This is a genomic window from Tropicibacter alexandrii, assembly GCF_003667315.2.
GTDB lineage: Bacteria > Pseudomonadota > Alphaproteobacteria > Rhodobacterales > Rhodobacteraceae > Tropicibacter > Tropicibacter alexandrii.
In genome coordinates, this window is record NZ_RCTZ02000016.1 from 1 (window position 1) to 57,671 (window position 57,671).

A 57,671-nucleotide genomic window follows, 5' to 3' on the forward strand; every position below is an offset into this window, starting at 1 on the left:
CCGATCTGCGCGCCGCGCGCACTGGCCGCCTCGGGCAGCAGGAACATCGGGTTGACCGAGCCCAGCTCGCCGAAGAAAGGGATCGGCTCAGGCCGTTGTGCACACAGATCATACAACGCGCGTCCGCCCTTGAGCGAACCGGTGAAGCCCACGGCCTTGATCAGCGGATGTTGCACCAGAGAGGTGCCGACATCGCGCTTGCCACCTTGGATCAGGCTGAAGGTGCCGGGGTGTATACCACATGTATTCATCGCGGCGAGGATCGCCTCTGCGACGATCTCGCCGGTGCCGGGATGGGCCGAATGGCCCTTGACCACGACGGGGCAGCCCGCCGCCAACGCCGAAGCCGTGTCGCCGCCGGCGGTGGAAAAGGCCAGCGGGAAGTTCGACGCGCCAAAGACGGCGACCGGGCCGATGGGCCGCTGGATCATCTTGAGATCGGGGCGCGGCAGCGGGGCTCGGTCGGGCAGCGCATCGTCATGACGCCGGTCGCGGCAGTCGCCCTTGAGGATATGCTCGGCGAACAGGCGCAACTGACCGGTGGTGCGGCCGCGCTCGCCCTGCAGGCGGGCTTCGGGCAGGCCGGTTTCCTGAGTGCCGATCTCGGTGATGGCCTCGGCGCGGGCCTCGATCTCGTCGGCGATGGCGTTGAGAAAGGCGGCACGTTGTGCACTAGTTGTATACCCGTACTCCCAGAAGGCCTCCTCGGCCTTGATGACGGCCTGATCGACCAGTTCCGGGGTGCCGATGCTGAACTGGTGCACGGGCCCATGCGCCGGTTCCGAGGCAAAAATCTGGTCGGACGCGACCCACTCACCTGCGATCAGGTGGCGGCCGTGGGGGGTGAAGGTCATGGCAAGTCTCCTTATTTGCCCCAACGCAGAGCGATGAGGTCGAGTTCACGAGAGAGCAACAGCAGGCGATCTTTGGTGCGTGCGGATAGCGGCGTCAACGGGTGGCGAACGAAATCGGAGCCGATCACGCCGCCCTCCATCATCACCGTCTTGGCCGCGCGCAGGCCGCATTGGCGGTTCTCGTGGTTGATCAGCGGCAGGCAGCGTTTCCACTGCTCCAGTGCCGCGTCGTGGTTCCCCGCGAGGTATTCCGTCACAATCGGACGGATCATCTCCGGTTGCAAGGCGCTGGTCATGGTGCCAGTGCAGCCGGCATCCAGATCGGCCAACAGGGTCACGGCCTCTTCGCCGTCGAAGGGCCCGACGATGTGCTCCCCGCCCGCGGCAATCAGCGCGGCCAGCTTGTCTGCGGCAAAGGGGGTTTCGATCTTGAAATAGCTGACGTTTTCAATCTCTTGCGCCATCTTGACGAGTAAGGGCACCGGCAGGGACACGCCCGACAGGGGCGCGTCCTGCACCATGATCGGGATGGAGATCGCATCCGAGACGGCCTTGAAATGCTCGAAGATGCCGTCCGGAGAGGGCACCAGCCCGACACCGTGATAGGGCGGCATCATCATCAGCATGGAGGCGCCCATGGCCTGCGCCGCCTTGGCCCGCGCCACGACCACATCGGTCGAGAAATGCGAGACGGTGACGATCACCGGAACGCGGCCCGCGACCTGTTCGAGACAGCTGCGCATCACGGTGGTGCGTTCCTCGTCCGAGAGCAGGAACTGCTCGGAATAGTTGGCGAGTATACATATTGCATCCACGCCTTGGTCGACCATGCAATCCATGACGCGGGCGCAACCCGGAACATCAAGCGTGCCATCGGCGTGAAACGGGGTGGGCGCAACAGGCAGAATGCCGGTCAGACGGTCCATCGAAATCTCTCCTTACCAGTCGAAGGGGGCGGCCTCGCGGCGTTCCCCAAGCATGAAGGCATCGGCCACGTGGCGCAGCGGGGCGAGGTCCATATCGATCCCACCCGCCGCGACGAGCTGTGCCATGTTTTTGTATAGACGGGGGTATTCGCCGTGCAGGCCGTCCGCCCTGCCCTGCGTCTCGCCGTTGATGACCATCCGCGCGCCGCCCTCGTGCAGGGTCAGGGTGCCAGAGTCGGTCTCGACCTCGATATCCCAGTGCTCGGTGCCTTGATGGGCCCAGTTGAACCACGCGCTGACCCCGTCGGAAAACCGCAGGTCGGCGGTGATCGGGGTGTGGCGGTTGGCGGGGAAGTCAAGCACCGCCGAGCTCAGGTGCACGGGGCGCGGCAGGATGCGCGTCATGATCGACAGGGCGTTGATGCCGGGGTCAAAGACCCCCATCCCGCCGGGCTCGAAACACCAGTCCTGACCCGGATGCCATTTGCGGACATCTTCGCGCCAGTCGATATGCAACTTGTGCACAACCTTGTCCGCCAGCCAGTCCTGCGCTGCGGGAACCATGTCGGCCTCGCGCGAATGCCATGTGGCGAACAGCGATACGCCCGCCGCGCGGGCCATATCTTCGAGCCGGTGGCATTCGCTCAGGGTTGCGCCGGGGGGTTTTTCCAGCATGACGTGACGGCCCGCAGCGATGGCCCGTGCGGCGTAGTCAAAACGCGGCGCCGGGGGCAGGCATAGCGAGATCACGCGGATTTCGGGGCGGTCGGCAAGCAGGGTGTCGAAATCGGTATAGGCATCGACCCCGTCGACCGCGCCATGCCGCGAGCAGGTCGCCGCGAGGTTCCAGTCGGCGCTGGCAGTCAGCGCGGGCACGTGTTGGTCGAGCGCGATCTTGCCGATGCCGATGAGTGCAATATCCATCAATGCGCGTCCTTTCCGACTGGCGCGCCGCGACAGCCTTTCAGAAATTCCAGATCCGCCCCGGTATCGGCGCCTTGCACATGCTGCTGATGCAGCCAGGCATAGCCGCTATCGGGCACGTCGTGGGAGGGTTTCCACGCAGACAGGCGCTCGGCCAGTTCGGCGTCGGAAATGTCCAGATGCAGACGGCGCGCGGCCACGTCGACCTCGATCATGTCGCCGTTTCGCACGACGGCCAGCGGGCCACCGGCGGCGGCTTCGGGCGAGGTGTGCAGGATCACGGTGCCGTAAGCGGTGCCGGACATGCGCGCGTCGGAAATGCGGATCATGTCCTTGATCCCCTTCTTCAGCACCTTGGGCGGCAGACCCATATTGCCGACTTCGGCCATGCCCGGATAGCCCTTGGGCCCGCAATTCTTGAGCACCATGATGCAGGTTTCGTCGATGTCCAAAGCGTCGTCGTTGATCTTGGCCTTGTAGTCGTCGATATCCTCGAAGACGACCGCCCGGCCCCGGTGCTGCATCAGATGCTTTGAGGCGGCAGAGGGTTTCAGAACCGCGCCCTTGGGGGCAAGGTTGCCCTTCAAGACGGCAATTCCGCCCTGCGCGGTCAAGGGCTTGTCGGCGGGCAGGATGACGTCCTCGTTCCAGTTCTTGGCATCCTTGACCTCGTCCCAGATGGTTTCGCCCGACACGGTCAGCGCGTCGCGATGCAGCTTGTCCGCCTCGCCCAGACGTTTCAGCACCACGGGCAAGCCACCGGCGTAAAAGAACTCTTCCATCAGGTACTTGCCCGAGGGTTGCAGGTTGAGGATCGTGGCCACGTCGCGCCCGCAGCGGTCCCAGTCGTCCAGTGTAACCTCGACCCCGGTGCGCCCGGCGATGGCCAGCAGGTGGACGACGGTGTTGGTCGAACCGCCCACCGCGCCGTTGCAGCGGATGGCGTTCTCAAACGCCTGTTTGGTCAGGATGTCCGACGGTTTCAGGTCGTCCTTGACCATCTGTACGATGCGGCGGCCGGACAGTTGCGCCATGACGCGGCGGCGGCTGTCGACCGCCGGGATCGCCGCATTGCCGGACAGCGCCATGCCAAGCGCCTCGGACATGGAGGCCATCGAGGACGCGGTGCCCATCGTGTTGCAGGTGCCGCTGGAGCGCGTGACGGCGGCCTCGGCATCGAGGAATTCGTCCTGCGTCATCTCGCCCGCCTTCACCGCCTCGGAGAAGCGCCACAGATGCGTGCCCGCGCCGACGCGCTCGCCTTGGAACCAGCCGTTCAGCATCGGCCCGCCGGTGACGACAATCGAGGGCAAGTCACAAGACGCGGCGGCCATCAGCAGGCTTGGCGTGGTCTTGTCACAGCCGACCATCAGCACGCAACCATCGATGGGTTGGCCCCGGATCTGTTCCTCGATGCTCATCGCGGCGAGGTTGCGGAACATCATCGCCGTGGGGCGGAAGGTGTTTTCCGACGCGGAGAAAACCGGCACCTCGACCGGGAAACCCCCGGCCTCCCAGATCCCGGCCTTCACCTTTTCCGCCAATTCGCGCAGGTGGCCGTTGCAGGGCGTCAGGTCGGACCATGTGTTCAGCACGCCGATCACCGGGCGGCCATCGAACAGATCGTCCGGGTAGCCTTGGTTCTTCAGCCAGCCGCGATGATAGATCACGTCCTTCGTACTGCCGCCATACCATTCCTGAGACCGCAGCTTGCGCGGCCATTCCGCCGGTTCGAAGGCCATGACTTACCCCTGTTTCGACTTGTTGTAGACGTCAAAGATCACGGCGGCGAGCAGCACCAAGCCCTTGATCATCTGCTGGTAATCAATGCCGATGCCCATGATCGACATGCCGTTGTTCAGAACCCCCATCAGGAAGGCGCCAACCACCGCGCCGACGATCTTGCCGACGCCGCCCGACATGCTGGCCCCGCCGATGAACACCGCCGCGATCACGTCGAGTTCCAGCGCAAAACCTGCCTTGGGCGTCGCGGTGTTGAGACGCGCGGCAAAGACGAGGCCCGCAGCCGCCGCGAGGATGCCCATATTGGTGAAGGCAAGGAAGGTCAGCCGCTCGGTCTTGATCCCCGACAGCTTCGCCGCCTTCTGGTTGCCGCCAAGCGCATAGACGCGGCGGCCGATCACCGTCTTTTCCGTCAGGAAGGCGTAGATGATCGTCAGCACCCCCATGGTGATCAGCACATTGGGCAGACCCCGGAAGGTGGAGAGCTTGAACATGATGAAGACAAGGGCGACGGAAATCACCGTGATCCGGGCGATGAAGAAGGGCTTGGGCTCGCCCTCGACCCCATAGGCCGCGTCGCGCGCCCGCTGGCGCAGCCCGCCCCAGATCACCAGCCCCGCCGCGACGACGCCGGTCAGCAGCGCCAGCACGTTGACCTTGCGCGCGTCAAAGATAGGCGCGAGGCTTTCGCCGATGCCCGCCGGGAAGAGGTCCGGCACGAAGCCGTTGGCGATGGTCTGGAACTCACGCGGGAACGGGCCGACGGACTGCCCTTCGAGCAGCCACAGCGACAGGCCCCGGAACACCAGCATCCCCGCCAGCGTGACGATGAAGGACGGGATCTTCCAGTAGGCGACCCAATAGCCCTGCGCCGCACCGATCACCCCGCCCACGACCAGACAGACGAAGATGGTCAGCAGCCAGTTGAGTTCGTAATTCACGATCATCACGGCGGCGAGCGCCCCGATGAAGCCCATCACCGACCCCACCGACAGGTCGATATTGCCCGAGACGATGACGATCAGCATCCCCAGCGCCATGATGATGATATAGCTGTTTTGCAGCAGCAGGTTGGTGATGTTGACCGGGCGCAGCAGCACGCCTTCGGTGGTGATCTGGAAAAAGACCATGATCAGCACCAAGGCGGCCAACAGCCCGTATTCGCGCAGGTTGGCCAGAAGATAGGCCCCGATGCTGGCCCGAGTCTCGCCCGAATTCTCTGCAAGTGCCATGCGCCTTGCCTCCCCTTATTCCGTCACGATGAGCGACATGATGCGCTCTTGGCTGGCCTCGGCGGCGGTGAGTTCGCCCACCAACTCGCCCTCGTTCATCACGTAGATGCGGTCACACATGCCCAACAGTTCGGGCATTTCCGAAGAGATCATCAGCACGCCTTTGCCCTGCGCGCTGAGGTCGTTGATGATGCCGTAGATCTCGAATTTCGCGCCCACGTCGATGCCGCGCGTGGGCTCATCGAGGATCAGCACCTCGGGCCCGGCGAACAGCCATTTCGACAGGACGACCTTTTGCTGGTTGCCGCCCGACAGGTTCATCACCTTCTGGAAAACAGACGGCGTGCGGATGTTCATCGCGCGGCGGTATTTCTCGGAAACCTCGGTTTCCTCGTTCTCGTTCAGCACGCCGCCCGACGACACACCCGGCAGGTTGGCGAGCGTGACGTTCCTGACAATCGGTTCTTCGAGGATCAGGCCAAGGCTCTTGCGGTCCTCGGTCACATAGGCCAGCCCGGCCTTGATCGCGCGGTCGACGGTCGAGACATCCGCCTGCGTGCCGTCGATCCAGACCTGCCCCGAGATGTTCTGCCCGTAGCTGCGGCCAAACAGGCTCATCGCCAGTTCTGTGCGACCCGAGCCCATCAGCCCGGCAATGCCCACGACCTCGCCCGCGCGGACGGTCAGGTTGGCATTGGTGATCACCTGCCGGTCGGCATGTTCGGGGTGCCAGACGTTCCAGTCGCGCACTTCCATCAGGGTTTCGCCCGCGCGGCGTTCGCGATCGGGATAGCGGTGGGCCATGTCGCGTCCGACCATGTCGCGGACGATGGCATCCTCGGTGATGGCCTGCGTGCGCGCGTCCATCGTCGAAACGGTCGTGCCGTCGCGGATCACCGTCACCGTGTCGGCGACGCGGCGCACCTCGTTCAGCTTGTGGCTGATGATGATGCTGGTCACGCCCTGCGCCTTCAGTTCCAGCATCAGGTCCAGAAGCGCCTGACTGTCGGATTCGGACAGTGCGGCGGTCGGCTCGTCGAGGATCAGCAGGCGCACGTCCTTGGACAGCGCCTTGGCGATCTCGACCAATTGCTGCTTGCCCACGCCCAGCTTGTCGACCAGCGTAGTGGGGCTTTCGCGCAACCCGACCTTGCGCAGCAGGTCGACCGTCTTGCGGTTCGTCTCGTTCCAGTCGATCACGCCGTTGGAGGCGCGCTCGTTGCCCAGAAAGACATTCTCGGCAATCGACAAAAGCGGCACCAGCGCCAGTTCCTGATGGATGATGATGATGCCCTTGGCCTCGCTGTCCGCGATGTCGCGGAACTCGGCCAACTGCCCGTCATAGTGAATCTCGCCCTCGTAGCTGCCCGCCGGGTAGACACCCGACAGCACCTTCATCAGGGTGGATTTGCCTGCGCCGTTCTCGCCGACCAGCGCGTGGATTTCGCCTGTGCGTACGCTCAGCGTGACCTTGTCCAGCGCCTTGACGCCCGGAAAGGTCTTGGTGATCGCGCGCATCTCAAGAAGGGCTGTCATCCGCCTGTCTTCCCTGCCGTCGAAAGAAGTCCAAAGAAAAAGCCTGCCCGGACGCCATGCCCGGACAGGCCAGGGAGTGATCTTACTTGATCTGGTCCATGGTGTAGTAGCCGGTGTCGATCAGGCGCTCTTCCCAGTTTTCCTTGGTCACCGGAAGCGGCTCCAGCAGGTAGGAGGGCACGACCTTGACGCCGTTGTCATAGGTCGAGGTGTCGTTGATCTCGGGCTCGCTGCCTTTCAGCAGGGCGTCCACCATGCCCACGGTCACACCGGCCAGCGCGCGGGTGTCCTTGAAGATCGTGGAATACTGCTCGTCCGCGAGGATCGACTTGACCGACGGCACCTCGGCGTCCTGACCGGTAACGATCGGCATCTTCATGTCGCCGGAACCGTAGCCCACGCCCTTGAGCGAGGACAGGATGCCGATGGACAGGCCGTCATAGGGCGACAGCACGCCATGCACCTGCTGGTCGGTGTAGTTGGCGGACAGGAGGTTATCCATGCGCGCCTGTGCAACTGCGCCGTCCCAGCGCAGGGTGCCGACCGTGTCCATGCCCATCTGGCCCGACACTATGTTGATCGAGCCGTCGTCGATCATCGGCTGAAGCACCGACATCGCGCCATCATAGAAGAAGTACGCGTTGTTGTCGTCGGGCGAGCCGCCGAACAGCTCGACATTCCACGGGCTGACATCGGGGAAGCGTTCCTTCAGCCCGTCGACCAGCGTGGTGGCCTGCTGCACGCCGACCTTGAAGTTGTCGAAGGTGGCGTAATAGTCGACGTCACCACTGTCGCGGATCAGGCGGTCATAGGCGATGACCTTGATGCCCGACGCGGCAGCGTTTTCCAGCGCGTTCGACAGGGTGGTGCCGTCGATGGCGGCGATGACCAGCACGTCGACGCCCTTGGTGATCATGTTCTCGATCTGGGCCAGCTGGTTGGGAATGTCATCCTCGGCGTATTGCAGGTCGGTCTCGTAGCCGGCCTCTTCGAACTGCTCGACCATCGATTCGCCGTCCGAGATCCAGCGCGCGGACGATTTCGTCGGCATGGCGATGCCGACCAGACCATCGGCGAAAGCACCGGTGGCGAACAGCGCAATGGCGCTGGCCGAAGCCAGGATTTTCTTGAAGCTCATGATTTCCTCCACTGGAAGCGCCGCATGTTTTTTGAATCGGCGCCGGGTCTCCCTAGCGGGTCCGGAAGAACCCACGGCGCAACGGTAACAATAGGTTTGCATAATGCACAAATAAGATTATCGACGATCTGCATACCATTCCCGATATACAGGCCGCCTCATGGAATTCGCCCGTCGCCTCAAGCCCGCCCATCTCGATCTTTTGCTGCGGATCGCTGAAACCGGGCAGTTGCAGCGCGCGGCGCAGATGGTCGGCATGTCGCAGCCCGCCGCCTCGCGCATCCTGACCGAAATCGAAACCCGCGCGGGTGGTGCACTGTTCGACCGCCACCCCAAGGGCATGGCGATGACCACGCTCGGGACGCTATGCGTGCGGCACGGCAAGGTGATCTTGGAGGAATATCAGGCCCTTGACCGCGAGGCGACACGGGTTGCCGCGGGCGAGATCGGGCATGTCCGGGTCGGGGCCGTGACCGGACCGGCGGTCGGTGTGCTGGTCCCGGCATTGCGCCAAATCCGCGTCGCCTCGCCCGATCTCGACCTGACGATCGAGGTTGGCCCGTCCACGGAACTGGTGCGGGGGGTCGTCGAGGGGCGGTTCGACTTCGTCATCTCGCGGCTGCCGGCCGAACATGACAGCCGCGATTTCCGGCTTTACCCGGCCCGCAGCGAAGAAGTCTCGTTGCTGGTGAACCCCGATCACCCACTGGCCGGAGTGCCGAACCTGTCGTTGGGCCAGTTGTCGGGGTTCGAGTGGGTCGTGCAGGATCTGGGCTCGCCGATCCGCTCGGCGGTCGAGACCGCCTTTCACCTGCGTGGCGAGGCACCGCCCAAGCGGATCACCAATAGCTCGTCGCTGCTGGTGGTGCTGTCCCTGCTCGAAGACCCCCGCCTGATCGCGCCGCAGGCGCGCGAGGTCGGCGTGATGCTGACCGAAGGGCCGTTGCAGGCGCGGATCACCCGGCTGGACCTGCGCGAGCCCATCTCCGTCACGCCCTGTTTCGTGATCCGCGACAGATATCGCCCGCTGTCGACAGCGGCCGAGAACGTGCTCGGCCGCGTGTTGAGGCTGCTCTAAGGGTCAGACCCGTTCCAGCGCGATGGCGATGCCCTGACCGACGCCGATGCACATGGTCGACAGGGTCTTTTCGCCCGGCTTCGACTGAAGCGCCGCCGTGCCGGTGATCCGCGCACCGGACATGCCCAGCGGATGACCCAGCGCAATGGCGCCGCCATTGGGGTTCACGCGCGGATCGTCATCGGCAATGCCCAACTGGCGCAGGGTCGCCAGACCTTGGGCGGCGAAGGCCTCGTTCAGTTCGATCACCGACAGGTCGTCGGTCTTCAGCCCCAGCCGGTCCAACAGCTTTTGCGAGGCGGGCGCGGGGCCGATGCCCATGATGCGTGGCGGCACACCGGCGGTGGCACCCCCCAGCACGCGGGCGATGGGGGTCAGGCCATGGGTCTTGATCGCGGCCTCGGACGCGATGATCAGCGCGGCGGAGCCATCGTTCACGCCCGACGCGTTGCCCGCCGTCACGCTGCCCCCCTGACGGAAGGGCGTCGGCAGCGCCGCCAGCTTTTCCAGCGTCGTGGCGCGGGGATGTTCATCGGTATCGACCACCACCGGGTCGCCCTTGCGCTGCGGGATCGTGACCGGGGTGATTTCCTGCGCCAGCCGACCCGAGGCAATCGCGGCGGCGGCCTTGTCCTGCGACCGCAGGGCAAAGGCGTCCTGATCGGCGCGCGAGATGTTGTAATCCTCGGCCACGTTCTCGGCGGTTTCGGGCATCGAATCCGTGCCGTATTGTGCCTTCATCAGCTTGTTGACGAACCGCCAGCCGATGGTCGTGTCGAACACTTCGTTCGAGCGGCTGAACGCGGTGGTCGCCTTGGGCATGACGAAGGGCGCGCGCGACATGCACTCGACCCCGCCCGCAATCATCAGGTCGGCCTCGCCCGCCTTGATCGCGCGCGCGGCGGCCAGCACCGCGTCCATGCCCGACCCGCACAGGCGGTTGATCGTCGTGCCCGGCGCGTCCACCGGCAACCCCGCCAGCAGGGCCGCCATGCGCGCCACGTTGCGGTTGTCCTCGCCTGCCTGATTGGCGCAGCCGTAGTAGATGTCGTCGACGGCGGTCCAGTCGATGTCATGCGCCGCCATCAGCGCCTTGAGCGGGACGGCGGCAAGATCGTCGGCGCGCACGCTGGACAATGCGCCGCCGTAGCGGCCGATCGGGGTGCGGATATAGGCACAGATATAGGCTTCGGTCATGTCGGTCTCCTCCGGTGCGGATCTGGGGGCCGGGGCGCCCTTTCCAAATTCGGTCGAGGGGAGTTGTGGTCAAGCAGGCCCCTCTGCGCAAGCAGCTATTTGCGGGCTGCGCCATGGACAAAGCGAAAAAGCTGCTTGCCCCGAGGTCGCCTTTCCAGAATGGTATACCACGTTTGCAAGGCCGAAAACGGCCGCGACCCCGGAGGAGAGACCATGACTTTCACGCTCAAGACCAGCGCGTTGGCGCTGATGACCGCCGCCGTTCTGGGCGGCCCCGTGCTGGCGCAGGACAAGGTGACGTTGCGCATGTCGACGCCCGCGTCGGAAACCGATCAACGCTCCGTCGCACTGGCCGAGGTGTTCGCCCCCGCCGTGTCCGACTTCGCCACCTACGAACCCCATTACAACGCCTCGCTGATCGCGCAGGGGTCGGAACTGGAGGCGATTGCCTCGGGCGATCTGGAAATGTCGATTGCCTCGGCGCAGGAACTGGCGACGTTCTTCCCGGAATTCTCGATCTTTGCCACTGGCTACGTGCATCAGGACGCCGCGCATCAGGTCGCCGTCTTCAATGACGCGCTGATGGACCCGTTCAAGAAGACGGTCGAGGACGAGCTGGGCGTAAAGCTGCTGTCGGTCATGTATCTGGGTCGCCGCCACGTGAACCTGCGCCAGTGCCCCGACGAGGTGAACGTGCAGACCCCCGCCGATCTGGCCGGTGTGAACCTGCGGATGCCCGGCACCGATGCGTGGCAGTTCCTTGGCAAGGCGCTGGGGGCGAACCCGACGCCGATGGCCTTCACCGAGGTCTATACCGCGCTTCAGACCGGCTCGGTCGACGGGCAGGACAACCCGCTGCCCACCGTGGTGGATGCCAAATTCTTTGAGGTCACCTGCCAGGTCGCGCTGACCTCGCATCTGGTCGACCTGAACTACATCGCCTTCTCCAAGGAGGTCTGGGACGGGCTGACGCCGGAGCAGCAAGAGGCCGTGCAGGCCGCCGCCGATGCCGCCGCCGAATCCGGGCGTCAGGCACAGCTGAAGAAGGAAGAGGATCTGGTGTCGTTCCTGACCGAGCAGGGGCTGAAGATCTACGAGCCCGACCTCAAGGCCTTCCGCGAGCATGTGCAGGCGCAGTATGTCGGGTCGGAATTCGCACAAAGCTGGCCCGAGGGCGTGCTGGAAAAGATCAACGCGCTCGGCAACTGAGCCGTTTGACCTGATCCGAAAGGCGGCTTTCGGGCCGCCTTTCTGTTTCACGGGGGGCACATGACACAAGCGGTTCACCTGCTGCGCCGGGTCGCGGAATATATCGTCGGCGTGATGATGGCGCTGATGTTCCTGACATTCGTGCTGCAAATCGCCATCCGCTACAGCGCGAAGCTGTCGTGGATCGCCGAGGCCGTGCCGCTGCTGGACCCGTCCCGCTATGGCTGGACGCTGGAATTCTGCCTTGTGCTCTGGGTCTGGATCATCTTCCTTGGCTGCGCTTTTGTGGTGCGCGATCAGGATCATGTGACATTCGACGTCCTCTATAACCACGTCTCACCGGGCAAGCGCCGCGCCTTTGTCATCATTGGCGGGCTGATGATCGCCGGGGGTCTTGCCGCCAGCATCGAGCCGACATGGTCGAAATTCTACATCCTGCGCCTGAAGAAGACCGCGACGCTCAAGGCGCTGTTCGGCGACTGGATTCGCATGCGCGACGTCTATTCCGTCTACATGCTGTTCCTGATCGCGGTGACGCTGCGCTATGCGTGGGCGGTGACGAAAGCGGTGCGGTTTGGCGCGCCAGAAGTCCATCACGGACCGGGGCGGACCGACGAATGAGCATCGCTTTCCTGCTGTGCCTCGGCACGATTTTCTTCATCGCGGGCATCGGCATGCCCATCGCCTATGCGATCCTGATCGCCTCGCTGGTCTACATGTTCGCCGCTGGGGGCGATATCGGGCTGGCGGGCAAGGTGCTGATGGACGGGCTGTATAACAGCTTCATCCTGCTGGCCGTGCCCTTGTTCATCGTCGCCGCCAATATCATGAATGCCGGGACGATTTCGGACCGGCTGCTGAATTTCTGCGTCGCTTTGGTGGGGCGGTTTCGCGGCGGGCTGGGCCATGTGAACGTCGTGGCCAGCCTGATCTTTTCCGGCATGTCTGGCTCCGCCGTGGCCGATGCCGCCGGGATTGGCAAGATCATCATCCAGATGATGACCCGCTCCGGCCAATATACCCGAGGCTACGCCGCCGCGATCACCGCCGCCAGCGCCACCATTGGCCCGATCATCCCGCCCTCGATCCCGATGGTTCTGTATGCGCTCGTCTCGAACAGTTCGATCGGGTACCTGTTTCTGGGGGGCATCGTGCCGGGGCTGGTCATGGGCGTCGTGCTGATGATGATGAACACGGTGATTTCCACGCGCCGCGGTTTCGCGTTGGAGGAGCCGGTGCCGCTATCCGAGCTGCCGCGCCGTACACTGACCGCCTTCCCTGCCCTGCTGATGCCTGCCATCCTGCTTTATGGCATCTATGGCGGCGTCACGACCCCGACCGAAGCCGCCGCCGTCGCGGCGTTCTACGCGCTGATGCTGGCGGCGTTCTTTTACCGGGCGCTGTCCTTGCGCGCGCTGATGGACATTCTGATCGACAGCGCGCGGTCCTCTGCCGCCGTGGGGCTGGTGATCGGCGGGGCGCTGATCCTGAACTACGTGGTCGCGTCCGAAAACATCCCCAACATGCTCGCCGCGCAGTTGGTGGGCCTCGACGTGCATCCGCTGGTCTTCCTGCTGTGTGTCAACCTGCTGCTTTTGCTGCTGGGCTGTATTCTGGATGCGACGACGATCATCCTAGTCATCATCCCGCTCTTCATCCCGACCTGCCGCGAATTGGGCATCGACCTCGTGCATTTCGGGGTCGTGGCTGTGGTGAACTGCATGATCGGGCTGATTACGCCCCCCTACGGCATCCTTCTGTTCGTCATCAACGCCGTGACGCGCATCCCGCTGGCCGAGATCATCCGGGAAATCTGGGCCTTCCTCTTCGTACTGATCGCGGCGCTGTTGGCGATGATCCTGTTTCCCGGCATCGTGCTATGGCTGCCACGGGTGTTCGGCTATCCCGGTTAACTCTTCTCCACCGGCTTGGAGCGCATCCGCCGCGCGGTTTCCCGTTCGGCGCGTTTGCAGCGCATCGGCGGCAGGTCGCGGTCCATCAGGGCCATGTCCTCCAGCACCATGTCGCCCATCTGGGTAAAGGCCACGTCCAGCGCGCCCGCCCGATGCGCCGACAGCAGGAACCCGTCGAGGCTGCGCACCGGGTGGTCCAAGGGCAAGGGTTCCTGCGGATAGACGTCACTGGCCGCTTTGATATGCCCGCTGCGCACGGCGTCCATCAACGCGTCGAAATCCACCACCTCGGCCCGGCTGAGCAGGATGAACGCCGCGCCGGGGCGCATCGTGGCAAAGGCCTCGGCCCCCAGAAACCCGGCATTCTCGGACGTGACCGCCGCGACGACAAACAGGAAATCACTGCCCGTCAGCACCTCGTCCAGCGGCGCAGGCGTGACGCCGTGATCGCGCAGGATCGACGGCGGCAACCACGGATCGAAGACCTTGACCTTGCAGCGGAACCCGCTCAGCAGACGGTTCAAGGCCCGCCCCAGATCGCCAAAGCCCACGATCCCCACATCGGACCCGGCCAGCAATCGCGCCCGCGCGTTGCCCTCCAGCCCCCACGCCTCGCGCCCCTCGCGAAAGGCCCGGTCCGCCGGTGAAATCCCCCGCGCCAGATTCAGCGCAAAGCCAAGGCCGATCTCGGCCACCGGCTGCGCAAAGACCGCGCCCGTGGTCAGCACATGGATGCCCCGGCGAAAGACCTCTTCATAGGGCATATTGTCGATCAGGTTGGATTCGACGTTAAGCACGGCGCGCAGGCTGGTCATCTGCGCCAAGGTCGCCTCGGACAGGGGCGGCTGACCAAGGATATAGCGCGCCTGTCCAAGCACGTCGGCAGGCAGGCCCGCCACCTGATCGTCGGTCGTCTCGACCATTTCATAGCGCGCGCGCAGCGCGGCCAGCCGCTCGGGCGTAAAAATTAGGTCCAAGGACCGGGGCGCAGGCGCGCAAATCACCAAGGGTTTCGTCATCTTTGTCCTCCCTGCCCTATCGTTAGCGCGGCCCGCGCGCAGTTGCCACTGCCGCGCGGGGTGTTACTCTCACGGCAAAGAGCAGGAGCACAGATATGAGCACCCCAATCGACCCCAAACTGATCGACCGACTCGCCGAGGTCGCCGTCCGCACCGGGCTGAACCTGCAACCGGGGCAGGAACTGATCCTGACCGCCCCGGTCAGCGCCCTGCCTTTGGTGCGCGCCGTGACCGCCGCCGCCTATCGCGCGGGCGCGTCCATTGTGACGCCGCTCTTGTCGGACCCCGAAGTGGCTCTGGCGCGGTATGAAAACGCGAGCAATGACAGCTTCGACCACGCGGCGGGCTGGCTGTATAACGGCATGGCCGAGGCCTTTGGCAACGGCGCCGCGCGCATGGCCATCGTCGGCGAAGACCCGATGCTGCTGTCCGAGATGGACGCGGGCAAGGTGGGCCGCGCCAACCGCGCGAACTCTGCCGCCTACAAACCCGCCCTGTCCAAGATCGCCAATTTCGAGATCAACTGGACGATCTGCGCATGGCCGGGCGAGGCATGGGCGCAACGCATGTTCCCTGACCTGCCCGCCGAGGAGGCACAGCACAAGCTGGCCGAGGCGATCTTTGCCGCGAGCCGCGTGCTGGATGAGGACCCGGTGTCGAACTGGGCGGTGCACAATGCGAAGCTGCGCGAGCGCACCGATTGGATGAACGCCCAGCGGTTCGATGCCCTGCATTTCAAGTCCGAGCATACCGACCTGACCGTTGGTCTGGCGGATGATCACGAATGGATGGGCGGGGCGTCGACCGCACAGAACGGCGTGACCTGCAACCCGAACATCCCGACCGAAGAGGTGTTCACCACGCCCCACGCCGCGCGCGTTTCGGGTCGCGTGCGGTCGTCCAAGCCTTTGTCGCACAACGGCACCTTGATCGAGAATATCGAGGTGGTGTTCGAGGATGGCCGCATCACCGAGGCGTCTGCGACCAAGGGCGAAGCAGTGTTCAAGGAACTCATCGCCACCGATGAGGGCGCGGCCCGTCTGGGTGAGGTCGCGCTGGTGCCGCACAGTTCACCCATCTCGCATTCGGGGCTGTTGTTCTACAACACGCTGTTCGACGAAAACGCCGCCTGCCATATCGCGCAGGGCCAGTGTTATTCCAAGTGTTTCCTCGATGGCGACACGCTGACGCCCGAGCAGGTCACTGCAAAAGGCGGAAATTCCAGCCTGATCCATGTGGACTGGATGATCGGCGGGCCGGACACGGATATCGACGGGATCAAACCCGACGGCACCCGCGTCCCTGTGTTCCGTCAGGGCGAGTGGGCGTAAGGAGCCCGTCCCGGGCTTGACCCGAGGTGGAGGCCCCGGGTCAAGCCCGGGGCGGGTGTCACCTTATCCTTGATACTCGGTCCAAGCCATGTCCTCGCCGCCAAGGCCGCCTTTGACCACGCGGGTCGGCAGACCGATGCCGTCGAGCAGGGTGAAGAACGGCTTGGGGTCCAGCTCCTCGACGTTCTTCATCGTCCCGGCATCCCATTCGCCCGACGCCACCAGCATCGCGGCGGCAACGGGGGGCACGCCCGCAGTGTAGGAAATGCCCTGCGAGCCGACCTCGTTATACGCCTCTTTGTGGTCCGCGACGTTGTAGACGAACAACTCGATCTCCTTGCCGTCCTTCGTGCCTTTGACCAGATCGCCGATGCAGGTCTTGCCGGTGTAATCGGGCGCAAGGCTCGCCGGATCGGGCAGGCACGCCTTGACCACCTTCAGCGGCACGACCTCGCCACCATCGGCCAGCTTCACCGGCTGTTCGGACAGCAGGCCGATATTCTTCAGCACGGTGAAGACGTTGATGTAGTGGTCGCCGAAGCCCATCCAGAACCGCACATCCGCCTGCGGATAGTTCGTCGCCAGCGAATGCACCTCGTCATGGCCCGACTGATAGGCCTGCGAGGGGCCCACCACCGGCAGATCCCACAGATGGCCCGAGGCGAACATCGTCGTCTCTTTCCACTGTTGATCCTCCCAGTAATAGACCACACCGGTGAATTCGCGGAAGTTGATCTCGGGGTCGAAGTTCGTGGCGAAATACTTGCCGTGGCTCCCTGCGTTGATGTCGACGATGTCGATCGACTTGACCTCGTCCATCTGGTCGATGGCAAAGCGCGCAAAGGCGTTGACCACACCCGGATCGAACCCTGCGCCGAGGATCGCGGTGATCCCCTTTTCGGCGCACAGATCGCGCTTTTTCCATTCGTAGTTGGCGTACCACGGCGGGGTCTCGCAGATCTTGTCGGGCTCTTCGTGGATGGCTGTGTCGATATAGGCCGCGCCCGCCTCGATGCAGCCGTCCAGCACATGCATGTTCACAAACGCCGTGCCCACGTTGATGACGATCTGGCAGCCGGTTTCCCGGATCAGGGCCGCGACAGCTGCGCTGTCGGTGGCGTCCAGCTCATGCGATTTCAGAACGCCCTCGACCTTCATCGCGCCTTTTTCGCGGACCGACTCAAGGATGGCGTCGCATTTCGACACCGTCCGGCTGGCGATGTGAATCTCGCCCAGCACATCGTTGTTCTGCGCGCATTTATGCGCCACGACCTGAGCGACGCCGCCTGCGCCGATGATGAGAACGTTCTTTTTCAACCGTCTGAACCTCCGTTTTCAGTAATGTTCGCGCCCGAAGGCAAAGGTTTCACGACAACGCCGCCGAGAAATCGTCATAGGTGAAATCGCGCACCTTGCGCACGGTTCCATCCAATTCGCGAATGGCAATCGAGGGCATCTGCACCCCGTTGAACCAGTTCTTCTTGACCATAGTGTAACCGGCGGCGTCTTGTAGAGACAACCGCTCGCCCGGTTGCAACGCGTGATCGAACCGGAATTCCCCGAAAATATCGCCCGCAAGGCAGGATTTGCCGCAGACCATCCATTCCTGATCGCCCGCTTCCTCCATCTTCGCGCTTTCACGGTAGATCAGCAGGTCGAGCATATGCGCCTCGATGCTGCTGTCGACGATGGCGAGGTTCTTGCCGTTGAACAGCGTGTCCAGAACGGTGACTTCGAGCGTGGTGGATTTGGTGATCGCCGCCTCGCCCGGTTCTAGGTAAACCTGCACCTCGTTCTGTCCGGCAAAGCGTTTCAACCGCTCCGCCAGCTTGTCCAGCGGATAGCTCTCGCCGGTGAAGTGGATGCCGCCGCCGAGGCTGATCCAGTCCATGCGGCGGATCAAATGCCCAAAGCGCTGCTCGATCATGCCCAGCATCGCGTCGAAGCGTTCGAAATCCGCGTTCTCGCAATTGTTGTGGAACATGAAGCCGCTAATGAGGTCGGCGACCGGTTCGATGGTTTCGGGCGCGTGCTCGCCCAAGCGCGAGAAGGGCCGCGCCGGGTCGGCCAGATCGAAGCCCGAGGTCGACACGCCCGGATTGACGCGCAGCCCCCGCGTATGACCGCGCGAAACCTCCTCGAACCGCTGCAATTGCTGCGCGGTGTTGAAGATCACCTTGTCCGAAGAGGCCAGCACCTCGTCGATCTCTTCGGGGGCCCAAGCGACGGAATAGGCGTGGGTTTCGCCGGGGAATTTCTCGCGCCCCAGCTTGACCTCGAACAGCGACGACGAGGTGGTGCCGTCCATATACTCCGACATGAAGTCAAAGACCGAATGCGTGGCGAAACATTTCAGCGCCAGCAAAGCCTTCGCCCCGGAGTTTTCACGCAGCCACGCGATCTTCTCCATGTTCGGCAGCAGGCGGGCCTTGTCGATCAGGTAATAGGGGGTTTGCATGGCTCCGCTCCTTTGTTTGGCCAGCCACCTAATGCGAAGCCCGTATCAAGGCAATGGTTTACAGCCCTGCCCGGGGATCAGCGCGGTGTCCTTGGGGCAGGTGCAGCGCCCCGGTGCGGCCTGCGTCATGGTCGGAAAACGGCACGGGCAGCCCTTTTGCAACCAAGTGGTGCGGAAATCGCAGCGCAGCGGCGCGGGCTGGCAGGTGCCGTTCACCTGTTCCTGCCACGGCGGGCAGGCGGCGGCGGGGGTGATGCAATCGCCCTTGGCATCGCGCGTCTGGCCCGGCGCGCAACTGGTGCCGGGGGTGCGGCACGCGCCGGTCTCGTCGCGCTGTTCCCATGGCAGGCAGGGCGCGGGCGCGGCCGGCAGGCGCGCCGTGGCGCAGGACTGTGGCCCAAGAGGCAAGGACAGCGCCGCGATGGCGTCGTCCAGCCCATTGGCCTTGGGCAAGTCCAGTTCCTCATGCAGCGCCTCGATGGCCTTGCGGGTCTTGGAGCCGGGCAGGCCGTCCACCGGCCCGGCATCGATCCCGCGCGCATTCAGCAACGCCTGCACCACCTGTGCGCGCTGCACGGCAAAGCCGCGCACCCCCGCACGCACGCAGACCGTTTGTGTCACCCCGTATGGCTCATGGGGCAGGTGCAGCACCGCGCGGGTGGCGCCAGAGGTCTCGGGGATGATGCAGGGCAGCCCCAGCGCGTCGCCGCGCAGGCAATCCATGCCCTCGCCCGTGACCTCCCCCGCCACCGGTTGTGCAAACCCGACATCCAAGGCAACCGGGCCATCGGACTGGGACAGCTCTATCTCGAACCGGCAGGTGGTGTCGCAGCCAAGGCGCCTGACCTCGACGGGCATCGGCCCCTCTGCCTCCGGACGCAAGGCCGGTTCGACCACGGCGATATCGGCGCAGCTGCTTTGCCAGTCCATGCCATCCGGGTCCGCCCCCGGTTGCAGGCTTGGGTCGTAGAGTTCGACGCAGTTCATCAGGTAGCCCGTGCGGCCCTCGGGCGGAACATAGCGCACCGCGAACCACCGGGTTTCGCCCGCCGCCAGCCGAAGCTCGGCGGTACAGCCCGAGCCGGTCAGATCAGCCGGATCGCAGATCGCGGGCGCGATGCCGTCGAACCGCCCCGCGACCGGCACCTGATCCAGACGCATCCGCGCGCGGAGGGTGACGGGACCGACAAAGGCTTCGGGTCCGGCGTTCCGGACCTCGTAGGTAAAGACGCAAGGCTCGGTGCGCGAGCAGGTCCCGCCGCGTCCCCAATCCGCGCGCTGGATGATTTCCAGATCCGCATCGCCGCCGACCGTCTGGCACAGGCGATCCGCGCAGGTGACAAAAGGCAAGGGCGCGCTCAGATGTTCGACGACCCGGCCCTGCCCCCGACACAGCAGCACGCCTTGGGTGGCGTAGCAAGAAACCCCCGGATCGGTTTCATAGGCGACGCGCGTCACATCCCCCGCCACCGGCGACAGGGTTGCGGTGCCAGACACCCACGTCACGCAGCGGGCATTCGCGCCTTCGTGGCCGGGGCGGTCAAGCGCGCCGCATCGCAGGGTCAGGCGGTCGGTCATCAGGGGCGCGTCCAGCATACGGCCCGGCCCGCCAGCGGTTTCGAGAGCCGGTTCGGTCCGACGCAAGGGCAAGGGCCCCTCGGGCGCGTCCAGAACCTGCCCGGTCGGGTCAATCCGAACCTCTGCGTCGCGGTGCAGGTCCTGCACGACCAGCACCCCGTCCTCGACCCGCACGGCGCCCAGCCCGGCTGCACCCACATCCAGCAGCGCGAAATGGCTGATCTCTCCGGTTGCGCCGTCGATCTTCCAGATGCTGCCCGGCCCGGCATCGACATGCGGCCCCCATTGGCCCGGCATCCACATCGCACCGGGCGCGCCGCGCAGCAGGCGATCGGGCAGACCATCGCCGTCGCGATCCGGCCCGACGAGATGCAGCCCCCGCGAAGCGCTGGCCGCCAGATACAGGTCGCCGTCAAGCCATGCATGGCCGCCCACCTGCCCCAGATCGCGCGCGGTCAGGACGGTCTCTCCGACAGTCGCGACACCCCCATCCGGGTCCAGAAACACATGCCGCCGATCAGGCGCGATGCCCGGCAGCGGCAGGCGCTGGACATAGCCGCCAAAGCGGGTTTCGACCTCTCCGGCAATCGGCCCCACGGCCTGCGCCCCGGCATAGGATTCCTGCCCGGTGGCGTCGATGCGCAGCCCCTCTGCACCGGCGACAGAGGCCAGAGACAGCGTCAAAAACAAGCTGCACAGAAGAAATCGCAAAAAAAATCCCTCCGAACCACACTTATTAACACTAGGAAAATCGCGCCGTTCCGCAACCGCGGATTCCGGCTTGCACCCGGCGCGTTTGTCACTAACTCGGATCAAAATCCGATGGGCCGTTGCCTTTGGGCGCGGTTTCCCTGAAAAAGCCTTAATTTCTGACCGCCCCGGAGCCGTGCATGACCCAGACAAGTTCCCTCTTGCCGATCATCGCGATCCTGCCCTTCCTCGGCGCGCTGGTCCCCGGCGTGATGATCCGGGCGGGCCGCACCGCCTGCGCGTGGTTCACCGCCGTGCCGACGATCTTGGCGCTGGTGATGCTGGGCACGCTTGCGCCGGGTGTGATGGAGGGCACGGTCTACACCGCACAGCTGCCGTGGATTCCGCAACTGGGGCTGGAGGCGGCGTTCTTCCTCGATGGTCTTGGGCTGATGTTCGCCTGCATGATCCTTGGCGTCGGCCTGCTGATCACGCTCTATGCGCGCTACTACCTGTCGGGCGAGGACCCGATGGGGCAGTTCTACACCTATCTGCTTCTGTTCCAGGGCGCGATGCTGGGCATCACCCTGTCGGACAACATCCTGCTTTTGTTGATCTTCTGGGAACTGACCTCGCTGTCCTCCTTCCTGCTGATCGGCTATTGGAAGCACCTGCCCGAAGGCCGTCAGGGCGCGCGCATGGCGCTGACCGTGACCGGCGCAGGGGGCCTTGCGATGATCGGCGGGATGCTGATCCTCGGCAATATCGTGGGCAGCTACAACCTGACCGACATTCTGGCCTCGGGCGATCTGATCAAGGCCGACCCGATGTATCTGCCCGCTCTGATCCTGATCCTGCTGGGCGCATTCACCAAGTCGGCGCAGTTCCCGTTCCACTTCTGGTTGCCGCACGCCATGGCCGCGCCGACGCCGGTGTCGGCCTATCTGCACTCGGCGACGATGGTGAAGGCGGGTGTGTTCCTGATGGCGCGCATGTGGCCCGCCTTGGCCGGGACCGATGCGTGGTTCTACATCGTCGCCACCGCTGGCCTGATCACCATGGTGCTGGGCGCGGTGATCGCGCTGTTCAAGGATGACCTCAAGGCGCTGCTGGCCTTCTCGACCGTCTCGCATCTGGGTCTGCTGACCATGCTCTTGGGCTTTGGCACCGAGGCGGCGGCGATTGCGGCGGTGTTCCACATCCTCAACCACCTGACCTTCAAGGCGGCGCTGTTCATGACCGCCGGGATCGTCGACCACGAGACCCATACCCGCGACATCAAGCGCCTTGGCGGTCTGGCAAAACTGATGCCGATCACCGCGACCATCGGCACGATCACCGCGCTGTCCATGGCCGGTATCCCGCTGTTCAACGGCTTCCTGTCCAAGGAATTGATGCTGTACGAGGCAGCCAAGACCACGTGGTGGGAAAACCCGTGGATCGTGGCGGGGCTGGCGACGCTTGGCTCGGTCTTCTCGGTCGCCTATTCGCTTCGCTTCATCTTCCACACATTCGGCGGCAAGGTGCGCGACGACTATCCGCATCATCCCCATGACCCGCCCTTCGGCATGTATGCGGCCCCTGCCCTGCTGAGCGTGTTGGTCGTGGCCATCGGCGTCATGCCCTTCCTTGCGGAGCCCATCGTCGCCATGGCCGCCACCGCCGTGACCGGCACGCCGCAAGACCCGCATTTCGCCATCTGGCACGGGGTCAACGCCGCGCTGATCATGTCGCTGATCGCGATTGCGGGCGGGATCGTGCTGCTGCTGTTGCACCGCCCGCTGGACAAGGCGTGGCTGGCCACCCCGCGCCCCGAGGCCAAGGTGATCTTTGACGCGCTGATCGGGGCCGTGGTGCGCGCGACGCGCTGGGTCACGGAAACGCTGCACAATGGCGCGATCTCGCGCTATCTGGCGATCTTCACCGCCGCGACCGTGATCGTCGGCTACACCGCCTACACCATGTCGCCGCTTGGCCCCCAAACGCGCGAGATGCTGCCCGTGCCGCCGCTGGTCGGCATCGGGTGGTTCCTGCTGGTGCTGGCGACGGGGCTGGTGGTCTGGTTCCACCGGATGCGCTTTGCCGCGCTGGTCATCATTTCGGTGATCGGGCTGATGGTGTCGGCGGGCTTCGTCTACATGTCCGCGCCCGACCTCGCGCTGACGCAGATCAGCGTGGAGACCGTGACGATCATGCTGCTGCTTCTGGCGCTGCATTTCCTGCCCAAGGAAACCCCCGTCGAAAGCAGCGTGGGCCGTCGCGGGCTGGATGCAGCCATCGCGCTCAGCGCGGGTGTGGCGATTGCGGGGCTGTCCTATGCCTTCATGATGCGGGATTTCTCGACCATCTCGGATTACCACCTTGCCAACAGCTATATCGGCGGCGGCGGCACGAACGTCGTCAACGTGATCCTCGTGGATTTCCGGGGCTACGACACCTATGGCGAGATCATCGTTCTGGGCATCGCGGGTCTGGCGATCTTTGCCCTGATGGAGACGCTGCTGAACGGACCCGCAGGGGCGCGGCTGCGCAATTCGGGATACAACAACGACCGCAGCCATGACCGGCACCCGCTGATGATGGTGGTCGCAACGCGGCTGATGCTGCCCATCGCCGCTGTCGTCGGTGTCTACATCTTCCTGCGCGGGCACAACCAGCCGGGGGGCGGTTTCGTCGCCGGGTTGGTGATCTCGATCGCGCTGTTGATGCAATACATGGCCAGCGGCTTTGCCTGGACGACCCGCCGTCAACGGCTGGAATATCACGGTCTGATCGGCATCGGCGTCGTGATCGCCGGGCTGACCGGCATGGGCGCTTGGCTCGCCGGTGTGCCCTTCCTGACCTCGTGGTATGGCTATGTCCACTTGCCCCCCATCGAGGAATTCGAGCTCGCCTCCGCCGCGCTGTTCGACCTTGGCGTGTTCCTGTGCGTGCTGGGGGCCGTCATGCTGATGCTCTATTCGATCTCGCGGCTGGCGCGCCATGCCGGGGAAACCGTGAACAAGGAACCCATGGATTACGACCCGTCGAAAGCGCCCAAGACCTTCCAGAACCGCGCAGAGGAGGGCCTGTAAATGGAATTGATCGTGTCCAGCGCCATCGGCGTCATGACCGCCGGGGGGATCTACCTGATCCTGCGGCTGCGCGTCTTTGCCGTGATCCTTGGCCTTGCGCTGCTGTCTTACGCGGTGAACGTGTTCCTGTTCTCGACGGGCCGGATCACCATCGACGCCGCCCCCATCCTGAACAAATACGCAACCGATGTGACCTATACCGATCCGCTGCCGCAGGCGCTGGTGCTGACCGCCATCGTCATCAGCTTTGGCATGACCGCCGTTTTGGTGATGTTCGCGCTGGGGGCCTTCCTTGAGGCAGGCAACGACAAGATCGACATGGACGAGGTCGAACCAGACGTGGATGCCCCCACGGTCGAGGGGTTCGCGCTCGACATGAGCGATGAGGGCGAGGAGCGCCGGTCATGAACCACTGGATCATTGCCCCCGTCCTTTTGCCCGCGATCCTCGCGCCGCTCTTGGGCTTTGTCATGCGCCACGACATTTCGCTGGCGCGGGTGTTTTCCGTGGCGGGCAACGTGGCCCTGCTGCTGATCGGGATCGGCCTTGTCTGGACGACCTCCGACGGCCATGTCGAGGTCTACCGTCTGGGCCATTGGCCCGCGCCCTTCGGCATCGTGCTGGTGCTGGATCAACTCAGCGCGATGATGGTCCTGCTGACCTCGTCGCTGGCCTTGATCGTGCTGTGGCACGCGATTGCCACGGGATGGGACGCGCGCGGACGGCATTTCCATGCGCTCTGGCAGTTCCAGTTGATGGGCATTTCGGGCGCCTTCCTGACCGGCGACGCCTTCAACCTGTTCGTCTTCTTCGAGGTGCTGCTGATCGCATCCTACGGTCTGATGATCCATTCCGGGGGCCGCGTGCGCCTGCAGGCGGGCCTGCAATACGTGGTCATGAACCTTGCGGGCTCGACCCTGTTCCTGTTCGCGCTGGGGACGCTCTATGCCACCACCGGCACGCTGAACATCGCCGATCTGTCGGACAAAGTCTCGGCCATTGCGCCGGATGACAGCGCCCTGATCCGGGTCGCGGCCGTGCTGCTGCTGATCGTCTTTGCGATCAAGGCGGCGCTGTTCCCGGTGCAGTTCTGGCTGCCCGCCACCTATGCCAACGCCCCGGCCCCGGTCGCGGCTTTGTTCGCGATCATGACCAAGGTCGGCGCCTATGCGATCATCCGCCTGCATACGGTGATCTTTGGCCCGGACGCGCCTGCCTTGGAGCAGATGGTGTCGGATTGGCTCTTCCCCGCCGCATTGATCACCGTTGCGGTCGGTGCCATCGGCGTGCTGGGGGCCAAGCGCCTGATGGCGCTCTTGGCCTATTCCGTCGTGGGGTCGATGGGGACGATGATGCTGGCCGTGGCGATCTTTACGCCCGAGGCGACCAGCGCGGCGCTCTATTACCTGATCCACTCCACCTTCTCGGCGGCGGCCCTGTTCCTGCTGGCCGATCTGGTGGTGACGCGGCGCGGCAATGACCACCTGAACGCCCAGCCCAAGACCTTGCAAAACGGGCTGTTCGCGGCGCTGTTCTTTGCCGCAGCCATCGCCATGACCGGGATGCCGCCGCTGTCGGGCTTCCTTGGCAAGCTCTTGCTGCTCGACACGCTGCGCGGTGACTGGCTGATCCCGGCATGGACGGCGATACTTGTCGGCTCGCTGGTGACGATCGTGGGCTTTGCCCGCGCGGGTTCTGTGATCTTCTGGAAAGCCGAAGAGGTCACCGCGCCCGAAGGCACAGGCCCCGTCGACGCCCTGCCCCCGCCGCCCGCGGCGCGCGGCATGGAAATTGCTCCCACCATGGTCGCCATCGCCATGCTGGTCGCCCTGTCCGCCTTTGCCGGTCCGGTGACGCAATACACGACCAACGCCGCCAACGCCCTGTTCGACCCGCAGGCCTATGTGGATGCGGTGCTGGATCCGGACGCCTCGACCAAGGACCTGTCCAAGGGCGATGAAACAGGCGACGATTACGGCGAGGACAAACCCGCCAGCGAGGGAGGCCACTGAGATGAAGCGCATCTTCCCCCACCCGCTTTTGTCCCTGACGCTGCTGATCGTCTGGACGCTGCTGGTCAACAAGATCACGCTGGGCAACCTGTTGCTGGGCGGGGTTCTGGGTATCGTCATCCCGATCCTGACCGCCGCCTACTGGCCCGACCGCGCCATCGTCAAAAGCCCGCTGCGGGTGGCCGCCTATATCCTGATCGTGGTCTGGGACATCATCATGGCCTCGATCACCGTGGCGCGGATCGTGCTGTTCATGCGGCGTGACAAGGTCCGCTCGCAATGGATCACCGTGCCGCTCGACGTGACCTCGCCCGAGGCGATCACCGTTCTGGCGGGCACGATCACCATGACGCCCGGTACGCTGACCGCCCTGCTGTCGGCGGATGCGGGCAGCCTGCTGGTGCATTGCCTGCACACCGACGACCCCGAGGCGGAAGTCGCAGGCATCAAGTCCCGCTACGAGGCCCGCCTGAAGGAGATCTTTGCATGATCGGATATGCGCTGACCTTTGCCCTGTTCTGTTTCGGGGCCGGCCTGCTGTTCTGCCTGTGGCGGCTGCTGCGAGGCCCGACCCGCGCGGACCGTATCCTTGCGCTGGATACGATGGTGATCGACATGATCGCCATTCTGGTGCTCTACGGCCTGAAAGAGGGCACCGCCGTCTATTTCGAGGCCTCCATGCTGGTTGCCATGGTCGGTTTCGTGTCTACCGTCGCCTATTGCCGCTTTTTGCTGCGCGGCGACATCATCGAGTGAGGGTCTGATGGAACAATTCGCAGACATCATCGTATCGGTCTTTCTCGTGGTCGGGGGGATCTTCGGCTTTGTCGGATCGTTCGGGCTGGTGAAGCTTCAGGACACGATGCAGCGCATGCACGCCCCCACCAAGGCGACGACGCTGGGCGTCGGCGGCGTGCTGATCGCCTCGATGACATGGTTCGCTATGGTCGACGGGCATATCTCGTTCCACGAGCTGCTGATCACCATTTTCCTGTTCATCACCGCGCCGATCACCGCGCATTTCATGGCGCAGACCTATATCCGCATGCACAAGCGCGAGGATGAACTGTCGCCCACCGGGCGGCCCGTCGGCTGGTCGGTCTATCAGGACGCCCCCGGCCTCGAAGATCGCAAGGACTGACGCCGCTCAGCTGGACCGCACGATGGGTGAGCCCATGACCAGCTTGCCGCCATGGGCGGTGCTGTCGCCGATGCGCATGACCGGCATGCCGCATATCCGCACGATCGGAGAGCCCTGCACCATCGGATCGGTGACCGGCACACCGGAGCACAGCGTCTGACCGCCCACCACCGCCACCGGGCGCCCGGTGACGCGGACGATGGTCTGGCCCGGTTGCACCACCGGCCCGCCGATATGGGGGATGGGTCCCGGATTGATCATCGGGCAGATGTGGTTGTCCCCCAGCAGGGATACGGGTCTGGCAGGCATGGTCATTCTCCTTGCTGGCTGGTCCCGGTGACTAGTCGGTCTCGGTCGCGACAATGTTCAGATCGCGGGTCAACAGCCGCCCGTCCCGGACGGCGAAACGGCGGATCAGGTCGGGGCGCGCCTCGTCCTCGGTCCAGACCTCGGACAGGTCGCGCATGATATAGGCCGCCTGTTCAGGCTCGAACGCGGGCAGATAGGTGCGGAACACCGAAGGCCGGTAATACTTGAAGAACAGGGTCCGCCCCTCTTCGTCCTCGGCCTTGAGCGCGCGTTTCAGGCCGGTCTTGACCCGCGCCGGTTCCGGCCCCGCGAACAGGATGATGCCCCAATCCTTGCCCCAGCCCTCGTCCATGAACCAGTGAAACACGTCATCCTCGCCATCGGCGGTCAAAGGCACAAGCCACGGCGCGACCTCTGACAGGTCCTCGCGCGCCTGCCCTTCGAAGAGGCACAGCGCATGGTCCGTCAAGGCGCCCAGCACCGGCGCGATTTCGGGCGCGCGCGAGGCGTCGACCAAAAGGTAGGCATGCTTGTCCGGGCGGATGGTGCTGGCGATACCGGCGGCGACGGCCTCGGCCAAGCTCTCGCCCGTCACTTGGTGACGCAGGTCCTGAACGGTCACGTGTCAGCCCCCCACACTGCCACGGCACTCCTCACAAAAGGCCTGTTCGGCCTTCAGCACCTCGGACTGCGAGGGCGCGCCGGGATTGAAATCGACCGAGGGGCACAGCACCTTGAGTTGGAACGCCTTGATCGTCATGCCGGACTTGTCGATCTCGATCGAGCCGCCGGGCGCGGAAATGGTGAATTTCTCCGTCGCCACCAGCGTGTATTTCCGGGTGCGGTTCAGGATCATCTCGCCCACGGTGGTGAACAGCTTCTTGCCCACGGTCACGCGCTTGACCTTGCCGACCTGTTCGACCGCCGCGCCGCCGACATTGACGATCTTCGTCAGGCCGATCTGTTCGGCCGAGACGATGCCGGTGGTGTCGGAGCGGAAATTCGACACGAAGGTGTTCATGGTGCCGGGTGCCTGAAACAGCGATGCACCGGATTCGCCCAGCTTGCTGCCCGCCAGACGCATGTTGTGATTGGCATCTTGCCCGGTCTCATCCGCCTTGTGCAGACCCTCGCGCCCCTTGCTGCCATCGGAATTCAGGAACCCAAGCGCCGACTTGCCGACCGTCCCGGCAAAGGTACCCAGCGGGCCGCCGCCGCCGCCGCCGTCACTGGCACCCTTGTTGATCAGCTTCTTGGTCAGGCTCGCCAGCCCCGACAGCCCCGACATCAGCCCCTTGGCTGCCGGACCGGTGCCGCCGACCGTCAGGTTTAACGACCCGCCCACCTCCGTCTTCTGGTTGGCGCCGACCTCGATCATCTGGTTGGCACCGATGGAGTGCACGTCATGCCGCTTGATCCGTTCGAGCGAGTCGTTGAGCACCAGCCGCGAGGCGTCCTTCTGGGCCTTCATCGCGATGTGTTCCTTGCCCTTCTCGTCCTCGAACACCACCTCGTTGAAGCCCCACGCCTTGTGGGTGTCGGTGCGGAACACCGATTTCGTCTTGTGCGCGGGCAAGTCGTAGGGAACCTTGTTCTTGCCGTTGAAGACGCAGCCGGTGATCAGCGGCTTGTCCGGATCGCCGTCGAGGAATTCGACGACAACCTCCATCCCGATACGTGGGATGACCATGCCGCCCCAGCCATTGCTGGCCCAGTTCTGGCTGACACGGCAGCGCATGGAAAACGCCCCGGCCAGATCCCAGTGGAATTTCACGAGGATGCGCCCGTATTCGTCGCAATCGATCTCGCCTTCGCCGACGACGACCGCCGTCTGCGGGCCACGCACATCGGCCAGCGGCGTCTTGCGTTCCGGCAAAAGCGGCGCGCTGGACGGCATCAGGACGTAGCGACCGGTATAGGCATAGCCGTCGCCCTGCGTCCCGCCCGTGCCGTAATTGTCGGACGTATAGCTGTGATGCGCCACGAGGCAGAGGTATTCGTCACCGTGGCCCGGCACCTCGTCGCCGGTCAGGCTGAACCGCTTGCCGGATGTCAGGTTGATGATATCGCCAAGCGCCTCGAAGCGCCGGTCATTGCCCTGCTCGCGGTCAAGCCGCAACTGCGCGACCACGGCACCGCGCCCGGGATCGAGGTAATCGCCGGGCCAATCGAAGCTTTCGATCTGGCCATGCGGATGGGCCGCCCGCCCGAGATGTTCCTTTTCCATCTCCGTGGTGGGCGTCTTGAAATTGTAATCGGTCAGGCGAATCGCACCGGTCGAGATGCGCCGGGCCGGAAACCATTCCCACAGATGTTCAATATCTTCCTGATGGTGGCCATCCACGGGGCGGTATGGAAATGGGCCAAGGTTTTGGTGATTGTCCGAGGAATCCGTCAGGATCATTTCATGCGCGCCGAGCGAGTGTTTAAAATGATAACTGATGCCATGGCGTTCCATCAGCCGACAGGCAAAGGCCAGATCGCTTTCACGATATTGGACGGTGTATTCCAGAACCGGATACTGGTTCGACACATTCACCGCCAAAGTGCCCGCATCCGCATAGGCCGACAGCAATTCCTGAAGGATGTCGATGACCGATTTCTCGTGGAAAATGCGCTGGTTCCGGCGCAATCCCGCCAGAAACAACCATGGCCGCAGCGTCAGGTGATAGCGGTGCCCGTTCTCGCCGACCCCCATCCAGCGGGCCTCGGTGACGATCCCGTCGAAGAAATGCTCGCTTCGGTCGCGCCCGATCAGGGTCACCGTCGCATGAGTGCCGATCAGCCTGTCGAAATCGATGTTGGATGTCGCCGCAAGGCAGCTGACCCCGAATTCGAACAGCCCGCTCATACGGTCAATCCCTTCGAACCGTTGCAGGACGAGAACGTCCTTCCCGAGTTCGGTCGACAGGCGCCCCATCCGCTGGTCTTGGCTAAATGCGTTCATCGATGAGACCTGAAATAATACCGTTATGGCAAGTATCGTAGCCAATCCGCCCCGTGTCGTCAAAAAAATGCGCGCAAATCCCAAAGCATGGCGACCGTCGCAACAGCGGAAAAGTGACTTTGGACGGCCAAGGCCTGCGCGGACCGTATTGACGCGGCAAAGGTCTCATGGGCAAAGTTTTTCCCATGGACAGCGAAACTCAGGACATCACGCTCGACGCGGACAAGACCCAGCCCCCCGTATCGGCGCTGCGCTTCGATACCCCGTTCGAGCTGTATGCCCAGATACCGCATGTCAAACAGCTGACCCAGCACCGCCCCGAACAGGACGAGGATGCGCTGGATTACCTGCTGCGGCTGAGGGCCTCGACCACGCCCGAGGACGCCGTGACCTTCACCGCCTTTGCCGCCGTCCCCAAGATGGCGATCTGGTGGGCCTATGAGTGCCTGCGCCTCGCTGGCGAAGAGATGAGCCAGGCGGATCGCGAGATGATGGAACTGGTCGCCAACTGGACCACCTTCCCCGGCAACGAAAACCGCTATCGCACCATGCAGGCGGCGCTGTACGCGCCGGTGGCCACGCCCGCCGTCTATCTCGGGCTCGCGGTCGGCTGGTCCGGCGGCGCCATCGCGCCCAACGATCCGGCGCCCGTGCCGGTGCACCGCACGCCGCGCGCGATCAGTTCGGCGGTGCTGTCCTGCCTCGCGCATTCCGAGCTGAACCAACGCTCGGTCCGGCTTGCGCGGTTCATCGAACAGGCCTCGGCTCTGTTCCGTGTCTTCTGACACGCCGCCACGGCGACGCCACTGGAAGCGCGCGGTCAAATAAGGCATCCTGACATCTGATGACACTGATTTTACGCATAGAGAATTACGATCAGCTGGAAAACGGCGGCCCGACCATGCTGCAGCTTGACCAGCACGGTGCCAGCGTTGGTCGTCGGTCGTCGATGAACTGGGTCCTGCCGGACCCGACCAAGATGATCTCGGGGCATCATTTCGACATCGCCTACGAAGACGGAACCTATTGGATCACCGATGTGTCGACCAACGGCACCTTCGTGCATGGCCAGCGGCACCGTCTGGACGGTCGGCAGCCGCTGCGTGGTGGCGAGCGGTTCGCGGTCGGCCATTACATCATCGTAACCGAGGTGTACCAACCCGAGCCGGTGCAGCCCCCCGCTCCACCACAGCCCGAACCAGCGCCGCCGCCGGGCGAGATGACCGACCTGTGGGGCAGCGGCACCGGCCTGCCGGGCCTGTCGGGGGGCCAAGGCTCGCAGGTGCAGCGTCCACCGTCGATGCCATCTTCGGACGGGACATCCGGCCTGCAACGCCCCGACGGGCTGTCGCTGCCACCGCGCCCCAGCGGCACCCCGTCCATCCAGACCCCGGAATTCACATGGTCTTCGCCCGATCCGCTGCCCGCCGTCGACCCGCCTGCCCCGTCACAGCCCAGCTATGCGCCCCCCGCGCCCGAACCCTACCAGCCGCCCCGTCCCGACCCGGCGCCGCCACCCTACACACCACCGGCCAGCGCGGTGCCGCCGATGCCTACGGGCTATGCACCGCCATCGCCAGAAGCGGTGCCGCCCATGCCGAGCGACTACGCACCGCCCCACGTGGCGGACAGCGCACCGCCAGAACCGGCCTGGTCACCGCCCCCGGTGCCTCAGCCCGCGCCCGCACCGATACCGCGCCCGGTCAGCCAGCCGGACACGGCCCCGCCGCCAATGTCACCGCCCACCCCCTCGGCCATCCCCATGCCGATGCCAGAGCCGTCGCGGCCCGTCACCCATGCCCCGCAATACCCGCCGAGCCAACCCGCCCCACCGCCCGCGCGCGGCGATGCCTCGGCGGCGATGGCGGCCTTCTTCGAGGGCGCGCGTATGGACCCGGCGCTGGTCAACTCGGTCGATCCCGAGACCCTGATGCGCGCCGTCGGCCAATGCCTGCGCACCGCCACCGACGAGATCATGCAGATGCTGCAAAGCCGCGCCGACGTGAAGCACTTCACCCGCGGCGGTGCCCGCACCATGCTCAGCGCGACGGCCAACAACCCGCTGAAATTCCTGCCAGACAGCCAGCAGGCACTGGAAGCGATGTTCGTCGCGCGGCGTGACGGCTTCATGCAGGGGCCGGACGGGTTCGACGACGCGCTCAAGGATATCCGGCACCATCAGGACGCCATCTTCAAGGCGCTGCAACCCGCCTTGGCCGAGGTCTTTTCCGGGCTCTCCCCCGAAGAGATCGAGGCCGCGTCGGAGGGGACGGGCAACCTGCTGAGCGGCGGACGCAAGGGCAAACAATGGTCGGTCTACGTGGAGCGCTGGAATGAAAAGGAACAGGCTGGCGAACACGGTTTGCTCAGCGCGTTCCTGCAGGCGTTTGCAAATGCCTATGCACAGGCGACGCGCCGCGGCGGCGGCGCGGGCTGATCGCGACATCAGGGTCATTCAGTCAAGGGAGTACGAGTGATGGATATCGACGCGCTGCTCAGTCCGGTTTCGGACGATGCGCCTTGTGGCCCCGACCTGTCGACCGCGTTCGACGCGGAATACGACATGGCCTATTACGACGCCATCAACGAACTGCCCGAGGAATATTTCCGTCAAGGCATGGATCGCGGCGGCGACCTTGGACGTGAACCGGACCGGATCTTCGACCCGAAAACCGTCAATTTCCGCGAGGAATCGAAAAAGCTCGACGCGGTGCTGGCGCGGACCCGCGACGTGCGACTGCTGGTGCTGCGGGCGCAATGGGCGGCGCTGTCCGGACAGCTGCCCGCCGTCTCCGAAAGCCTGACCGCGATCGCGGCGCTGCTGGAAACCCATGGCGCGCAGGTACACCCGACGGACAGTCAGGACCGGCGCGACGCGATCAACGATCTCGACAACGTCACTTGCATGGTGCAGCCGATCGAGTTCGCGGGGCTGACCGGCACGACCGATGTGACCCTGCGCAAGCTGCGCGTGGCCAAGGGCGAATCCTCGCCGCTTCAGGCCGAAACCGACCTCGATCTGGCGGCGCTGATGGATTCGCTGGGGTCGCGCGGCAATGCCAAGGCGGTGGAAAAGACCTTTGCCACCGTGACCGAAATCCGTGACGCGCTGGCGCGCATCGTCGCCGCCTGCAAGGCCAGCGACACCGCGAAGTTCACGCCGGATTTCGGACGTCTGCAACCGGCCATCGACACGATTCTCAGGGCGATCTCGGATGCCCGCGCCGACCTGCGTGTGGCGGATGTGCCCGCCGAGACAGCCGAGCCACCCGCCGACGACGATCAGGACGGGGCCGCGCCCGCCGCGCGTCCCGCCGTTGCAGCCAGCGCCACCGCGGTTGTCAGCCACGCCCATGCCCGGCGCCTGCTGGAGGCCTGCGAGCGATATTACCGCAAGCACGAACCGTCCTCGGCGACCTTGCTGCTGGTGACGCAGGCGCGGCTGTTGATCGGGCGCCCCCTGATGGAGGCGCTGGAAACGCTGCTGCCGGAGCATTCCAGCAATGCGGTGATCGATTTCGGGCCGCAATCGGGCTTCATGCTGACCAGCGAGCGGCTGAAATCGCTCTCCGATGTCAGCCCGGACGACACCGAACCCGATGATACGCCCGAACCCGATCCCGGGCCGGAGCCCAAGGTCGACACCCCGGCAGAGGCCTCTGCCGCGATCAAGTCGGTCGAGGATTATTTCCGGCAGGTCGAACGCAGCAGCCCCATTCCGGTTCTCCTGCAACGCGGTCGATCCTATCTCGACCGGGATTTCCAGTCGATCATCGACGAACTTATTCCCAAGGACGACTAGCCCGGCAGCCGGGCGTAAAACGCCGTGAAAAAGCCGTAAATCGCATTGTTTCCGACAAGAGTCGTTGACTCGCGGGGGGTTCGTAGCCTCATAATCCGGGAATTACAGATCAAAAGTCCGATTGGGAGTGTTTCAATGTCCGATTCCGGGTCAAGCTATATCAAACGAAATCGGCCACCCCGCGTGTCGATCCAGTATCAGGATCCATACGAAAGCGAAAAGATGGTCGAACTGCCCTTTGTCATGGGCGTTATGTCGGACCTCTCGGGCAACAATCCCGGCGTCGAAAAGCCCGAGGTGGGCGAACGCGAATTCTCGACCCAGACCAAGGACACGCTGGACGACTATATGGCCTCGATCCAGCCCGGCATGAGCTTTGCCGTGGAAAACAAGCTGGACCCGAATTCCACCGACAAGCTGGGCGTGAACCTGCGCTTCGAAAGCATGCAGGATCTGGAACCGACCGCCATCGCGCGGCAAGTCCCCGCGCTGCGCAAGCTGTTGGAGGCGCGCGAACAATTGGCGACGCTGCAACGCTACATGAATTCCAAACCCAAGGCGCAGGAGCACATCAAGCGCCTGCTCAACGACCCCGACCTGCTGGCCGCGCTTGGCGAGAAGGTCAAGACCGAAGACCAGGACGCGGACGACGATCGGGGCTGAGGCCTCTGACCGAATTCGACCGACAGGGGACAGACAGGAGGCCACGTACAGATGGCAAATGACGCGCAATTGGAAAGCCAGTCGCAACAGCCCTCGGGCGCCGTTGACGAGCTGGCGGAATTTTCCGACATCCTGAAACAGACGATCAAGCCGCGCACCGACGTGGCCGAGCGCGAGGTCGACAATGCATTGGTCGCGCTGGTCCGCGAGGCGATGGACGACCAGACCATCATCGAGGAAGACGTGCTCGACACGCTCGACGCGATGCTGGCCAAGCTGGACAAGAAGCTGTCCGACCAGATGAACGCGATCCTGCACAACGAGGATTTCCAGCAATTCGAAAGCTCTTGGCGCGGTCTGGCCTACACGCTGAACAATGCCGAGACGGATGCGACCTTGCAGGTCAAGGTCATGAACATCTCGAAGCAGGAACTGGCCGCGATGACGCGCGCCTTTCCCAAGAACAAGTGGGAGAACTCGCCGCTCTACAAGCAGATCTACGGCGAGGAACTGGATAAGCTCGGCGGCAACCCCTATGGCTGCATCGTCGGCGACTACCATTTCAGCCATTCCTCGATGGACGTGAACATCCTGCGCTTCGTCGGCAAGATTTCCGAGGCGTCGCTGGCACCGTTCATTTCCGGCGCCGCGCCGGAACTGCTGGGCCTCGACAGCTGGAACGAGATCAGCACCCCGCCGGACCTGTCCGAAATCTTCGAGAACGCGGAATATGCCCAGTGGAACAGCCTGCGTGACAGCGAAAACGCGCGGTTCATCTCGCTGTGCCTGCCGCGCACGCTGGCGCGTGAGCCCTATGGCCCCGACAGCAGCAGCGTCGTCGAGGAATTCGAGTTCCGCGAGGAAACCGACGGCCATGACGGCAAGATGTATTCGTGGATGAATGCCGCGCATGCGATGGCCTCGAACATCAACCGCGCCTTCAAGGAACATGGCTGGACGGTGCGTATCCGCGGCGTGACCTCGGGCGGCGAAGTGACCAACCTGCCCACGCATATCTTCGACACCGGCGACGGGTCCAAGGACATGAAGTGCCCGACAGAGGTGTCGATCACCGACCGCCGCGAGGGCGAATTGTCCAAGGCGGGCCTGATCGGCCTGATCCACCGCAAGAACACCGACAAGGCGGCGTTCATCGGGGCGCAGACCCTGTACCGCCCCAAGAAATACGTCGACGATCTGGCCACCGCGTCCGACAACATGTCCTCGCGCCTGCCCTACATCTTCGCCGTTTCGCGCTTCAGCCACTATCTCAAGGTGATGGTGCGCGACAAGATTGGCCAAAGCCCGACCCGCGCACAGCTGGAAGACCAGCTTCAGACCTGGATCAACAAATACGTGACCGGGAACCCGGAAACCGCGTCGGAGATGGAAAAGGCCAAACGGCCCTTGGCGGGTGCCAAGGTTCAGGTTGTGGAAGACGAACTCAACCCTGGATATTATCAGGGCAAGTTCTTCCTAAAGCCGCATTTTCAGATGGAGGGCATGGATATCGGCATGAGCCTGGTGTCCAAGCTGCCCGCCGGTAAGTAATGGGTCCCGCGGTCATCCCGCGGGGGCGCGCAACGTGCCATAAGGAGAGAGTAAATGGCTATTGATTGTTTTTTGAAACTTGGCAACGGCATCAAGGGCGAATGTCAGGACGAGGCCCACAAGGATTGGATCGACGTCCTGTCCTGGAACTGGGGCATGACCCAGTCGGGCACCACCCACATGGGCGGCGGCGGCGGCGGCGGCAAGGTGAATGTCAATGACATCACCCTGACCAAATACGTCGATGCGGCGACCCATGACCTGATCAAGCGCTGCTGCTCGGGTGAACACATCGCCGATGGCGAGCTGGTCGTGCGCAAGGCCGGTGGCGCCAAGCCGCTGGACTATCTCAAGATCAAGATCAAGGACGTGATGATCACCTCCTACCAGACCGGCGGCATGAAGGACGGTCTCGACCGCGTTCAGGAAACCCTGACCCTGAACTTCCGCGCGTTCGAGCTGACCTATACCAAGCAGAACGAGAAGGGCTCGCCCGATGGCGAATTCCCGGCCGGTTGGGAAATTGCCGAAAACAAGGAATGGAGCGCCTGATCAGGGCCAACCATTTCCGGTTTCCGAAAATGACGGACGAGGGCGGCTTTGCTGCCGTCCTCGCGCCATTCACTGTGACCTAAGGTCGGGTTTTTCGAACCGTTGCACCGGGGGTCTTGCCTCGGCCGGGACGTTTGATGACAGACAACGAAACGACTCAGACGGTCAGACGGGTCTGGCGCAAGGAAGACCGCGCCAAGGTCTCGATGATGCAGATTTTCCGGTCGAACTATGTCGAACGTCGCCGGGCGCAATCCGCACGCATCGAAAGCGACGAAACCCGGCGGGTTCAGGTCCGCGAGGGCGTGACCGAAACCCAGCTGCGCGCCCATATCGAGAACGATCTGAACGCGCTTCTGAACACCATCCGGCTGGATTCCATCGTCTCGCTCAAGGATCATCCGCATGTGGCGCGCTCGATCCTGAATTACGGCTTTCAGGACCTGTCAAACGTCACCATCCGCGATCTGGGCAAGCCGGACGTGGCGGAATCCATTCGGTTTTCGCTGATCTGCCATGAACCGCGCCTTGTCCCGGAAACCATCCGGGTGCGCGTCTTGACCGAGGAACGCAGCGGCGACCAGCGCATGGAACTGTTCGTCGAGGCCGAATTGATGGGCGACCCGGTCGATGTGCCGCTGGATTTCGAAGCCGAGGTGGATATCGGCGCAGGCAAGCTGCGCATGTCGAAACTACGGGTACAAGTGTGAAGAAGGCGTTCCGCGATCTCTACAACACCGAACTTGCGCTTCTAAAGGAGCGCGCCCGCGATTTCGCGCAGGAATATCCTGGGCTTGCGGATCGGCTGGGTGGGCTGCTCGAGGAAAATCTCGATCCCACGGTGGCGGGCCTTCTCGAAGGCAGCGCCTTTCTCGCGGCCCGCGTCCAGCTGAAGATGGCCGAGGAATTCCGGGGCTTCACCCGCGAGATGCTCGACCAGTTGCTGCCCGGCCTGATGGAGCCGACGCCCAGCGTGATGATGGTCCGCGCCCGCGTGCCCTGCGACGATCCCGACGTGGTCAACGGCGTGCATTTCGACCGCGGCGACTATATAGAGGCGCGCTATCTCGACGCGGAAAAGCGCGTGCCCTGCCGGTTTTCCCTGTCCGGTCCGCTGTCTCTTTGGCCGTTGGAGATCGCCGAGTTGCGCTATCTGTCCAGCCCCGGACAGGTCGGCGCGGTGGGTCAGGAAATCGCCAAGGGCACCCGGGCCGGCCTGCTGCTGGACATCGCGCGGCTGGGGATCGGCGGCGTGGCCGATGGCACCGCGAACCTCACCGAGTTGACGGCAGACGCCTTGACCTTTCGCCTGATGGGCCCGTTCGAGGATGCCGTCGCCCTGTATGAACAGATCTTCTGCGGGCGGGTCCGGGCCTCTTTGCGCTGGCAGAATGCGCTGGGGGACGATGTCTTCATGACCTTGCCGCCGCATGCGATCGAACAGATCGGCTTTGGCGAGGATGAGCAGGTTTTGCGGCACGACGCGCGGCTGTTCCGGGGCTTTGCCCTGCTGCGGGACATGTTCGTGTTTCCGCGCAGTTTCCTTGGCTTTCGCCTGACCGGCCTGCGCAACCTGTGGCCGCGTATCCCGGGCGCCAACCTGCAACTGGTTTTTGAGTTCGACACGTCGAACCACCGGCTGGCGACACAGCTGGACCGCGACCACTTGACCCTGAACGCCGCGCCCGCGATCAATCTGTTCGAGGAAACCGCAGGCTCGATCCGGCTTGACCGCAAGCGGCACGAGCACGTGGTCACACCGCTGTCGAGCCCGGTCACCCATTACGAATTCCACCGGCTGACCGACGTGCTGGCGCATTACAAGGGCAGCCAGAACTGGACCCGCGTGCTGCCGCTCTATGCTCTGCCCAAGGACGGTTCGAACCCGCGCACCGCGCTGTATTTCACCCAACGGCGACGGCGGCGACGGCAAACCAGTCAGGAATTGCGCCACGGCGTGTCGCGCTATCGCTATCGCGGCACGGAAACGCTGATCTCGCTATACGAGCCGCCCGACGAGGAACCCGCGCAGCGGTTGGAGGTCCGGGGCCTGTGTTCGAACCGGCACCTGCCCGAATACCTGCCGATCAAGCAGGGCTCGGACGATTTCTATTTCTGCGATGAGACCAGCATCAAGCTGGCCTGCATCGAGGGCCCCACCCTGCCCCGCGACAGTCTGGCCGATCTGGAAAACAGCACCGCGCATCGCAACAAGGCGGGGGATGTCTATTGGCGGCTCATCAGCCACCTGTCGCTGAACGCCTACGGCATTCTTGGCCGTGACGGCACCGAAAGCGCCGCCGCGCTGCGCGAGATGCTGACGCTCTTCGCCGACCTCTCGGACACCTTTACCGAAGCGCAGATCGCTGGTCTGCATCTGGTCGAAACCCGGCAGGTCACCGCCTCGATCCCCCATCCCGAAGGCTATCACACCGCGCGCGGCGTCGAGGTGACGCTGACCTTCGACGAGGACGCCTTCGAAGGGTCGGGCGTGATGCTGATGGGGGCGGTTCTGGATCGCTTCCTTGCGGAATACGTGTCGGTCAATTCGTTCACCAAGACGGTGATCCGCACCCGCCAACGCGGCCATGTCAAGACATGGCCCCCCCGACTGGGCGGAGGCCATATCCTGTGAGCTGGCCTTTCGACGATGAGGGACAGGAGCTTCCCACGGCGCCCGCCGCCGAGGCGGATGACGACCGCACCGTCATTGCCGATCTGCCCGTGCCGATTGCGCCTGCGGCCCCGGCGCCTGTTCCCGACCCCATTGCCGAGGACCTGCCGTGGTACGAGCAACTGGCCGAGGCGCTGAAGCGTGGCGTGCAACAGGCCGAGACGCGGCAGGACAGTACGCGCGCCGCCTGCCGGTCCGACATGGCGCAAGCTGCCGCTGACATCGCCGCCTCGCCCGATGCGCGAGCGTTGTTTGGCCACGGGCTGGGTGCCTTGCTGCGGCAGGCCGCGCGGCGGCGGAACGGCGCGGGTCTGCACCCGGAAACGCTGGAACGGCTGGCCCGGCGCAGCCAAACCCTGCTGCGCCATCCCGACGACGCGGTGCCCGACGATCAGGTTCTGGCGACGCTGCAAAGCCTGCTCGACAGCGAACCCGAACCCGAGGGCGACCTGACCGACCCGCCTGTCGGTTATGACAGCAGCCGCAGCACGCATGAGATGCAATCGTTGCAGGCGGTCGGCCTTGGGCTGTTCTCGCTGCTGCGCGATCTGGAACGCCGCGCCGGGGACAAGCCGCGCATCGGGCGCAATGCGCGCCTGCATCAGGCCGTGGTCTCGCTCGGGCAGGACCCTTATCTGGGCTTCCCGACCAAGGACATCGCCCGCTACGACCCGGCCCAACAGCCGCCCATGGTGCGCGCGCAATTCATGGGGTTCTTCGGCCCCTTCGGCGCCTTCCCCCTCAACTGGACCGAAGAGGCGGTGCGCTGGTTCGACAGCGGCGATGAAAGCTTTGCCGCCTTCGTCAACATCTTCACCACCCGCTTTCAAGAGCTGTTCTACCGCGCATGGGCCGATGCCCGCGCGATCACCCAGTTCGACCACCCCGCCGACGACCGCTTTCAGACCTATATGCTGTCGCTGCTGGGCAACGGGACCGAACCGATGCGCGGGCGCGACTCCGTGCCCGACACGGTCAAGCTGCGCTTTGCGGGGCTGGCCTCGGGCCGGATCAAAAGCCCGACCCGGCTGGCGCAGATCCTACGCCTGCATTTCGAGGATCACGCCCGCGTCGAGATCGACGAAATGGTGCCCACATGGCTCGATTTCGAGCCGGACACGCTCAGCCAGTTGGGCCGTCAGGGCGCGTCCCTTGGGCGTGACATGCATCTTGGATCGCGGGTGCGCACGGTCTCGGAAAAGATCCGACTGAACCTACGCGTGCAGAAGATCGAGACCTATTTCCGCCTGCTTCCCGGTGGCGACCTGCACGCGCACCTGCGCGACCTGACCTTCTGGTATCTGGGTCTGGCCTACGAGATCGAGGTGGCGCTGTGGTTGCCACAGCCGGAAATCCGCCCTGCCAAGCTGGGCGAGACCGCGCAACTGGGCTGGATGGCCTGCATCGCGCCGCAGCCCGGCGACCCGGACACACTGGTTTGCGCCACGCATTACAAGCTGGAGCCGCCGGATGGCGACACCGATGACAGCAGCCTTTTTGATTGGGCCGCATGACGGAAATTGATTGAAACAAGCAGGCAAGAATTGCCGCGAGGGGGACTAGATGGCCGGGATTGAAGTCGAAACATTTCTGCACAAGATGAACCGCGCCGGATACGATGCGTTCATCCACGCCATGCGGCGGGCGCGCGGCGACGGCAACCGCTCGATCGAGCTGTGCCACTGGCTGCTGCCGCTGGTCGAGAACCAGAATTGTGACATCTCGGTCACGCTGCGCGAGCTGGGCCTGAACCGCAAACAGGTCTTGATCGACCTCGACAAGGCGGTGTCAGCGCTGGCCAAGAACAAGGCCGAAATCCCCGCCATCTCGGACGAATTGTCGAACGCGCTGCGCCACGCCTGGACCTATTCCACCCTGCATTTCGGCGAAACGCAGATCCGCTCGGGCCATGTGCTGACCGCGATCCTGAACGACGACAAGCTGCGCCGCCACCTGCTGCAATATTCCAAGGTCTTCGGCGACATTTCCGTCGATCAACTGGCCCGCGAAAGCACCACGCTTTGGGCCGATTCCGAAGAGGAAACCATGCGCCCGATGGACGGCTCGGGCCTGTCGGCGGGCGGCAGCGGCGCGGGTGACGATGACGACGGCCCGCGCGGCGGCAGCACCGCCCTGGCGCGCTTTTCCGTCGACATGACCGCCGAGGCCCAATCGGGCAAGATGGACCGCATCGTCGGGCGCGACGACGAAATCCGGCAGGTGATTGACGTGCTGCTGCGCCGCCGCCAGAACAACCCGATCCTGACCGGCGAGGCCGGCGTCGGCAAGACCGCCGTGGCCGAGGGCTTTGCCCAGCGGCTCGCGTCGGGTGACGTGCCGCCCAAGCTCAAGGGCACGCGCCTGCACATGCTGGACATTCAGGCGATGCAGGCCGGGGCCTCGATGAAGGGTGAATTCGAGCAACGCCTGAAATCCGTCATCGACGAGGTGCAATCCAGCCCGGTGCCGATCATCCTCTTCATCGACGAGGCGCATACGCTGATCGGTGCGGGCGGGGCTGCGGGCACGGGCGATGCCGCCAACCTGCTGAAACCGGCACTGGCGCGCGGCACCCTGCGCACCATCGCCGCGACGACTTGGTCCGAATACCGCCAGTATTTCGAGAAAGACCCGGCGCTGACCCGGCGGTTCCAGCCGGTGAACGTGGACGAACCCTCGGTCGAGCAATGCTGCTACATGCTGCGCGGCGTGCTGGAACCGATGGAAAAGCACCACAATGTGCGCATCTCGGACGAGGCCATCGTTGCCGCCGTCAACCTGTCGCATCGCTACATCCCCGCCCGGCAATTGCCCGACAAGGCCGTGTCGCTGCTGGATACCGCCTGCGCCCGCGTCGCCGTCAGCCAGTCGTCGATCCCCGCCCGGATCGAGGACACGCGCGAACGGATCAAGGCCTTGGAGGCCGAGATTGCAGGCAAGATCGCCGAGCGCGATCTGGGCGAGACCGACGAGGACCGCATCACCGAGGCCGAGGCCGAGAAGGCCGATCTGCAAACCCGGCTGGCCGATCTGGAAGCCATGTATGACAAAGAAAAGGCGCTGGTGGATCAGGTCCTTGACCTGCGCAAGCGGCTGGCCGCGGGCAAGGGCGGCGATGCCGAGGAGGTCATGGACAACCGCCCCGAGGCCGAGACCGCGCCAGAGGACGACGCCGCGCCAGAGGACGAACCCGCCGATCCGGACGCCGCCCGCGCCGAGATGAAGGCGCGTATCGAGGAACTGGAATCCGGCAATCCCGATGACCGCATGGTCTATGCCCATGTGGATGCGCAAGCCGTGGCCACCGTGATCTCGGACTGGACGGGCATTCCGGCGGGCCGCATGGTGCAGGACGAATTGCAGGCGGTCCTGCAACTCTCCGACCACCTGCGCGAGCGCGTCATCGGTCAGGATCACGGCCTGCGCGCCATCGCCAAGCGGATCGAGACCAACCGCGCGGGCCTGTCGAACCCCAACAAGCCGATTGGCGTCTTCATGCTGTGCGGCCCGTCCGGCGTCGGCAAGACCGAAACCGCGCTGGCCTTGGCCGAACAGCTATACGGCGGCGAGGACAACGTCATCACCATCAACATGTCCGAATTTCAGGAAGCGCACACCGTCTCCCTGCTCAAAGGCGCGCCTCCGGGCTATGTTGGCCATGGCGAGGGCGGGCGGCTGACCGAACAGGTCCGGCGCAAACCCTATTCGGTCGTGCTGCTGGACGAGGTCGAAAAGGCCCATCCGGACGTGCATGAACTGTTCTTTCAGGTCTTTGACAAGGGCATCATGGAGGACGGCAACGGCCGCCGCATCGACTTCAAGAACACGCTGATCCTGCTGACCTCGAATGTCGGCACCGATGTCATCATGGAGATGGCCGAAGGCGGCAACACCACCCCCGACCTTGAGGAACTGGAAACCGCGCTGAAGCCCTTCCAGCTGGAGGTCTTCCCCCCTGCCCTTCTGGGGCGCATCGTCTCGATCCCCTATTTCCCGCTGGGCGCCGAGGTGCTGGGCGGCATCGCGCGCCTGAAACTGGGCTCTGTCGCGGCGCGTCTCAAGTCGGCGCATGGCGCGGTGCTGACCTATGGCGACGACGTGATCGACCACATCGTCGAGCAATGCCGCGACCCCGACAGCGGCGGCCGGATGATCGACAACATCATCACCAACTCGATCCTGCCGGACATGTCCCGTCAGGTGCTGGGCCGCATGGTCGAGGGGGAGCAGCTGCGCTCGGTCACGGTCAAGGTCGAGGATGGCGTGTTCGGGTACGAGTTCGGGTAATCGGGGCACAGCCCCAGAAGACCTGTTTTTGATCAGTGGAGGACAAGACCATGAACCAGTGCGTCATTGAACCCGGGGACCCCGCGCGGGGCCTCGCCTATATCGCCACGATGCGTCGATGATCCCGGAGCCAGCAGGTTCAGACCGCGAGGACATGTCATGACCCGTTCCAGCTTCAGCATCGGCCAGTCGGTACCGATGGACAAATACGTCACCACCCTGAAATCGGTTCTGGTGGGCGGCAGCACACCGACCGAACAGGAAAGCAAGATGGGCTTTTCTCCCGGCTCCATGGCGGGGGGTTACTGGCTGTTCATTCTCGCCCCGCAGGAACGGATCGCGCTGGGGCAATTCGAGTTTCGCGGCTATACTCATTTTTCGGACGGCATCCCCAAAGGCGAAAGCCAGAACGTGCATGAGACGCTCAGGAACAGCTATTCCGGCCACAAGATCGATCAGGACAACTGGAAACGGATTCAGCGGGAGGCGGTCGAGCGGCTCAATCGCGATGGGCTGGATCGTGTGTGCAAACTGATCTTCGACAAGCCGGACCAGATGGACTACCCGCCGGGACGCGGCGTGGTACAATACACGCTGACAGCCAAGAAATCCTTCATTGCGACGGCCTTTGTCGGCCCCACCCAGAAACTGGTCGGGCTGGGTGGCATCTCAGTCGGCGTGACCGCCGCCTGATCCCAGGCACCACGTCTTGTTTCAAGGTGGAGATTTGGAATGTCCAACGATTACGATCTGTACACGATCAAACCCGGTGACACGCTGTTCCGTATCATGGCAGAGCACTATGGCCGCGACCAGTTCGTCCATAACAAGGACAAATTGCTGGAACGGGTCAAGGAAGAGAACCCGCAAATCAGCGACGTCGACTTGATCTATGCGAATACACCTCTGGTTCTGCCGGTCTTGCGCCCCGGCCAGCCAGCCGACAGCGCCCCCAAGGCAAGCAGCGCGCAGCAGGCCGCCAACGCGATGACCTGTCAGCGGATCATGAACCAGCCACCGATGAACCGCGAGGTGCTGTCGTCGCTCCAAAGCGCCGATGACGCGACGAGGTTTCTCGAAAACGCGGGGATGGGGCTCGACGGGCTCAGCGGGGCCTATAGCGGGCTGGGCAAACTCGCCAATCTGGCGCGCGACCAATACACAAGAACCACAAAGGACATTCAGTTCACACAGGCGCTGATGAAGCAGGACAAGTTGACCAAGGCGTCCTATTACGGCGACCGGTCACAGCGGCTTGGCAAGCTTGACCAACGGTTTTCGCTAATCCGCAACAAGCTCGGCAAAGAACTGACACCCACTGGCAAGCTCATGCGGGTCTCACAGAACTCGGTGCGCCATACCAAGAGCCTCGACAAGTCGCTCAAATTCGCGGATGGCCTGTCGAAACGCGCCAAATACGCGGGCAAGGGCTTTGCCGCGCTCAGCGTGGGGGTGGGTGCCGCCCGATACATGGCCGAAGACGATGCAAGGGAGCGGTCCTCGATCTTGTTGGAAACCGCCGGAAGCATGGCGCTTGGCGGCATTGCGTCGATCGCCATTGGCGCGGCGCTTGTCAGCAACCCGGTGGGCTGGGGCGTGATCGTCGGATCGGTGCTGATCACCGGGGCCGCTGGCTATGCCGGGGGCGAAATCGGTGGCGCCATCGGGGACGCCCTGCACGACGAATATGGCAGCAAGGACAAGGACATCTTTCAGGGCTTGTTCGACTGACCCGCACGCGGGACGGCAGCCCTATAGGTCGCAGCTTTCCAAGGCCCGCAGCGCGTCGAGCAACTCCTTGTTCATGCGCTCGATTTCGACCTTCATGATCCTGACCAGCCTTTGACCCTGGCTGTAGCTGTCATACATCTTCATGCCCCAACTGAAGGTGTCCTCGAACGTCCTTGCCGCGCTTTCCAGCGTCTTCAGCCCGGTCACGACACGTTTGCCGACAGCCCCGGTCTTGTTGCCGCTGCGCTCCATCGCGTCGAACACATTGCCAACCGCATCGGCGCCGGTTTCGAAAGCCTGCCTGCGCGCGACCTTCTTTGCCTCGCTTTCGCCCGACCCGTGCTTGGCGGCGGCAATCTTGGCCGCGCCGGTCATGCCCTGCGCGTTTGTCTTGTACATGGCCCCGGCGGGGTGACCGATGCGCACAACACTCAACGCGCTGTGAGCCGAATTCGCGACGAGTTCCTCGCCGCTGGTATGGCCGTTCCGGAACGACCAGAAACCTTCGTTCACCTCCATGGCGGCCCGGCCCATGCCCGCGATATCCAAGGCCTTGATCGGCGTCAGGGCCGAGATCACGCCAAGCCCCTCGTAACAGACATCGCGAATGAGGCGCAGCGCAAACACCCCCGCAGAGAACAGCCCGGCTTCGTCATTGATGGCTTCGAGCCGGTTCATGCGTTCCTGTGTCTCGCGGATGCGGCGCGAAAGTTGGCGAATGTCCTCCAACTGGACCTTGCATCGGGGGTTTTCGAATTTCTTCAGGTCTATGGCGGGTTCCTGCAGGCCCCTGAAATGAAAAAAAACCGAAGGCATGACGTCCCCCTGAGAAAAAACCTGAGCCAAGTCTGACCCGCCCGGCCCCTTGCGTCAAACCCCTTCGAGCATCGCGTCCACCGCCTCTCGATAGGCGCGGATCTCGGCAGAGACGGTGACGACCGGGGCGGCGGCGGGGGCGTTGCGGATCGTCGGAGCCGCGCCGCTGCCGCGCATCTTGCGGTCGGACCACGCCACCAGATCACCAATCGTCTTGCCCCGCAGGAAGGGGTTGGCGTTGACGACGCCCGATCCCATCACCTCCAGCACGGTGGCGGACCGGCTGGCCGACAGCGCCTTGGCCGCGCCACCGGCACCAAGGAAATGGCACAGATACAGGTTGCCCGGCGTGATCTCGTGCCCGCGCGCGCGCAGATAGGCCTCGCCCTCGCGCGCGAGGTTGCGCACCATCTCGCGGCTCAGCGCCGGGTCGAAGCGCAGGTTCAGCTGTTCGGCCCGGCTCATCGAATTGGCCAGATCGGGGCGGTAATCGCGCATCATCCGCAACCATGTGCTTTCGATGAACTGGCCCAGACCCGTGGCGCTGGACAGCGGGTTCTTGGCGCGCGCATTGCCCGCGCTTTCGACCTTGATGATCTGGTTGACCAGCGCCTCGACCGCCTGAGAGCCCGGCTGCCCGCCTGCGGACACGACCTGCTGGCGCTGATAGGTCAGCGGATCGACCGGCTTGTCATTGACGCGCACTTCGAAATGCAGGTGCGGCCCGGTGGACCGCCCGGTGGTGCCGACATAGCCCACCACCTCGCCCGCCGCGACGCGGGTGCCCTTCTGACCCTTGTCGCCAAAGCGGCTGAGATGGGCGTAGCGGGTCTGCACACCGCCGCCATGGTCGATATAGATGACATTGCCATAGCCCCCCGCAGGCCCGGCATAGCTGACCGTCCCCCCGGCGGCAGCCATGACCGGCGTGCCGGTGGGCGCGGCCCAATCGACGCCGTTGTGATTGCGCACCTGCTTCAGGATAGGATGGTGGCGCGGTCCAAAGCCCGAGGTCTTGACCCCCTTCACCGGCACGACGAAACCATGGCCCAGCTGCCCGCCGCCACCGCCCGGCCCCGGTGCCTTTTCGAAGTCGAAGCAGGCGAAATCCGGGCTGTCGGGCGCGACCGGCGTGACATAGCAGATCATCTCCCCGGACGGCCCGGTCAAGGCGAGATAGGCGATCTGCCCGGCCCCGGTGCCTTCGTATCCCGGCTCGGACGCGAACAGCACCGTCAGCTTGTCGCCCGCGCTGGCAAAGCGGTCGAGGTCGAAGCGCTGCGACATCAAAACGATGATCTCGCCCACCATGCGGGACGACAGGCCATTGCGCAAAGCCGTGCTGTAAAGCGCATCGATCAGGCGCACATCCTGTTTCGCCGCGCCTGCGCTGCGCAGGGTGCCGGTCATTTCCAGCAGGTCGTCCTGCAACCACGGGTCCGCCGACTGGGCCACACGACCCGGACCGACTTGCGCAACCGACCCGAGATACCCGTCCGGCCCGTAGACCGACATCTGCAACAGCTTCGGCCCGTCCAGATCCGGCGCGTGACGGACCGCGACGACGCTGCCCGGGGGCAGGTCGTCAGGCAGCGACAGCTCGGCATTGGTGGCGGCGGCCAGCGTCTCGGACACCGCTTCGGAAAAGCCGCTGGAGACCAGCACCGAGGACAGCTTGCGCGCATGGTTGACAGCCGTCACCACGTCATCGAACAAGGGTTGGCGCTGGTTGTCGCGCAGGGCGAGCACCGTTGTCGTCGTATTCTGGATGCGGGTCTCGACATAGACCGCCTGACCGTCCTGATCGCCATGCGGGCCGTCCCCGTCCGAGGCGATGAAATCACCCCAACTGCTTTCCTCGTCCACGGCGATAAGGTTGCCCGCCTCGACCGGCCCCTGCGCCGCAGCCGCCGTCAGTTCTGCGTTCGGCGCGGCGGCGCTGCGCTGCGCCTGAAACAGGGCGAAATCCTCTCGGCTGGAGGGCAGCACCAGATCGACGCGCTGTTCGGCGGCCAGCAGGTCCTCGGTCAGGAGGGCAAAGCGGTCCGACGCCGGGACCCCGAACCGGTCGGGCAGGAACCCCTCGGGGCCGGGCACGGCCTTGAGCGCGGGGGCATCGCGGTCGGCAAGGCGCAGGATCATCGGGTCGGTCTGAAGATCGACGGATTGCACCGGTGGCGCGCGCGAAGGGGCCTCGTCCGGGGCGACCTCGGTCTGGACCATGACGAAATCGTCGAGCCCCGCGTCCTGCTGCCCCCCGGAGCCGCGCAAGGCGGCCCAGCCCAGCCCGACGGCCATCAGCCCGCCCACGACGAGGATCGCACCTGCGATGGTCCGCACCAACCGCTTCTTGCGCTGGCGCTGACGGGCCCGCAGACCGCTGGACCGAAAGGCCGGATCAACCTCGATTGGCATCTGCGTCGCCTGTCCGGTTCGTCGCAGTCATGTTCAGAAATTTCCGACCATGGCCCCCCCGGTCGCAATACCACCACTGCGCGGAGTGGGCGTAGGGGTCGGCGCCGCTCTGGGTGTCGGGGCTGGTGCAGGGGCGGGCTGGGTGCGACGCACCGGCGCCGCTGCCGATCTTGACGGCTGTCGGTTGACCGCTGGGCGCGGGGCGGCCACCGGGGTCGGACATTCCACCGTGTCGTTGCGCACGATGTCGCGGAACAGGGCGATCGTCGCATCCAGAACCGAGGGCGCATCCTGCCCGAGTTCCGTGTAATACTCACGAACCGAGCGTTGCGAACCCGGGCCCCAATCGCCGTCGATGCTCATGCGATAGCAGTTCATCGCCTTCAACTCGCGCTGCAAGGCGACCTTCAGCGCCTCCTCAGGTGGGTCGAAGGCCCCGCTGTCCAGCAGGCTGACGAAAAGCTCGCGGTTCTGGTCGCGCAGCGCCTTTCGCGCGGCGAGGTTGTCATAGGCGATGTTGATCGGGTCGCCATCCGCGTCGGCCGGGGCGCTTTCGGGTTCGGGGGCATAGGCGACCTCGGTCACGCCGCCGATCAACCCGACGATGATCGACGGTGCGGGCAGGTCTTGTGACAGCGGCAGGGCGGCCAGCTGGCTTTGCGGCGGGGCGGCAAAGACGACGAAATCCTCGGCGCGGGAAGGGGTCGGGCTCGGCGCGGGACGGGCAAAGCCCGCCGGGACAAGCTGTTCGTCCTGCGCGGCGGTATCGATGATCGGCACCAGCGATACGATGTCATCGGCCACCCGCGCCACCGGGTCTGGCTCGATGATGATCCAGTCCTCCTGCACGCGGCCGGGCAGTTCGAACAGGTCGCGGGCCGTGCCACCCTGCCAGATCCCGGCCATCAGCGTCGACAGCCCGCCCGACAGGTCGGGCCGCGCGGCCAGCCGCTGCATCCGGTCCGACAGGCGCATCCCGTCGGCGGGACAGGCGCGGCCGGGTCCGGCACTGGCAAGCACCTGCAACGCCATGCCGCGCGGCACCTGCGGTGTCGCAAAACCGTTGGCGCCCGGACCCGTGCAGTTCTCGACCAGCAGCGCGACGCGCCGGGTATCCCCGATGGACAGGGCCGCCAGCACGTCGCTGAACCGCAGGTCATCGCCCCCGTCAAAGCGCATCCCGTCGCCGTTCAGCGCCCCGGCATAATAGATCAGCGCATTCTCGACCCGCCCAAGCGCGGCAATCGCGCGCTCCACCTCGGGGCGGGTGCCGTCGCGCAGCGTCAGGATGCCGTCGAGACCACCGCGATCCAGCATCTGCGTCGCGTGGAACGCATCCCCGAATCCCGTGCCGCCCGACTGGCCGATCACCAGCGCATGCCATCGGTCCTGCGCGGCCGCCGGCACCGGCAGAATGCCGGACATGGTCATCAAGAGCAGGGCAACGAGCAGGTGTTTCATGGCAAGAGCGTATGAACTTCGACAAACCGACAGGTCGAGTATAGCCGCTTCGGCTCAAATAACGAGTCCCTTCCTGCCGCACCCCTACCGTAAAACGTGTGTCAAGGCGGGTTGATGAACAAGGTCCACCGTTCGCTGCGCAGCGTGTCGACTTCGTGGAAGCGGGCCTCGATATAGCCGCGCAGCAGGCAATCGGTCTCGCCACGGATGTCGAAGCGGTCCGGCGCCACGCACATCGGGGTCGCACCGCTGAGGATCACCTTGCCAAAGACGTCTTGCGCAAAGACGTAGACATAGCGCGCGTCGAGCGCCTCCTTGATGACGTTGGAGCATTGGTTCGGACCCACCGTCCACCAGCCCGAACTGACAAATCCGTCATACTGGTAGCGCCCGATCGCAAGGTTCAGCACGTCGAGCGTGCGGTTGCAGACCGAGAACTGCGCCGCCGCCGCACCGGGCCAAGCCAGCAAAAGCACAAGGCCCAGCACCGGGATTCGTCGGCACATCGCCGAATGAAACCGTAAACAAAGGGTAAACAAGTGGTATTGGGGTGCCATATCGGCCACAATTTGCCTAACGAAGCGGGTCGGCCTCAATTTCGACACATTCTTCACCGGTTTTACTGTACCATGCAACCTATGTTCAAAATGTTCGCAACTTCGTTTGGTCTCATCGCTCTTTCCGCAATTGCCGGTGTCGCCCTGTTTTCCAGCCATGAGGCGCTTGCCTCGGGCAATCGTCTGTCGGATGTTCTGGCGCAGGACTCCGGCAAGGCCCGGTTGGCCTCTGCCGCACCCGGCCTGACCTACACGACACCGGAAACCGCGCAGGTTCTGCGTCAGCCCACCCTGTCGACCCAAGGCCTGCCGGCCTCGCCGCTCGCGCCGCGACAGGCGTTGCGACCGGTGGCGCGGCCCGGTGGCTGGGCCGTCCTTCAGGATGGCGCAACGGCCGCCCCGGTCGACATCGTGTCGTCCAATGCCCAGCCGGTCTATCGCGTCTACACCCCCGCGCCGCAGCCACGGACGCCGAAACCCGTCGCCACGTCAAAGCGTTACCGCGCCGTTCAGGACGCGGCGCCCCGGCGTCCCGGCGGGTATTTCAGACCCGAATACATGATCGGTGTCTTTCAATAGATCAGGCCCGTCCATTTGCCCCGAAGCCCGCGCACGACGCGGGCTTTTTTTATTGACAGCGCAATGCTGATGCCTGCCTATATTGTAAATAGCGATATTGGAATAACAGTATTTGGGGACGACATGTCAGGTAAAAGGGTTATTCAGGCTATTGCCGCGGCCAGCCTGCTGCTTGGGTTCGGGTGGCACGGCGCTGCCGCGCAGACCGGGACGGAACAGGCCTTCACCCTCGAACTGAACGCCGCGACAGAGGCCAATGTCGGCAGTTGCCGCCTGACCTACGTGGCCGAGAACGACTCCGACATCCCGCTGGAACGCACGGAATACGAGGTCGCGATCTTCGACGACAAGGGCGTCGTGTCACGCATCCTCGTGCTGAAATTCGGGGCGTTGGTCGAAGGCAAGACCAAGATCCTGCAATTCGACCTGTCCGGCACATCCTGTGACTCGATTTCGCGCATCGTCGTCAACGATTCAGCGGCCTGCCTGACCCGCGATGGCGGCGAGTCCGATTTCTGCATGTCCGGGATCAAACCCAGTTCGCGGACCCCGATCGACTTCGGTATCTGAGTTTTCGTCACACGGGCCCCGGCCACGCAATCCCAGTAGAGGTACTGTATGGACTTCTTTCAGCCGGACGCGTTCGACCTGCCGACGCTGATCGTCTTTGGCGCGCTGGCGATCCTGTCGGTGCTGGCCATCACGGTCGCGCTGTTCAAATGGGTCCAGTTCATCCGCCTCGGCGTCGGACGCCGCCGCAAGGCCGAGCAGATCCTCGACAGCTGGCTGTCGGGCCGCGCCGAAGAGGCGGTGCGCCTCGCCTCGCAACGCAAATCCGTGCTGGCGCGCATCCTTCAGGCGGTGTTTTCCGGCGTGCAGGCCAAGCCCAACGACACCACCTATGCCGAGGAACTCGGACGTCAGACCGCGATCATCGAGCTGGCCACCATGACGGAACGGATGCGCGTGCTGGAAATGATCGTGCAATCGGCGCCGATGCTGGGCCTTCTGGGCACGGTGATCGGAATGATCGACGCCTTCTCGGCGCTGTCCATGGCCGAGGGCGCGGTCGATCCGACCATGCTGGCGGGTGGCATCTGGGTGGCGCTGTCCACCACCGCCGTGGGGCTGGCCATCGCGCTGGTGACCTTCTTCATCGCCAACTGGTTCGAGGCCAAGATCGACCGCGAGCGCAACCTGATCGAAACCGTCATCTCGGCTGCGATCCACGGTCGTCTGGACCCGTCCGCCGGCCTGCGCTGAGCGGAGCGCGGCCATGGCGACCTCGCGCATCCTTCTGCCCGAACGGCCCCGGCGCTACCGCTTTGCGATGACGCCGCTGGCGGATGCGATGTTCCAGCTGCTGATCTTCTTCATGCTGTCCTCCAGCCTGACGCCCTATTCGATGATCACCCTGCAAACCGCCGAGGCCCCGCCCGAGCCGGGCAATGCAGGTGCCCCCGCCCCGGCTGCCCCCGCGCCGGACACCGGCGAGACGGCGATCTGGGCGCTGGAAAACGGGCGCGTGCTGGTGGGTGGCCAAAGCTTCGATTTCGACGCGCTGGACGGGCTGGCGGCGGCACTCGGCGCGTCCGGTGTTCCACAGGACGTGCTGCTGCTGGTGCGCGACAGCGCGCAGGTGCAGGATGTGACCACCGTTCTGGAACGGCTGCGCGCCGCCAATGTCGGCGCGGTGCGCGTCGCGCAGGGGGCGTACTGACATGGCCCGCCGCGCGCTCTTGCCCCCCCGGCCCACGCGGCAACCGCCCGACACGTCGCTTGCCATCGTCAATATCGTGCTGTTGCTGATCTTCTTCTTTCTCGCCACCGGCTCGATGACGGCGACGCCGCAACATACGCTGGCCCTGTCGCAGACCGCCGACCTGCCGATCGAACAATTGCCCAAGCCGATCCTGATCGTCGAGGAAGGCGATGTGATCAGCATCGATGGCGAACCGGTGGCACCGGAATTGCTTGGCAGCGCGGTTCAGGATATGACGGTCTTGCACGTTCTGAGTGATCGCGAAGCGCGGGCCGGGATCCTGTTGGACCTGTTGGCCAGACCCGAGCTGAGCACGCTGGAGGTGCGGCTTGTCACCATCCACCGGAGCGGCGAGGAATGAACTTTCTGCCCTATAGCGGATCCGGAACCTTTGGCTGGATCGCCGCCGGAACGGTTTCCGCCGTGGTGCACGGCGCGGTCGTGTTCGGCGTGCTGACCGGCGCGCGGGATTGGTACGCGCCGCCCGACGCCATGGACCGGCCCCGCGCCGAATACCAGATCACGCTCGAACGGCTGGAAACCGACACGCTGGCCGGGCTGGTCGAACGGCTGGGCATCGCGGGCGGTGCCGAGCAGCCCGATACGCTCGACCCCGCCCCCGAGGAGGAATTCGACGAATTGGCCGCGCTTGCCGCCGAGGACGCGCCGCCCTTGCCCGAACCGGACCTGCCAGAGCCCGCCCCGACCGAGGAACTGACCCCCGAGGCGCCGGAGCCTGCCGAACCGGAACCCGTGGAACCCGACGCGCCAGAGCAGCCCGCGCCGGCGGACCTGCCCGTCGAGGACCCTGAACCGACCCTGCCCGAACCGGTCGAGGCCGCCCAGCCCGAGCTGCCGGAAACCGAACTACCCCAAGCCGCCGCGCCCGACCCGATCGAGGCGGCGCCCGTCGAGCAGCCCGCCCCGGCCCCGCTTGCCGAAGACGCGGTGGCCGCGCAGGTCGCCGAACAGGCCCCGGTCGTGCAGGACCAACCGCTGGATCTGACCCGGACAGAGCCGCTGGCCCCGGTTGTCGCCCCGCCGGTCGAGGCTGCTTCGCCGATCCTGCCCGATGCCTCTGCCGAGGCGGGCCCCGGCGCGGCGATCTCTGCCTTGCCCCCGGACGATGGCGCCATCCCGATCCTGCCCGACACGTTCGAGACGGTCGCGCCGGTCATTTCCGCCGTGCCGACCGCGCCGGGGCTGGACCCGCTGCCCGAGCAACCCGTCGAATCCGCCGCCATCATCGCCCCCGTCGCGCCAGAGCCAGAACCGGTCTCGCCGGGCGCCGACCTTGCGGCCCTGCCTGTCGCGCCCGAACCCTCCGCGCCCGAACCGGTCGCGCCGGATGCGTCCGAGCCGCTCGCCATCGCGCCCGAGAGCCCTGCCCCACTGGCCGTCGCACCCGAGGCGCCCGAGCCGCTGGAAATCCAGCCCGAGGCGCTGACCGGGCAATCGCCCCGACCGGCCCCGCCGCCGCCTTCGGCGCAGGACCTCGCGCTTGGCGACCTGATCCAGCGGATCCGGGCCGCCGCCGACAATCCCTGCCTTCTGGCCCTGCCCCGCCGCGCCGGGAATGACGGCGCGGCACTGGCGCTGGTCGCGCCGGATGATGCGGCGATGCAGAACTTCTCGGACGAGGTCCTGACCGGCGAGGATGCCGCGATCCCGCAGACCCGCACGCTGGTCGATCCGCGCCAATGCGCGGCCCTGACCTTTGTCCGGCAAAACCGCGACTACCCGGCGACCCGCATCGGGTTGCGGCTGGATACTGAGGTGATCCCAACCGGCGGGCGCCTGTCCGGCGTGATGCGCGGCACGGCGGGGCGCGATGTCGCCCTTCTGCTGATCGACAACAACGGCGTGATGCAAAGCCTCAACCGTTTTCTGTCCTTCTCGGGGAACTTCGCCCGGTTCGACGTGCCGATGACCCGCGTCGGACAGCAGCGCGACACGGCGCAGCTGTTGCTGGCCATCGCCTCGCCCACCTCGCTCGACCCGCTTCGCGAGCGGTCCGGGCAACTGGCCGAAACCGCGCTGAGCGACCTGCCGCCCGCGATCGCATCGCAGGCGGCGCTGGCCATCGTGACCTTCGTGGTGGAGTGACGCGTCAGTTGTCCGAGGCGGCGGGCGGTTCGTGGGTAAGCAGCACCCAAGACAGGGCCGCACTGGCCGCGCCGTCGCGCTTCTCTATCTCGTCCAGCACCAGCGGCAGCAGCGCCGCCGCCTGATCGCCGTTGCGCGCGGTGGCCGCTGCGGCCAGCGGCGTGTCGCTTTCGACCGCAAGCACCAGTTGCGGGGCCTCGTCCACATCGGCGCTGAGGTTCAGGCCAAAGGTCACGTTGCGCTGGTCGCCCACCGGCTGCGACATCCGGTCGGTCAGGTTGTAGATCCCGCCCTTGGGGCTGATCAGGATCAGCCAGACCGCCTGCCCCAAGGGCACCGTCAGTTGCGCCGTCACAGGCGCGCGACTGGCCACCCTATCGGGCGTCACGAACATCTCGACACCCGAGCGGCCCCGGCCCTGCAAGGCGCGGGCAAAGTCCAGCGCCGGGCATTGCGCCTCTTCGATCTCGCGTTGCAGAATATCCGCGCCCGACCCGAACTGCTCGGCATAGGCCTGCCGCACCGCGTCAAAGCGCGCATCATCGGCGGCAATCCCTTCCAGCATCCCGGCATTCTCGCCGCCGGTCACGCGCGAGACATAGCCGCACGTGCCGGTATCGAAGGCGGCAAGGAACCCCTCGCGCGTGGCGGTGACCGGCTCGGGGATCCCCCCGGCCGAGGCCTGCACCCCGGGTGGGCTGACCGCAGGGCCCGCAGGCGTGCCGATCAGTCCCTCTTGCCATGCGAACCACCCGGCACCGCCAAGGATCGCGACAAAGACCAGCCCCATGATCAGCAGCAGGCGTCCGCCAGTCCTGTCCTGCTCCTCCGGTTCCTCGGGGGGCAGGGTGTGGGTCATGGTGCGCTGCTGGGTCTGCGTGCGCTCAAGCGGCATCGCGCCGGTGTTCAGGGTGCCGCCGGGCAGTTGCAATCCGTGCGGCACGGTGACCGGCGCATTGAGCGAGCCGGTCATCGCCCCCGTGCCGGTTCCCGTCACCGGCTCGGGCAAAGGCGGCTGCCAGCCATCGAGGTATTGCGGCGGGATTTCCGCCGGGTTGTCGACGAGGTACTGCACCTCGGCCATGGAACTGGGGCGCGCCGCCGGGTCCGGTTCCAGCATCCACGACAGCAGCGGGCGCAATTCCTGCGGCACCTCGTAGAGGTCGGGGATGCTTTGCCGCGACTGCACCGCCTCGGCGATGGACGAGCCCATGTCCAGCGGTCGCCCGATCACCGCCGCGCAGGTCAGCAGCGCCAAGCCGTAGATGTCGGTCGCGGGGCCGATATGGCCGCCGTAATGGCCCAGCTGTTCGGGGGCCACGTATTTGAACTTGCCCGCGAACCGGCCATGCATCGTGCCTTCGGTCACCATGGTCGACTTGGCGATGCCAAAGTCGATCAAGCGCGCCTCGGCCACCGCGCGATGCGGCAGCATGACATTGTCAGGCGACAGGTCGCGGTGGATCACCTTCTTGGCGTGGGCCTTGGACAGACCGCCCGCCAGACGCCGCAGCAGGGTCTGCGTTTCCGCAAGGCTCAAAGCGCCTTCTTCGGCCACGTGATCCTTCAGCGGGACGCCGTCGATGAACTCCATCACCAAGAAATAGCGGTTCAGCGCCGGGTCGTGGACGTAGTTGTAGTAACGCACGATGGTGTCATCGACCAACTGGCGCAGCGTCTTGGCCTCGCGCTTGAACAGCAGGCCCGCCTCGGCATCCTCGGCCTTTTCCGGCAGGATCGCCTTGATCGCCACCGGATCGCCGGTGCCGATCTCGATGCCGCGATAGACCTCGCCCATGCCACCGGCCTTGAGCACTTCTTCGATGCGGTAGTTGTTGTTGATCAGCGTGCCGATCGGCAGCTTGCCGCCATGCGCCGGGCCCAGCATCGACTGCCCGGGCCAGCCCGTCGGCAGGGCCGAGTCGGACACCGACGGATCCTGCACAGGCTGCTGCGGCGGCGCGTATTGCGGCGGCAAAGGCGCCATCCGCGTGCGGTCGTCGTCGTCCGGATCGTCGTTCTGGCCAGTCATGCAGTCTCACCGTCGGATGCGTCAGGGGCGCGGTCTGCGGCCTCGGCCTCCAGCAGCGCTTGGGTTTCTTCGTCTTCGACCGGCGGCGGTGGCAGGCAGCGCATGGCGATCACCGTGACATTGTCTCGCGCGCCGCGCTCCAGCGTCAAGTCGACCATCGCCTTGCAAGCTTCCTTGGGCGGGAGTGCGCCCGCAATCTCGGCAATATCGGCATCCGAGAGGTGCTCGGTCAGCCCGTCCGAACACAGGATGAAGGTGTCGTCGATCTCGGCGGTCCCGGTCACGATATCGCAATGCGGCACCGGCGTCACGCCGATGGCGCGGGTGATGACGTTGCGGCGCGGCCAGTTCACCGCCTCTTCGGGGGTGATCGC

The 57,671-nt window shown here is 64.8% G+C and carries 50 protein-coding genes (1 of these 50 running past the window's edge); 29 read left to right on the forward strand and 21 right to left on the reverse strand.

Translation table 11 applies throughout. From position 1 onward, the window contains the following. The 7 genes from D8Z78_RS17820 to chvE all read right to left on the reverse strand — a co-directional run. A partial coding sequence (locus D8Z78_RS17820) for an aldehyde dehydrogenase family protein (protein WP_128910842.1) occupies positions 1-854 on the reverse strand: 854 nt, incomplete at its 3' end. 11 nt (positions 855-865) lie between these two features. Further along, entirely contained in the window at positions 866-1,780 is a 915-nt protein-coding gene (locus tag D8Z78_RS17825) for a dihydrodipicolinate synthase family protein (protein ID WP_121632378.1), read from the reverse strand. A 12-nt stretch (positions 1,781-1,792) separates the two neighbouring features. Then, positions 1,793-2,704 carry a Gfo/Idh/MocA family protein gene (locus tag D8Z78_RS17830; RefSeq protein ID WP_121632379.1) on the reverse strand — a complete coding sequence of 304 codons (912 nt, stop codon included), beginning with the start codon at positions 2,702-2,704 and terminating at the stop codon, positions 1,793-1,795. Continuing rightward, positions 2,704-4,446 carry an L-arabinonate dehydratase gene (araD, locus tag D8Z78_RS17835; RefSeq protein ID WP_121632381.1) on the reverse strand — a complete coding sequence of 581 codons (1,743 nt, stop codon included), beginning with the start codon at positions 4,444-4,446 and terminating at the stop codon, positions 2,704-2,706. Before araD ends, D8Z78_RS17830 begins: the two co-directional genes overlap by 1 nt. Positions 4,447-4,449: 3 nt before the next feature. Then, on the reverse strand, positions 4,450-5,679 hold the full coding sequence (gene mmsB, locus D8Z78_RS17840; RefSeq protein ID WP_121632383.1) for a multiple monosaccharide ABC transporter permease: 1,230 nt from the start codon (positions 5,677-5,679) through the stop codon (positions 4,450-4,452). A 15-nt stretch (positions 5,680-5,694) separates the two neighbouring features. Then, a complete protein-coding gene (gene mmsA, locus D8Z78_RS17845) occupies positions 5,695-7,215 on the reverse strand; it encodes a multiple monosaccharide ABC transporter ATP-binding protein (protein ID WP_121632384.1) in 1,521 nt (506 codons plus the stop codon). 82 nt (positions 7,216-7,297) lie between these two features. Continuing rightward, positions 7,298-8,353, reverse strand: coding sequence for a multiple monosaccharide ABC transporter substrate-binding protein (chvE, locus tag D8Z78_RS17850; protein WP_121632386.1), 1,056 nt, complete (start codon positions 8,351-8,353; stop codon positions 7,298-7,300). A gap of 160 nt (positions 8,354-8,513) precedes the next feature. On the opposite strand from chvE, the gene D8Z78_RS17855 reads away from it, so the two are divergent. After that, positions 8,514-9,431, forward strand: a complete 918-nt coding sequence (locus D8Z78_RS17855; RefSeq protein WP_121632388.1) for a LysR family transcriptional regulator — start codon at positions 8,514-8,516, stop codon at positions 9,429-9,431. A 3-nt stretch (positions 9,432-9,434) separates the two neighbouring features. Here the strand turns inward: D8Z78_RS17855 and pcaF are convergent, their stop codons facing one another. Further along, positions 9,435-10,628: a 3-oxoadipyl-CoA thiolase gene (gene pcaF, locus D8Z78_RS17860; protein ID WP_121632389.1), complete on the reverse strand. Its 1,194-nt coding sequence runs from the start codon at positions 10,626-10,628 to the stop codon at positions 9,435-9,437. Between the two features lie 213 nt (positions 10,629-10,841). Between pcaF and dctP the strand changes: the two genes are divergently transcribed. Genes dctP through D8Z78_RS17875 form a run of 3 tightly spaced genes read left to right on the forward strand, consistent with a single transcriptional unit; the run spans position 10,842 to position 13,750 of the window. Continuing rightward, a complete protein-coding gene (gene dctP / locus D8Z78_RS17865; RefSeq protein WP_121632391.1) occupies positions 10,842-11,837 on the forward strand; it encodes a TRAP transporter substrate-binding protein DctP in 996 nt (331 codons plus the stop codon). Positions 11,838-11,897: 60 nt separating this feature from the next. Continuing rightward, the gene (locus D8Z78_RS17870; protein WP_121632393.1) at positions 11,898-12,458 is read left to right on the forward strand and encodes a TRAP transporter small permease; all 561 of its coding nucleotides are present in this window, start codon (positions 11,898-11,900) and stop codon (positions 12,456-12,458) included. Beyond that, positions 12,455-13,750 carry a TRAP transporter large permease gene (locus D8Z78_RS17875; protein ID WP_121632394.1) on the forward strand — a complete coding sequence of 432 codons (1,296 nt, stop codon included), beginning with the start codon at positions 12,455-12,457 and terminating at the stop codon, positions 13,748-13,750. Before D8Z78_RS17870 ends, D8Z78_RS17875 begins: the two co-directional genes overlap by 4 nt. Here D8Z78_RS17875 and D8Z78_RS17880 read toward each other — a convergent pair. Beyond that, positions 13,747-14,769 carry a hydroxyacid dehydrogenase gene (locus tag D8Z78_RS17880; protein ID WP_121632396.1) on the reverse strand — a complete coding sequence of 341 codons (1,023 nt, stop codon included), beginning with the start codon at positions 14,767-14,769 and terminating at the stop codon, positions 13,747-13,749. The genes D8Z78_RS17875 and D8Z78_RS17880 overlap by 4 nt on opposite strands. 95 nt (positions 14,770-14,864) lie before the next feature. Here D8Z78_RS17880 and D8Z78_RS17885 point away from each other — a divergent pair, with 95 nt between their 5' ends. After that, the gene (locus tag D8Z78_RS17885) at positions 14,865-16,100 is read left to right on the forward strand and encodes an aminopeptidase (RefSeq protein ID WP_121632397.1); all 1,236 of its coding nucleotides are present in this window, start codon (positions 14,865-14,867) and stop codon (positions 16,098-16,100) included. A 63-nt stretch (positions 16,101-16,163) separates the two neighbouring features. Here the strand turns inward: D8Z78_RS17885 and D8Z78_RS17890 are convergent, their stop codons facing one another. From D8Z78_RS17890 to D8Z78_RS17900, 3 genes are read right to left on the reverse strand one after another with little or no spacing between them, the layout of a single operon-like run. Further along, a complete protein-coding gene (locus D8Z78_RS17890; RefSeq protein ID WP_121632399.1) occupies positions 16,164-17,417 on the reverse strand; it encodes a saccharopine dehydrogenase family protein in 1,254 nt (417 codons plus the stop codon). Positions 17,418-17,466: 49 nt separating this feature from the next. Next, complete coding sequence (locus D8Z78_RS17895; protein ID WP_121632401.1) at positions 17,467-18,558, reverse strand: carboxynorspermidine decarboxylase; 1,092 nt, start codon at positions 18,556-18,558, stop codon at positions 17,467-17,469. Between the two features lie 45 nt (positions 18,559-18,603). Next, positions 18,604-20,826: a hypothetical protein gene (locus D8Z78_RS17900; protein WP_164933003.1), complete on the reverse strand. Its 2,223-nt coding sequence runs from the start codon at positions 20,824-20,826 to the stop codon at positions 18,604-18,606. 200 nt (positions 20,827-21,026) lie between these two features. Here D8Z78_RS17900 and D8Z78_RS17905 point away from each other — a divergent pair, with 200 nt between their 5' ends. The 6 genes from D8Z78_RS17905 to D8Z78_RS17930 are packed head-to-tail and all read left to right on the forward strand — an operon-like array spanning position 21,027 to position 27,053. Beyond that, the gene (locus D8Z78_RS17905) at positions 21,027-23,900 is read left to right on the forward strand and encodes a monovalent cation/H+ antiporter subunit A (protein ID WP_121632405.1); all 2,874 of its coding nucleotides are present in this window, start codon (positions 21,027-21,029) and stop codon (positions 23,898-23,900) included. After that, entirely contained in the window at positions 23,901-24,308 is a 408-nt protein-coding gene (locus tag D8Z78_RS17910; protein ID WP_121632406.1) for a Na+/H+ antiporter subunit C, read from the forward strand. It abuts the gene before it with no gap. After that, a complete protein-coding gene (locus D8Z78_RS17915) occupies positions 24,305-25,912 on the forward strand; it encodes a monovalent cation/H+ antiporter subunit D (protein ID WP_121632408.1) in 1,608 nt (535 codons plus the stop codon). Before D8Z78_RS17910 ends, D8Z78_RS17915 begins: the two co-directional genes overlap by 4 nt. A 1-nt stretch (position 25,913) precedes the next feature. Further along, the gene (locus D8Z78_RS17920; protein WP_121632410.1) at positions 25,914-26,402 is read left to right on the forward strand and encodes a Na+/H+ antiporter subunit E; all 489 of its coding nucleotides are present in this window, start codon (positions 25,914-25,916) and stop codon (positions 26,400-26,402) included. Then, on the forward strand, positions 26,399-26,668 hold the full coding sequence (locus D8Z78_RS17925) for a K+/H+ antiporter subunit F (RefSeq protein ID WP_121632411.1): 270 nt from the start codon (positions 26,399-26,401) through the stop codon (positions 26,666-26,668). Before D8Z78_RS17920 ends, D8Z78_RS17925 begins: the two co-directional genes overlap by 4 nt. 7 nt (positions 26,669-26,675) lie before the next feature. Beyond that, positions 26,676-27,053: a Na+/H+ antiporter subunit G gene (locus D8Z78_RS17930; protein WP_121632413.1), complete on the forward strand. Its 378-nt coding sequence runs from the start codon at positions 26,676-26,678 to the stop codon at positions 27,051-27,053. Positions 27,054-27,059: 6 nt separating this feature from the next. Here D8Z78_RS17930 and D8Z78_RS17935 read toward each other — a convergent pair whose 3' ends face one another. Genes D8Z78_RS17935 through D8Z78_RS17945 form a run of 3 tightly spaced genes read right to left on the reverse strand, consistent with a single transcriptional unit; the run spans position 27,060 to position 30,309 of the window. After that, positions 27,060-27,362 (reverse strand): PAAR domain-containing protein, encoded by a 303-nt coding sequence (locus tag D8Z78_RS17935; RefSeq protein WP_121632415.1) that lies wholly within the window; start codon positions 27,360-27,362, stop codon positions 27,060-27,062. 31 nt (positions 27,363-27,393) lie between these two features. After that, on the reverse strand, positions 27,394-27,984 hold the full coding sequence (locus D8Z78_RS17940) for a DUF4123 domain-containing protein (protein ID WP_121632416.1): 591 nt from the start codon (positions 27,982-27,984) through the stop codon (positions 27,394-27,396). Positions 27,985-27,987: 3 nt separating this feature from the next. Further along, positions 27,988-30,309 (reverse strand): type VI secretion system Vgr family protein, encoded by a 2,322-nt coding sequence (locus D8Z78_RS17945; protein WP_121632418.1) that lies wholly within the window; start codon positions 30,307-30,309, stop codon positions 27,988-27,990. A gap of 185 nt (positions 30,310-30,494) precedes the next feature. On the opposite strand from D8Z78_RS17945, the gene D8Z78_RS17950 reads away from it, so the two are divergent. The 12 genes from D8Z78_RS17950 to D8Z78_RS18005 all read left to right on the forward strand — a co-directional run bounded on the left by D8Z78_RS17950 (position 30,495) and on the right by D8Z78_RS18005 (position 45,569). Beyond that, positions 30,495-31,094 carry a DUF6931 family protein gene (locus tag D8Z78_RS17950; protein ID WP_121632468.1) on the forward strand — a complete coding sequence of 200 codons (600 nt, stop codon included), beginning with the start codon at positions 30,495-30,497 and terminating at the stop codon, positions 31,092-31,094. Between the two features lie 59 nt (positions 31,095-31,153). After that, on the forward strand, positions 31,154-32,746 hold the full coding sequence (gene tagH / locus D8Z78_RS17955; protein WP_121632420.1) for a type VI secretion system-associated FHA domain protein TagH: 1,593 nt from the start codon (positions 31,154-31,156) through the stop codon (positions 32,744-32,746). A gap of 39 nt (positions 32,747-32,785) precedes the next feature. Next, the gene (locus D8Z78_RS17960) at positions 32,786-34,111 is read left to right on the forward strand and encodes a type VI secretion system protein TssA (protein WP_121632421.1); all 1,326 of its coding nucleotides are present in this window, start codon (positions 32,786-32,788) and stop codon (positions 34,109-34,111) included. 135 nt (positions 34,112-34,246) lie between these two features. After that, a complete protein-coding gene (tssB, locus tag D8Z78_RS17965; RefSeq protein ID WP_121632423.1) occupies positions 34,247-34,774 on the forward strand; it encodes a type VI secretion system contractile sheath small subunit in 528 nt (175 codons plus the stop codon). A 51-nt stretch (positions 34,775-34,825) separates the two neighbouring features. Then, positions 34,826-36,325 (forward strand): type VI secretion system contractile sheath large subunit, encoded by a 1,500-nt coding sequence (gene tssC, locus D8Z78_RS17970; protein ID WP_121632424.1) that lies wholly within the window; start codon positions 34,826-34,828, stop codon positions 36,323-36,325. Positions 36,326-36,379: 54 nt separating this feature from the next. After that, entirely contained in the window at positions 36,380-36,877 is a 498-nt protein-coding gene (locus D8Z78_RS17975; protein ID WP_121632426.1) for an Hcp family type VI secretion system effector, read from the forward strand. A gap of 137 nt (positions 36,878-37,014) precedes the next feature. Then, a complete protein-coding gene (gene tssE, locus D8Z78_RS17980; protein ID WP_121632428.1) occupies positions 37,015-37,587 on the forward strand; it encodes a type VI secretion system baseplate subunit TssE in 573 nt (190 codons plus the stop codon). Next, positions 37,584-39,512 (forward strand): type VI secretion system baseplate subunit TssF, encoded by a 1,929-nt coding sequence (gene tssF / locus D8Z78_RS17985; RefSeq protein WP_121632429.1) that lies wholly within the window; start codon positions 37,584-37,586, stop codon positions 39,510-39,512. Before tssE ends, tssF begins: the two co-directional genes overlap by 4 nt. Next, positions 39,509-41,065 carry a type VI secretion system baseplate subunit TssG gene (gene tssG / locus D8Z78_RS17990; RefSeq protein ID WP_121632431.1) on the forward strand — a complete coding sequence of 519 codons (1,557 nt, stop codon included), beginning with the start codon at positions 39,509-39,511 and terminating at the stop codon, positions 41,063-41,065. Before tssF ends, tssG begins: the two co-directional genes overlap by 4 nt. A 49-nt stretch (positions 41,066-41,114) precedes the next feature. Next, the gene (tssH, locus tag D8Z78_RS17995; protein ID WP_121632433.1) at positions 41,115-43,838 is read left to right on the forward strand and encodes a type VI secretion system ATPase TssH; all 2,724 of its coding nucleotides are present in this window, start codon (positions 41,115-41,117) and stop codon (positions 43,836-43,838) included. Positions 43,839-43,997: 159 nt separating this feature from the next. Continuing rightward, positions 43,998-44,531, forward strand: coding sequence for a hypothetical protein (locus D8Z78_RS18000; protein WP_121632434.1), 534 nt, complete (start codon positions 43,998-44,000; stop codon positions 44,529-44,531). 39 nt (positions 44,532-44,570) lie between these two features. After that, complete coding sequence (locus D8Z78_RS18005; RefSeq protein ID WP_121632436.1) at positions 44,571-45,569, forward strand: LysM peptidoglycan-binding domain-containing protein; 999 nt, start codon at positions 44,571-44,573, stop codon at positions 45,567-45,569. Positions 45,570-45,590: 21 nt separating this feature from the next. Here the strand turns inward: D8Z78_RS18005 and D8Z78_RS18010 are convergent, their stop codons facing one another. The 4 genes from D8Z78_RS18010 to D8Z78_RS18025 form a co-directional block, all read right to left on the reverse strand. After that, a complete protein-coding gene (locus D8Z78_RS18010) occupies positions 45,591-46,385 on the reverse strand; it encodes a hypothetical protein (RefSeq protein ID WP_121632437.1) in 795 nt (264 codons plus the stop codon). Positions 46,386-46,439: 54 nt separating this feature from the next. Beyond that, positions 46,440-48,800, reverse strand: a complete 2,361-nt coding sequence (locus tag D8Z78_RS18015; RefSeq protein ID WP_121632439.1) for a peptidoglycan DD-metalloendopeptidase family protein — start codon at positions 48,798-48,800, stop codon at positions 46,440-46,442. Between the two features lie 33 nt (positions 48,801-48,833). After that, positions 48,834-50,261 carry a hypothetical protein gene (locus tag D8Z78_RS18020; RefSeq protein WP_128910844.1) on the reverse strand — a complete coding sequence of 476 codons (1,428 nt, stop codon included), beginning with the start codon at positions 50,259-50,261 and terminating at the stop codon, positions 48,834-48,836. 101 nt (positions 50,262-50,362) lie between these two features. Then, the gene (locus D8Z78_RS18025) at positions 50,363-50,767 is read right to left on the reverse strand and encodes a DUF1036 domain-containing protein (RefSeq protein ID WP_121632442.1); all 405 of its coding nucleotides are present in this window, start codon (positions 50,765-50,767) and stop codon (positions 50,363-50,365) included. A gap of 141 nt (positions 50,768-50,908) precedes the next feature. Between D8Z78_RS18025 and D8Z78_RS18030 the strand changes: the two genes are divergently transcribed. The 6 genes from D8Z78_RS18030 to D8Z78_RS18055 all read left to right on the forward strand — a co-directional run bounded on the left by D8Z78_RS18030 (position 50,909) and on the right by D8Z78_RS18055 (position 55,265). Then, positions 50,909-51,397 carry a hypothetical protein gene (locus D8Z78_RS18030; protein ID WP_128910845.1) on the forward strand — a complete coding sequence of 163 codons (489 nt, stop codon included), beginning with the start codon at positions 50,909-50,911 and terminating at the stop codon, positions 51,395-51,397. Positions 51,398-51,520: 123 nt separating this feature from the next. Further along, positions 51,521-51,967: a hypothetical protein gene (locus tag D8Z78_RS18035; RefSeq protein WP_240672173.1), complete on the forward strand. Its 447-nt coding sequence runs from the start codon at positions 51,521-51,523 to the stop codon at positions 51,965-51,967. 48 nt (positions 51,968-52,015) lie between these two features. Then, a complete protein-coding gene (locus D8Z78_RS18040; RefSeq protein WP_121632446.1) occupies positions 52,016-52,660 on the forward strand; it encodes a MotA/TolQ/ExbB proton channel family protein in 645 nt (214 codons plus the stop codon). A gap of 13 nt (positions 52,661-52,673) precedes the next feature. Beyond that, on the forward strand, positions 52,674-53,117 hold the full coding sequence (locus tag D8Z78_RS18045) for an ExbD/TolR family protein (RefSeq protein ID WP_121632448.1): 444 nt from the start codon (positions 52,674-52,676) through the stop codon (positions 53,115-53,117). Between the two features lies 1 nt (position 53,118). After that, positions 53,119-53,520, forward strand: a complete 402-nt coding sequence (locus D8Z78_RS18050) for an ExbD/TolR family protein (RefSeq protein ID WP_121632450.1) — start codon at positions 53,119-53,121, stop codon at positions 53,518-53,520. Next, positions 53,517-55,265, forward strand: a complete 1,749-nt coding sequence (locus D8Z78_RS18055) for a hypothetical protein (protein ID WP_121632451.1) — start codon at positions 53,517-53,519, stop codon at positions 55,263-55,265. The genes D8Z78_RS18050 and D8Z78_RS18055 overlap by 4 nt, the downstream gene beginning before the upstream one ends. 4 nt (positions 55,266-55,269) lie before the next feature. Here the strand turns inward: D8Z78_RS18055 and D8Z78_RS18060 are convergent, their stop codons facing one another. Continuing rightward, complete coding sequence (locus D8Z78_RS18060) at positions 55,270-57,297, reverse strand: serine/threonine protein kinase (RefSeq protein WP_121632453.1); 2,028 nt, start codon at positions 57,295-57,297, stop codon at positions 55,270-55,272. After that, a protein-coding gene (locus D8Z78_RS18065; RefSeq protein ID WP_240672174.1) for a PP2C family protein-serine/threonine phosphatase crosses the window boundary here: on the reverse strand, positions 57,294-57,671 show its end. It continues 444 nt past the right edge of the window; the window shows 378 of its 822 coding nt (coding positions 445-822); the start codon falls outside the window, past its right edge; it ends in the stop codon at positions 57,294-57,296. Before D8Z78_RS18065 ends, D8Z78_RS18060 begins: the two co-directional genes overlap by 4 nt.

Excerpts from the sequence above, each read along its gene's own strand:
- D8Z78_RS17945 (WP_121632418.1), bottom strand. The coding sequence starts at position 30,309 with ATGAACGCATTTAGCCAAGACCAGCGGATGGGGCGCCTGTCGACCGAA.
- mmsB (WP_121632383.1), bottom strand. The coding sequence starts at position 5,679 with ATGGCACTTGCAGAGAATTCGGGCGAGACTCGGGCCAGCATCGGGGCC.
- D8Z78_RS17975 (WP_121632426.1), top strand. The coding sequence starts at position 36,380 with ATGGCTATTGATTGTTTTTTGAAACTTGGCAACGGCATCAAGGGCGAA.
- tssB (WP_121632423.1), top strand. The coding sequence starts at position 34,247 with ATGTCCGATTCCGGGTCAAGCTATATCAAACGAAATCGGCCACCCCGC.
- D8Z78_RS18005 (WP_121632436.1), top strand. The coding sequence starts at position 44,571 with ATGTCCAACGATTACGATCTGTACACGATCAAACCCGGTGACACGCTG.
- D8Z78_RS18020 (WP_128910844.1), bottom strand. The coding sequence starts at position 50,261 with ATGAAACACCTGCTCGTTGCCCTGCTCTTGATGACCATGTCCGGCATT.
- D8Z78_RS18050 (WP_121632450.1), top strand. The coding sequence starts at position 53,119 with ATGGCCCGCCGCGCGCTCTTGCCCCCCCGGCCCACGCGGCAACCGCCC.
- D8Z78_RS17915 (WP_121632408.1), top strand. The coding sequence starts at position 24,305 with ATGAACCACTGGATCATTGCCCCCGTCCTTTTGCCCGCGATCCTCGCG.
- tssH (WP_121632433.1), top strand. The coding sequence starts at position 41,115 with ATGGCCGGGATTGAAGTCGAAACATTTCTGCACAAGATGAACCGCGCC.
- D8Z78_RS17920 (WP_121632410.1), top strand. The coding sequence starts at position 25,914 with ATGAAGCGCATCTTCCCCCACCCGCTTTTGTCCCTGACGCTGCTGATC.
- D8Z78_RS18060 (WP_121632453.1), bottom strand. The coding sequence starts at position 57,297 with ATGACTGGCCAGAACGACGATCCGGACGACGACGACCGCACGCGGATG.
- pcaF (WP_121632389.1), bottom strand. The coding sequence starts at position 10,628 with ATGACCGAAGCCTATATCTGTGCCTATATCCGCACCCCGATCGGCCGC.
- D8Z78_RS17925 (WP_121632411.1), top strand. The coding sequence starts at position 26,399 with ATGATCGGATATGCGCTGACCTTTGCCCTGTTCTGTTTCGGGGCCGGC.
- D8Z78_RS18025 (WP_121632442.1), bottom strand. The coding sequence starts at position 50,767 with ATGTGCCGACGAATCCCGGTGCTGGGCCTTGTGCTTTTGCTGGCTTGG.
- D8Z78_RS18015 (WP_121632439.1), bottom strand. The coding sequence starts at position 48,800 with ATGCCAATCGAGGTTGATCCGGCCTTTCGGTCCAGCGGTCTGCGGGCC.
- D8Z78_RS17960 (WP_121632421.1), top strand. The coding sequence starts at position 32,786 with ATGGATATCGACGCGCTGCTCAGTCCGGTTTCGGACGATGCGCCTTGT.
- D8Z78_RS17885 (WP_121632397.1), top strand. The coding sequence starts at position 14,865 with ATGAGCACCCCAATCGACCCCAAACTGATCGACCGACTCGCCGAGGTC.
- tssE (WP_121632428.1), top strand. The coding sequence starts at position 37,015 with ATGACAGACAACGAAACGACTCAGACGGTCAGACGGGTCTGGCGCAAG.
- mmsA (WP_121632384.1), bottom strand. The coding sequence starts at position 7,215 with ATGACAGCCCTTCTTGAGATGCGCGCGATCACCAAGACCTTTCCGGGC.
- araD (WP_121632381.1), bottom strand. The coding sequence starts at position 4,446 with ATGGCCTTCGAACCGGCGGAATGGCCGCGCAAGCTGCGGTCTCAGGAA.
- D8Z78_RS18055 (WP_121632451.1), top strand. The coding sequence starts at position 53,517 with ATGAACTTTCTGCCCTATAGCGGATCCGGAACCTTTGGCTGGATCGCC.
- D8Z78_RS17950 (WP_121632468.1), top strand. The coding sequence starts at position 30,495 with ATGGACAGCGAAACTCAGGACATCACGCTCGACGCGGACAAGACCCAG.
- D8Z78_RS17870 (WP_121632393.1), top strand. The coding sequence starts at position 11,898 with ATGACACAAGCGGTTCACCTGCTGCGCCGGGTCGCGGAATATATCGTC.
- D8Z78_RS18030 (WP_128910845.1), top strand. The coding sequence starts at position 50,909 with ATGTTCGCAACTTCGTTTGGTCTCATCGCTCTTTCCGCAATTGCCGGT.
- D8Z78_RS17935 (WP_121632415.1), bottom strand. The coding sequence starts at position 27,362 with ATGCCTGCCAGACCCGTATCCCTGCTGGGGGACAACCACATCTGCCCG.
- D8Z78_RS17880 (WP_121632396.1), bottom strand. The coding sequence starts at position 14,769 with ATGACGAAACCCTTGGTGATTTGCGCGCCTGCGCCCCGGTCCTTGGAC.
- D8Z78_RS17910 (WP_121632406.1), top strand. The coding sequence starts at position 23,901 with ATGGAATTGATCGTGTCCAGCGCCATCGGCGTCATGACCGCCGGGGGG.
- dctP (WP_121632391.1), top strand. The coding sequence starts at position 10,842 with ATGACTTTCACGCTCAAGACCAGCGCGTTGGCGCTGATGACCGCCGCC.
- D8Z78_RS17905 (WP_121632405.1), top strand. The coding sequence starts at position 21,027 with ATGACCCAGACAAGTTCCCTCTTGCCGATCATCGCGATCCTGCCCTTC.
- D8Z78_RS18045 (WP_121632448.1), top strand. The coding sequence starts at position 52,674 with ATGGCGACCTCGCGCATCCTTCTGCCCGAACGGCCCCGGCGCTACCGC.
- D8Z78_RS18040 (WP_121632446.1), top strand. The coding sequence starts at position 52,016 with ATGGACTTCTTTCAGCCGGACGCGTTCGACCTGCCGACGCTGATCGTC.
- tssC (WP_121632424.1), top strand. The coding sequence starts at position 34,826 with ATGGCAAATGACGCGCAATTGGAAAGCCAGTCGCAACAGCCCTCGGGC.
- tagH (WP_121632420.1), top strand. The coding sequence starts at position 31,154 with ATGACACTGATTTTACGCATAGAGAATTACGATCAGCTGGAAAACGGC.
- D8Z78_RS17930 (WP_121632413.1), top strand. The coding sequence starts at position 26,676 with ATGGAACAATTCGCAGACATCATCGTATCGGTCTTTCTCGTGGTCGGG.
- chvE (WP_121632386.1), bottom strand. The coding sequence starts at position 8,353 with ATGAGCTTCAAGAAAATCCTGGCTTCGGCCAGCGCCATTGCGCTGTTC.
- D8Z78_RS17825 (WP_121632378.1), bottom strand. The coding sequence starts at position 1,780 with ATGGACCGTCTGACCGGCATTCTGCCTGTTGCGCCCACCCCGTTTCAC.
- D8Z78_RS18000 (WP_121632434.1), top strand. The coding sequence starts at position 43,998 with ATGACCCGTTCCAGCTTCAGCATCGGCCAGTCGGTACCGATGGACAAA.
- D8Z78_RS17830 (WP_121632379.1), bottom strand. The coding sequence starts at position 2,704 with ATGGATATTGCACTCATCGGCATCGGCAAGATCGCGCTCGACCAACAC.
- D8Z78_RS18035 (WP_240672173.1), top strand. The coding sequence starts at position 51,521 with ATGTCAGGTAAAAGGGTTATTCAGGCTATTGCCGCGGCCAGCCTGCTG.
- D8Z78_RS17895 (WP_121632401.1), bottom strand. The coding sequence starts at position 18,558 with ATGCAAACCCCCTATTACCTGATCGACAAGGCCCGCCTGCTGCCGAAC.
- D8Z78_RS17855 (WP_121632388.1), top strand. The coding sequence starts at position 8,514 with ATGGAATTCGCCCGTCGCCTCAAGCCCGCCCATCTCGATCTTTTGCTG.
- D8Z78_RS18010 (WP_121632437.1), bottom strand. The coding sequence starts at position 46,385 with ATGCCTTCGGTTTTTTTTCATTTCAGGGGCCTGCAGGAACCCGCCATA.
- D8Z78_RS17875 (WP_121632394.1), top strand. The coding sequence starts at position 12,455 with ATGAGCATCGCTTTCCTGCTGTGCCTCGGCACGATTTTCTTCATCGCG.